40 protein-coding genes and 1 pseudogene are annotated in these 42,216 nt (G+C 48.2%); 13 read left to right on the forward strand and 28 right to left on the reverse strand.

All coding sequences use genetic code 11. From position 1 onward, the window contains the following. Positions 1-53: 53 nt before the first annotated feature. The 7 genes and pseudogenes from F566_RS0105585 to F566_RS38155 all read right to left on the reverse strand — a co-directional run. Complete coding sequence (locus F566_RS0105585) at positions 54-1,814, reverse strand: ATP-binding protein (protein WP_020405997.1); 1,761 nt, start codon at positions 1,812-1,814, stop codon at positions 54-56. 191 nt (positions 1,815-2,005) lie between these two features. Continuing rightward, a complete protein-coding gene (locus tag F566_RS0105590) occupies positions 2,006-2,884 on the reverse strand; it encodes a hypothetical protein (protein WP_020405998.1) in 879 nt (292 codons plus the stop codon). A gap of 616 nt (positions 2,885-3,500) precedes the next feature. After that, positions 3,501-4,583: a TniQ family protein gene (locus tag F566_RS38150; RefSeq protein WP_083921014.1), complete on the reverse strand. Its 1,083-nt coding sequence runs from the start codon at positions 4,581-4,583 to the stop codon at positions 3,501-3,503. 2 nt (positions 4,584-4,585) lie between these two features. Then, positions 4,586-5,473, reverse strand: a complete 888-nt coding sequence (locus F566_RS0105610; protein ID WP_020406002.1) for a TniB family NTP-binding protein — start codon at positions 5,471-5,473, stop codon at positions 4,586-4,588. After that, the gene (locus tag F566_RS0105615; protein ID WP_020406003.1) at positions 5,470-7,374 is read right to left on the reverse strand and encodes a Mu transposase C-terminal domain-containing protein; all 1,905 of its coding nucleotides are present in this window, start codon (positions 7,372-7,374) and stop codon (positions 5,470-5,472) included. Before F566_RS0105615 ends, F566_RS0105610 begins: the two co-directional genes overlap by 4 nt. 4 nt (positions 7,375-7,378) lie before the next feature. Further along, complete coding sequence (locus F566_RS37595; protein WP_245555157.1) at positions 7,379-7,660, reverse strand: TnsA endonuclease C-terminal domain-containing protein; 282 nt, start codon at positions 7,658-7,660, stop codon at positions 7,379-7,381. A 3-nt stretch (positions 7,661-7,663) separates the two neighbouring features. Next, a pseudogene (locus tag F566_RS38155) lies at positions 7,664-8,044 on the reverse strand (Tn7 transposase TnsA N-terminal domain-containing protein); the annotation flags it as partial. A gap of 116 nt (positions 8,045-8,160) precedes the next feature. Here F566_RS38155 and F566_RS34775 point away from each other — a divergent pair. Next, positions 8,161-8,862 (forward strand): ATP-binding protein, encoded by a 702-nt coding sequence (locus F566_RS34775; protein ID WP_085942873.1) that lies wholly within the window; start codon positions 8,161-8,163, stop codon positions 8,860-8,862. A 259-nt stretch (positions 8,863-9,121) separates the two neighbouring features. Here the strand turns inward: F566_RS34775 and F566_RS0105630 are convergent, their stop codons facing one another. Continuing rightward, complete coding sequence (locus F566_RS0105630; RefSeq protein ID WP_020406006.1) at positions 9,122-9,967, reverse strand: hypothetical protein; 846 nt, start codon at positions 9,965-9,967, stop codon at positions 9,122-9,124. Between the two features lie 442 nt (positions 9,968-10,409). Between F566_RS0105630 and trmB the strand changes: the two genes are divergently transcribed. Further along, positions 10,410-11,099 carry a tRNA (guanosine(46)-N7)-methyltransferase TrmB gene (gene trmB, locus F566_RS0105635; protein ID WP_020406007.1) on the forward strand — a complete coding sequence of 230 codons (690 nt, stop codon included), beginning with the start codon at positions 10,410-10,412 and terminating at the stop codon, positions 11,097-11,099. On the opposite strand, the gene F566_RS0105640 is transcribed toward trmB, so the two are convergent. The 10 genes from F566_RS0105640 to metX form a co-directional block, all read right to left on the reverse strand. Then, entirely contained in the window at positions 11,096-12,346 is a 1,251-nt protein-coding gene (locus F566_RS0105640; RefSeq protein WP_020406008.1) for a quaternary amine ABC transporter ATP-binding protein, read from the reverse strand. The two genes, trmB and F566_RS0105640, sit on opposite strands and share 4 nt — an antisense overlap. Positions 12,347-12,405: 59 nt before the next feature. Further along, positions 12,406-13,299: an ABC transporter permease gene (locus tag F566_RS0105645; RefSeq protein WP_020406009.1), complete on the reverse strand. Its 894-nt coding sequence runs from the start codon at positions 13,297-13,299 to the stop codon at positions 12,406-12,408. Positions 13,300-13,359: 60 nt separating this feature from the next. Continuing rightward, on the reverse strand, positions 13,360-14,424 hold the full coding sequence (locus F566_RS0105650; RefSeq protein WP_020406010.1) for an ABC transporter substrate-binding protein: 1,065 nt from the start codon (positions 14,422-14,424) through the stop codon (positions 13,360-13,362). Between the two features lie 336 nt (positions 14,425-14,760). Then, positions 14,761-15,096, reverse strand: coding sequence for a hypothetical protein (locus tag F566_RS0105655; protein ID WP_020406011.1), 336 nt, complete (start codon positions 15,094-15,096; stop codon positions 14,761-14,763). 219 nt (positions 15,097-15,315) lie between these two features. Then, positions 15,316-15,852 (reverse strand): hypothetical protein, encoded by a 537-nt coding sequence (locus F566_RS0105660; protein WP_020406012.1) that lies wholly within the window; start codon positions 15,850-15,852, stop codon positions 15,316-15,318. 84 nt (positions 15,853-15,936) lie between these two features. Further along, positions 15,937-17,082 carry a radical SAM family heme chaperone HemW gene (hemW, locus tag F566_RS0105665; protein WP_020406013.1) on the reverse strand — a complete coding sequence of 382 codons (1,146 nt, stop codon included), beginning with the start codon at positions 17,080-17,082 and terminating at the stop codon, positions 15,937-15,939. A 13-nt stretch (positions 17,083-17,095) separates the two neighbouring features. Further along, positions 17,096-17,695, reverse strand: a complete 600-nt coding sequence (rdgB, locus tag F566_RS0105670) for an RdgB/HAM1 family non-canonical purine NTP pyrophosphatase (protein ID WP_020406014.1) — start codon at positions 17,693-17,695, stop codon at positions 17,096-17,098. Positions 17,696-17,731: 36 nt separating this feature from the next. Beyond that, positions 17,732-18,175 (reverse strand): DUF4426 domain-containing protein, encoded by a 444-nt coding sequence (locus tag F566_RS0105675; RefSeq protein ID WP_020406015.1) that lies wholly within the window; start codon positions 18,173-18,175, stop codon positions 17,732-17,734. A 23-nt stretch (positions 18,176-18,198) separates the two neighbouring features. After that, entirely contained in the window at positions 18,199-18,792 is a 594-nt protein-coding gene (metW, locus tag F566_RS0105680; protein ID WP_020406016.1) for a methionine biosynthesis protein MetW, read from the reverse strand. Continuing rightward, positions 18,782-19,939, reverse strand: coding sequence for a homoserine O-succinyltransferase MetX (metX, locus tag F566_RS0105685; protein ID WP_020406017.1), 1,158 nt, complete (start codon positions 19,937-19,939; stop codon positions 18,782-18,784). Before metX ends, metW begins: the two co-directional genes overlap by 11 nt. Positions 19,940-20,314: 375 nt before the next feature. On the opposite strand from metX, the gene F566_RS0105690 reads away from it, so the two are divergent. After that, complete coding sequence (locus F566_RS0105690; protein WP_020406018.1) at positions 20,315-21,307, forward strand: carbohydrate porin; 993 nt, start codon at positions 20,315-20,317, stop codon at positions 21,305-21,307. A 125-nt stretch (positions 21,308-21,432) separates the two neighbouring features. Here the strand turns inward: F566_RS0105690 and F566_RS38160 are convergent, their stop codons facing one another. Then, positions 21,433-21,579, reverse strand: coding sequence for a helix-turn-helix domain-containing protein (locus tag F566_RS38160; RefSeq protein WP_425402006.1), 147 nt, complete (start codon positions 21,577-21,579; stop codon positions 21,433-21,435). 656 nt (positions 21,580-22,235) lie between these two features. Here F566_RS38160 and F566_RS0105700 point away from each other — a divergent pair. Further along, positions 22,236-22,535: a hypothetical protein gene (locus F566_RS0105700; protein WP_020406020.1), complete on the forward strand. Its 300-nt coding sequence runs from the start codon at positions 22,236-22,238 to the stop codon at positions 22,533-22,535. 49 nt (positions 22,536-22,584) lie between these two features. On the opposite strand, the gene F566_RS0105705 is transcribed toward F566_RS0105700, so the two are convergent. The 4 genes from F566_RS0105705 to F566_RS0105720 form a co-directional block, all read right to left on the reverse strand. Then, positions 22,585-24,546 (reverse strand): dynamin family protein, encoded by a 1,962-nt coding sequence (locus F566_RS0105705; RefSeq protein ID WP_020406021.1) that lies wholly within the window; start codon positions 24,544-24,546, stop codon positions 22,585-22,587. A gap of 394 nt (positions 24,547-24,940) precedes the next feature. After that, positions 24,941-25,480, reverse strand: coding sequence for a YggT family protein (locus tag F566_RS0105710; RefSeq protein WP_020406022.1), 540 nt, complete (start codon positions 25,478-25,480; stop codon positions 24,941-24,943). Positions 25,481-25,618: 138 nt separating this feature from the next. Then, positions 25,619-26,446, reverse strand: a complete 828-nt coding sequence (gene proC / locus F566_RS0105715) for a pyrroline-5-carboxylate reductase (protein ID WP_020406023.1) — start codon at positions 26,444-26,446, stop codon at positions 25,619-25,621. Positions 26,447-26,517: 71 nt separating this feature from the next. Then, positions 26,518-27,213, reverse strand: a complete 696-nt coding sequence (locus F566_RS0105720; protein WP_020406024.1) for a YggS family pyridoxal phosphate-dependent enzyme — start codon at positions 27,211-27,213, stop codon at positions 26,518-26,520. A gap of 350 nt (positions 27,214-27,563) precedes the next feature. Here F566_RS0105720 and F566_RS0105725 point away from each other — a divergent pair, with 350 nt between their 5' ends. Both F566_RS0105725 and F566_RS0105730 read left to right on the forward strand, forming a co-directional pair. Next, the gene (locus tag F566_RS0105725; protein WP_020406025.1) at positions 27,564-28,598 is read left to right on the forward strand and encodes a type IV pilus twitching motility protein PilT; all 1,035 of its coding nucleotides are present in this window, start codon (positions 27,564-27,566) and stop codon (positions 28,596-28,598) included. A gap of 124 nt (positions 28,599-28,722) precedes the next feature. Then, on the forward strand, positions 28,723-29,850 hold the full coding sequence (locus F566_RS0105730) for a PilT/PilU family type 4a pilus ATPase (RefSeq protein WP_020406026.1): 1,128 nt from the start codon (positions 28,723-28,725) through the stop codon (positions 29,848-29,850). 98 nt (positions 29,851-29,948) lie between these two features. On the opposite strand, the gene polA is transcribed toward F566_RS0105730, so the two are convergent. After that, positions 29,949-32,690, reverse strand: coding sequence for a DNA polymerase I (gene polA / locus F566_RS0105735; protein ID WP_020406027.1), 2,742 nt, complete (start codon positions 32,688-32,690; stop codon positions 29,949-29,951). Positions 32,691-32,801: 111 nt separating this feature from the next. Between polA and F566_RS0105740 the strand changes: the two genes are divergently transcribed. Both F566_RS0105740 and F566_RS0105745 read left to right on the forward strand, forming a co-directional pair. Continuing rightward, entirely contained in the window at positions 32,802-33,074 is a 273-nt protein-coding gene (locus F566_RS0105740; protein WP_020406028.1) for a DUF2782 domain-containing protein, read from the forward strand. Between the two features lie 45 nt (positions 33,075-33,119). Continuing rightward, positions 33,120-34,088 (forward strand): homoserine kinase, encoded by a 969-nt coding sequence (locus F566_RS0105745; RefSeq protein ID WP_020406029.1) that lies wholly within the window; start codon positions 33,120-33,122, stop codon positions 34,086-34,088. Positions 34,089-34,106: 18 nt separating this feature from the next. Here the strand turns inward: F566_RS0105745 and F566_RS0105750 are convergent, their stop codons facing one another. Beyond that, positions 34,107-35,384 (reverse strand): MgtC/SapB family protein, encoded by a 1,278-nt coding sequence (locus tag F566_RS0105750; RefSeq protein ID WP_020406030.1) that lies wholly within the window; start codon positions 35,382-35,384, stop codon positions 34,107-34,109. A gap of 192 nt (positions 35,385-35,576) precedes the next feature. Here F566_RS0105750 and F566_RS0105755 point away from each other — a divergent pair, with 192 nt between their 5' ends. Next, positions 35,577-35,930 carry a hypothetical protein gene (locus F566_RS0105755; RefSeq protein ID WP_020406031.1) on the forward strand — a complete coding sequence of 118 codons (354 nt, stop codon included), beginning with the start codon at positions 35,577-35,579 and terminating at the stop codon, positions 35,928-35,930. Between the two features lie 84 nt (positions 35,931-36,014). Here F566_RS0105755 and F566_RS0105760 read toward each other — a convergent pair whose 3' ends face one another. Further along, on the reverse strand, positions 36,015-36,659 hold the full coding sequence (locus F566_RS0105760; protein WP_020406032.1) for a hypothetical protein: 645 nt from the start codon (positions 36,657-36,659) through the stop codon (positions 36,015-36,017). A 61-nt stretch (positions 36,660-36,720) separates the two neighbouring features. Here F566_RS0105760 and F566_RS0105765 point away from each other — a divergent pair, with 61 nt between their 5' ends. After that, complete coding sequence (locus F566_RS0105765; protein ID WP_020406033.1) at positions 36,721-37,500, forward strand: sulfite exporter TauE/SafE family protein; 780 nt, start codon at positions 36,721-36,723, stop codon at positions 37,498-37,500. Positions 37,501-37,508: 8 nt separating this feature from the next. Here F566_RS0105765 and pyrE read toward each other — a convergent pair whose 3' ends face one another. Next, positions 37,509-38,156 carry an orotate phosphoribosyltransferase gene (gene pyrE, locus F566_RS0105770; RefSeq protein WP_020406034.1) on the reverse strand — a complete coding sequence of 216 codons (648 nt, stop codon included), beginning with the start codon at positions 38,154-38,156 and terminating at the stop codon, positions 37,509-37,511. Between the two features lie 81 nt (positions 38,157-38,237). Here pyrE and F566_RS0105775 point away from each other — a divergent pair, with 81 nt between their 5' ends. Further along, positions 38,238-39,011 (forward strand): exodeoxyribonuclease III, encoded by a 774-nt coding sequence (locus F566_RS0105775; protein ID WP_020406035.1) that lies wholly within the window; start codon positions 38,238-38,240, stop codon positions 39,009-39,011. Positions 39,012-39,106: 95 nt separating this feature from the next. Here the strand turns inward: F566_RS0105775 and rph are convergent, their stop codons facing one another. Then, entirely contained in the window at positions 39,107-39,826 is a 720-nt protein-coding gene (gene rph, locus F566_RS0105780) for a ribonuclease PH (RefSeq protein WP_020406036.1), read from the reverse strand. Between the two features lie 250 nt (positions 39,827-40,076). Here rph and F566_RS0105785 point away from each other — a divergent pair, with 250 nt between their 5' ends. Beyond that, entirely contained in the window at positions 40,077-40,490 is a 414-nt protein-coding gene (locus tag F566_RS0105785) for a hypothetical protein (protein WP_020406037.1), read from the forward strand. Positions 40,491-40,670: 180 nt separating this feature from the next. Further along, entirely contained in the window at positions 40,671-41,537 is an 867-nt protein-coding gene (locus tag F566_RS0105790; protein ID WP_020406038.1) for a YicC/YloC family endoribonuclease, read from the forward strand. Positions 41,538-42,216 lie beyond the last annotated feature (679 nt).

Genomic DNA, 42,216 nt, shown 5'->3' on the forward strand with positions numbered 1-42,216 from the left:
TATTCGGCCATATATCGTCGAGAGTTTGAATTACCTCAGAACCTTGGGGTTATTCAGACTCTCCCTAGTGTTGAAATTGAGGATAAAAATAGAGTTCTTTTCTTTTCCTCATCTAACTGTGCTGAAACTTTTGTTACTAGTTCTTCCGCTTCAAGCGCCTTTTTTTTCTCGTGCTCTTTTGCTTTGCGTTCTTCTTCCGCTTTTGCCCTTGCTTCTTCCTTGGCTCTACGTTCCTCGTCTGCTTGTTTTCTAGCAGCTTCTTCAGATCGACGTAGCTCATCAAAACGCTTTTCAGCGGCTTCGATATTTTTAAGGAAAGTTTTGTCTTTTGATTTTTCCGCGATTGCTTTAAGGCTTCCGAGGGATTCTTCGAATTTTGACGATCTTTCGCTAAGGATGCCTATAAGTTTTTGGCTGTAATAAAGTAGTTCAATTTCTTCATTATCTATTAATTTGGCTAAAGCAGAAGCAACCCTAGCCTTCGCAGGATCAGTCAATAAACGTGAAATATTTTCAGAAAGTCGATCCTCTTTATCAACGAATGTTACAGGAATAACGTATCGTTCCAGACGTTTCAGGCATAGATTTCGAAAACAAGATTGCAACTCATCCACAGCAGGGCTGTCTATAAGTCCGGTATTTCGACTAGATGCCTCCATAAAATGCTCATCAGAGCCGTAAACATCTAGCCTACCTATGACATCACGAGTGCCAAGGAATCTGGCATATCCTTGCTGCTTTCTTCGGTCCATCTTGAACCAATCATCTCCTTCTTCCCCTATGGGGAATACTCGAAAGTTATTGCGAAATAAAAAAACAGATCCAAACTGAACTGAAGGAACCCCCATACGACGAGCAAAAGTCATTTTTGCTGAAGTGTTTAGAAAAAATAGAAGGCAGTGGAAATTCGAATCTTGTAGTAAAGGGTAGGTATTTGGCTCTCTAATTTTATAAACTACCTCGCCTCGGTCTGTTAGGGAGCTTTCTATTTGATTCGTGGTAGGGTCAATTTTTACCTCAATAAATGTCGTTTTTTCTTGAAGGGTAGTGAATATGAAATTCCCAACCTCTCCATTTGCTAAGTCATTGGGGGGTAAAACTAATTCTTTCTCATCCGCACGCTTTTGCGCATCTTTGTCTGCCTGTTCCTCAGCAGGAGCATGAATGACTATCTTGAAGCCATCAGCGTCAGATCCGAAGGGGTTAATTAGCTTCGATAAAGCGGATTTTATACGACAAATCTTTTCTCTATTCCAGACTTGTCTTGTGTGCTTTATAGTTATTACTGTTCCAGAATTAAGCCTTGGCAACTGGTCTGGAATATCGAAACCTTTTGGATTGGAGATGTAGGTAACATTTACTTTATCAAATCGCTTTTGATGGTTTTTGTCAAAAAGAGACCAGTCTATTGTTAGGTTATGTACAGGGTCTTGGAGCTCTGATTGATGACGTGTCTGTAATATTATGATTTTACCTAATCTGTCGGACGAAAAACGACCTATTCCCTTACTTCCAGCGTAGTATTTTCGGTTCGCTATCTCTTCTCTGTAATTCTCAGAGTTCCCTTCTTTCTTTGATGAATATGCTACAAAGAGCCATTTTTTCTTGATGTCGTCATAGGTCATGCCTGTGCCATTATCTGCAATGATAATCTCATCATTTCCGAAAAAAATATCAACTTGGGGGGCTCTAGCGTCGAATGAGTTTTTTACTAGCTCGAAGATTGCAACTTCATCATCTGTGATAAGTTCGCTTCCAAGTACGGTTTTTAGCCCGCTGCTGACATCAAAATGCAGAGGGGTTGGCGTGGTCATGAATCGTCACTCCTTGATAATAATAAGACTATATTTTAGGCCTTGAGATGATAACCTAAAAAGCTAAAGCAATAGGTTGAGCTGTGCTTGATATATATCAGGGTTTACTGCCTCGTGCCACCTTAGTTCTTTAAGTGAATGTTGGAAAACTGGCCGGGGGAGAGTGTCCCGAAAAAGGAAGGGGGTCATAACTATGCTTGCGGAGGATGATTTCTCAGTAGTGAAAATGCTTGAGTTGCTATTGGTCTTAATGAAGGCGGTACCTCTATAGACTCGTGATCTGTTTTGATAAGCAGATCATTACCTGACGTGTACAGACGCCAAGTTGATAGGTCTATGCTGTTTAAAGGAAAGCCAAATGCTTTGGCAATTATGCTATGGAGGACATGAATTGGCGTATTTTCAACTCCTCGTTTTTCTACCTCAGCAAGCAGATTTTTCAGCTCTTTGATAGTACGAGGTTGTTTCTGGCCACTACTAGTAGATTTCAGCTCTGATTTAGAGGGCATTGATACATCCCAGGATTTTATTTTTCGGCAGTAGGTGACGAATTTGTGTAGGGACGCACGTGAGCTGGAGTGTTTTTGAAGAAAACTCTTTAACAGCGTTTTCTTCCAGGGCTGGAGTGAGTCTAATGAGCCGTATTGGCAGAATTTTTCTGCAGCTCGTAAGTAGAGACGAATTGTCCTTGGCTGAATCTTGCTGTTCTTCAGCCACTCCGAATACTGTTTGAGAAGGGCTCCCCAGGGTTCCCGAGCATTAGATGCTAGCTTATTTCTTATAATGTCTTTTTCGCTTTGATCATGCTTAATCTGGTCTGGTATTTCTATTGAGAGTTTATTGAGCAGAAACTGGCTGGATAGCAGGTATTTTCTGAGTTCTGCTACAGTGAAAGCTTTAAGTAACTCTTCATAGTTAATGGTATCAGTCGATGGAAAGCTCGCATCGAGCCTTTCGAAGAAGGTCTCGTGAATTATGAGTTTCCGGCGCAAGTTGGGATGGTTGCCCTGAGTTTCCAGCAGCCACTCTGAAAACTGGCTCAGTAGTTCTCTGGACCACTTGTGATTCAAGGTATTCTCATGAAGTGCTACCTCTTTTCTGAGTCTTCTTGCGTTGAGGCATACCAGGCATCGTGACCGACCAGTTCCTGATACGAGAATGCCACAATCAGGACAATTGTGTTGTGGGTTTGACACTGAGGAACAGTCCATACAAACTGGCTTATTTTCTGGAGTGTAAGTACCAACCTTTCTGTACTTTCGACAAATGATGCAGGTTTGGTGCGTAAACTTGTTTCTGCAGGAATCACAGATCTTCTCATTAATACCAAATTGCGGATGCCTTGAAAGTCTAGGCGTCAATTTGTTGCATAGGTGACAGTGTTCAGGTTTCTTAAAATAGGGTGTACAGGCAGGACATACTGCGGCGCCATTATTGGTCAACATCCCAGCCTTAGGTACAGGACGCTCACACCTAATACAAGTCCTTTTGGCAATTTTACACTTTCTGCAAATGGGCTCTTCATTTGAGTTCCTGTGGACTCGGTAGTTATTTCCGCACGTTGCGCAGTTTGTGGAGACGAAAACCCGTGCGTAGCAGGAGGCGCAGTAGTCGAACCCTTTGTAGACACGATGGGCTTTTTGTATGCTTCTGCCGCACTCGTCGCAATACCTGCCATATTTTGCATCAGTGCCCATATTTACCTGCCAGCTCCATTAGGATTGATGCTCTCTGGCTTCGCCATCCAGGAGGCTTTCTGCGTTGAAGAGATCTGAGTTCCTCCAAAGGGGACCTCGATCTTTTTATTCTTGTTCTGTGTTTACGTGAATAAATCGGAAGTCTTTTTATTTCTATGTCTATCCAGTTAGGAATAGATGAGTGATTCGAAAAAGGTTTTTGATCTAAACAGACTTGACGGGATAAATCTCTGAAAGATTGAGGCCATCCTTCTAATAGTGAGTCCATGAAAAGCAAGACTGTCATTCGCTCTGAAGTGTCAGAGAGCTCAATAGCGCCTACACCAGCGTCGTCTAATTGGCTGTATTTCGAGCAGCGTTTTTGTCTTAGGGCGCTAAGTAATATATGGGCTCCAGCAAGCACGTCCCTGCCAGGAATCTCTTGTCGTCCAATGTTTACTGGCAATCCATGCAGAGCTTTGAACAATTTATTTTGGAAATTGATCAGGCTATGCATTTGAGAGGTTTTACCAAGAAGAGATCCAGGTGCCCTATCCAATCTGAAATTACAATTATGGCAATTCAGTGTATGCATGTGATTTCGATGAGGAATGACTGGGGCTCGGCATTCTGGGCACCGATCTAGCAGGCCTAGTTGATGGGATTGGCATATTGTGACAAAGGATAGCCGCCAACTTTTTAGGAAGCCTGGTGATTCCTGGAGGCATTTAGGGCAGTATTGTAACCCAAAGCGCTTTCGATCACGGTGATACACGCCAATAGCGTTGATCCAGGGAGCAAATCCTTGGATCGGGCTGTGCGCACTTCCTGTCAGGCATGTCGTTAGCTCATACTTTCTGAGCGTCATCTTCTCTACTGATTTGCAAGAAAGCGCCGAGAAATCAGAAATCCTTTGAATAAGTGATTTTGGTGCGGAGCGGTCTATGTCTCTATTCCAAATAGCCGTTTTAGTGCCAAAATGGTGCGAGCAAAAGCTATATGCAGTAGTACCATATTGGTGTGAGGTGCGCACCAAGAAAGAACTTAAGAGTTCGTTATCGATTTTATGAGGAAGGAAAGGCCAAGTCGGCATAGTCAAACTCTGCGAGCGACTTCTTCCCAATCACCGGGGCGAACCCAGTCAAGGTTATCCAAGAGTTTCGATGTAATCTTCTCTTGGCCTGTTTCAATGGCCTGAACGGCTGCAGCTTTTAAAAGCTTGACAGTACCTCCGATTGTATCCCCCATCATCCCATATAATTTGGGTGCTATTTCGCGTGAGGCTAAATTAGAAGGTTCGGCTAAAGGTAGTAACCTTTCATAACTGGCTAAGAATCTGAGGTACTCATGATTCAATTGCCATCGATCCAAGGCAGCGGGTTCAAAGCGAGACTTCATTTGAGGGTCAGAGTTCAACGCATTGATAGCTGTTTGAGTTCCAGCAGCAACAATTGATATTTTGAGGTCGTTGCTAAGCCCTTTTATTGCCGCAAGTAGATCTCCTGCAATTTTGCCAGCGTTGGTCAAATTGTTGAATTCGTCTATAGCCAGCACTCTCACTTCGGCGTATTGGAGAGTAGACTTTACTTCCCGCTTTTTGATTGGTGCTGGGTCTCTTTCTCTGTGTGATATGCCTAGGTTCCACAGAATAGTTGACCAGAACTCAGATTCGTCCGGAGTTTCTGGCATTTCTATACGTAAAATAGGGGCTATGGGCGTTCCACTTGGTGTGATTTGTATCGGGTGCCAGTGACAGAAACGTTCCAAGATTGAGCTCTTACCATTCCCGCTTCTGCCGACGATCAGCACATTGGGCATCCGAAGGCTTTTGGGATGAGTCAGCAGTCGATTTAGCTGATTCAGTATTTGTGTTGCTCGTGTATACCCAATCCAACGGTCTGTTTTGCAGAAGGTCGCTCGTTCATTAACAGGCAGATCAAGCATTTCAATGACATCTGGGCTAAGGTGAGAAAATTTGCTCATCGGGTTAACAATACCTCGTCAAATGGCCTGACTGGTGTGGAAAACAGGTCGTCTTCAACTGAATTAGGGGCCATGGAGGGGGAACTTTTTGGCTCCGACTTGGATGGCAGCGTTTTGGGAGTAGGTTTTGGTTTTCGCGTAGCCTGTCTTCTAGCTGCCTTGGTTTTCTTTTGTGCCTCTTCTACATGGGCTCTCATACGCTCCAGTGCATCAAAAATCAAGTTCTCATCAATATCTTTTCGGCCTTCATTCTTAAGCCTTGTAAGGACTTCATTCAACTCCCAAACACTCATTGCCGGGAAGCCAATATTTCGGTACGGGATGGCAATATAACGGTTATCAGCGGGGTCAAAAAAATATACTTTGCTGATGTCTCTCGGATCGCGCCGAATTAGGAATTTGCGCTTTGCTTTAGGATTTTCTGGATCTGTAGAGTTAATGTAGGGATCGAGAGAAGACTCATAATAAGTAATGTTGTCTATTTGAATGCCGTATTGCTGTACTGTTCTCTCAAAGAAGGGCATGAAGTCCAAGCGAATACGTAAGGGGTCTTCTGGAATTGGGAAGAGGCCTGTACCAAGTGTGTGTTCATCTCCCAAGACACCAAGCTCCCACTTTTTCCTTGGTGACATACCCAGTTGGTGGTGTAGGCGTTGATGATAAACATTTACTGTGAAATCGATAAGATATTTCTCTAACTCTGCCAAGGTTAGAGTGGCTTCTGATTCGGAGTTGTAACCCCGGCGCTGTTTGGGGTTAGAGAAAGTCGTGCCAGGTAATTTGCGAATTTCATTTGCCATCGTGCCCATTAGGCGCTCTACATGTCCGCCGAAATGGGGCAACTGCACTGGCCTCCATTGAAGGTCTATTGCGTAGTTCTCACAAGCCAATTGGAGAACCTTACCTCGGAATTCTTTTGCGTTGTCTGCATGGATGACATCTGGTTTTCCCCAAACGGGCCACTCGCCAGCGACACCTAGATCTGCTAGGTATTCTCGTTTGGGACACATCGCGTTTGCCATGCACATGCCCACTGATGCCGCACTTGGCCTTTCAAATGTCAGGTATAGCCCAACAACCATTCGGCTAAAAACATCTATAGCGAGAGTCAGCCATGGCCTTCCAATGGGTTGCCGATGAACTTCATCAACAAGAATGAGATCCGCTTCGGTGTGGTCGATTTGCACGATCGCCAAAGGATGATCTGCTCCAGGAAACTCTCCTTGGATAGGCGCATAGCGATTTCGGGCGATATCCTTGAAGCCCCTTCGCCTGAGTTTATGTGCAGGATTTATCAAAGAAATTCTAGATCTGACAGTATTCGGGTGAGGAGGGGATATTTTTGCCAGACGACACCTTCTTAATACCTCTTCGGCGACATCTGTAGGGTTATGCCGCTGTTTGGTTAAATATAAATCTTCAATGGCTGACTCGATGACCTTCTCTTGCTCTGTTGTTAATAAGAAAGTTCCTTTCTTTCGGCCTCGCTTACTCGGTACTAATGCCGAAACGTGGCCGGCATCCTGATAGAGCTTTAGCCATCGATACAATGTAGCTGCATGGATTTTGTGTTCTTGAGCGAGCCTTTCTACGTCGTCTCTTGATCTAATTGGGTTTGCCAGAAGAGGTTTGATTGCACGGAATCGGTCTTGCGCTTCTTCCCATTCTTCCTTGCTTAGCTGCCATAGCTCCCTTTCACTGGGCTGTGAAGTGTGCTCATTTGCTTCTGGGTCAATCGGGGTGACAGTTTCTATTCTGAGTCGTTGGGTCTCCTGGGTTTCCAGATTAACGGCAAGAATGCTGTCCAACGAAAGAAGGTGTGTTACTTGATATCTACTATCCCCAAAACTTACTAGCTGCCCTGGTTCTATCTTGAAAAAGTTTCTGGATATGCCGCTCATAACTTTACTCTGCTAACCATATAGAGGATTTCATCGTGAGAGTGTTATGCAATGAAGCAAGGATTTCTCGCTCCGCAATCATTTTCCATAGGACAGGCAGAGCCTCCATTCGGCTGTCGTCTCTCCAATATGCCGCAGCTAATAGTGCTTGTGGGGTCGTCTTGCCCAAGGCTCTTAATGTATTCATTAGCTGTTGCTTGATGAGAGGATTCTCCGCCCGGTGCTGGTATTTGCGAAGAAACTTGGCGTTTTGAAGTAGTGGGGTTCTGATTTCCAATTCGGTCATGATCTTAAACCTCCATCCATGCGATTTGCAGTGCTTCACAGCTGCTTTAAAGCGAGGTCTAAGTTGATGCCAATCAGAGTGTAGTTCACTCCTGTGTTTGACTTCGTAGACGATGATCCTAGGTGAATCGCTGTTACATTGAAGCTCGGCTAAAACATCAGGAGTGTAACTCCGCATAGTCCCATTGAATTGGTATTCAAGAGTAAACGGTTGAACCTTAATTCCTAAAACGTTGGGACTAAAGTTCAAGCATATTAGCCAGTCCCTTTCTAGTGAGGATTCAAACTCAACAGCTCCTCCCTGTGAGAGGCTAACCTTGCCTGTAAGGCTGCGGCGATTGGTTCCAATCCTTCGAGCTGGTGCCCCACTAGCTAGTCGCGCCATTAGTTATATTCCTCAATCCAATCGCATAAATAGTTGTACTTTGGTCGCATAATATTATGTGAATACTCGCTCAGAAACCCCTAAATGTAAACAGAACTGTCGCATAGTTAGATGGAATTCACAGTGGCTCTAATCCCAGGCCGGGAGAAATCTCTCTTGCTCATCATGGTGTACTGTTTTTGGACGAACTTCCCGAGTTTGACCGAAAAGTGCTGGAAGTCCTCCGTGAACCGATGGAATCGGGCGAGATTGTCATCTCGCGGGCCGCTCAACAAACCACTTTCCCGGCCAGCTTTCAGCTTGTAGCGGCCATGAATCCATGTCCATGTGGATATGCGGGGCATCCACAGATCGCCTGCCAATGTACTGAACAGCAGGTGCAGAGATATCGGCAGAAAATATCTGGTCCGTTGCTGGACAGGTTCGATCTTCATATCGAAGTACCTGCCATTGGACTGCGGGAGCTTCAGATGCAAGGTGCTACGGATACCACTGAACAGGTTCGCACACGAGTCGAGCAGGCCAGAGGGGCTGCGGTGGAGCGTAGTGGTGCTGCCAATCAGTATTTGTCTGGAGGTGCACTTGAACAATTCTGTGCTTTGGAAGAAGCCGACAGGCTGATGCTGGAGCAGGCGCTGCAGAAACTGGGAATGTCCGCGAGAGCATATCACCGGGTACTGCGTGTTGCCCGTACTATTGCTGACTTGTCAGGGGTTGAGAAGATTAGCTCCGCCCATTTGCTGGAATCTTTGAGTTTTCGAGCCCTGGACCGACGACGTATGACTCAAGTGATAGGTAGCGGCGTAACAAGTAATTGAAAGTATTAAAAAAAGGAGTCCGAAACCGGACTCCTAAATGGGGTTTAGGAAGACAACTTCGATCGCTTCAGATCGAATTTGACGTGCCGACCTATGCCTATTGCTTAAGAGCAGATAAAGCGTATGCCGACACTTGTATTGTATAAAAAATAGACAAATCGATCTAGGAAACAGTTCCACATGGCCGTAAATTTTCTGTAAAACATTGTGGAATGTGGATGCCTTTCTGCGGCTTTTCTGTTTAGGTCCTATCAAAGAATCAGGTGCCTGTATTAATGGAACTGTTGTTGATCCAGCTTTCCAGCTCAGTATCTGTCGCACTTTTCAGTCGCTTGAACCCGCTTTTAATATATTGCTTGGTTTGAAAGACCAACTGACTGTTGTTGTTAAAGAACGTGTCCGCCGCAAGGCTGCCGCCCGAGGCTTTCGGCAACATGTTGTCCTGTATGTTCTGTTCGATTTTCTCCCAGGTATTTATCAAGTCGTACCAGGAGTGAGTGGTTGGGAGCAATGTATCCAGATCATGCATGGCACTGAGATGCTGTGTTGAGCGGGTAAAGTAACGGCTAAGAAACCCCAGCCGGTCAGCAAAAGCTTTTTCCTGAAGACTGGATGCCAGGCAATGTGTGCCTATCCCTCGAACCTGGGCTGCTGTTTCCATAAGCTCGGGGAGCTCATTCAGCGTAAGCTTGGCAATTGGCTGGTGGGCTTCATCAAGGTGGCTGAATAGTGGCCCGTTCAGGAAATCCTTGAAGATTTTAAGCAATTGCTGAATCAAGTGGGTGTGGAGTTCAAAATTATGAAATGCGCTGTCCTGGCGCCAATGATAATTGACTGTAAACCATTCTGCACAAAGGCTTTCCCAAACCTCATCCGTGATCAGATCTTTACGAAGTTGTTGTACTTCCTGTAAGTCTTCGAGCACATAAGGTTTTATGGCGGCCAGGCGCATTTCAAAAAACTCATCTCCCGCCAAAATTGCCAGTGTAGCCCCCCGGTGCTGCTGGACGTGACTGATTAACTCCAGTAGCTGCAAAGAAAGGTTGAGGCAACGCTGCCGCTCCTGATGGCGTTCATAAGCTTGTCTGATTTTTGATAGAGCCATAGTGGTGTTCTTTTTTATCGATATGTAATCAAACCCTTGAGTACTAATGCTGAATTAGCAAATTAAAGGCCAGAAAGAAGAGTTAAGAGGTATTGTTACGTTCTTAATCCCGGATGTGCTCTAAACGCTCAGGAATTGGGCGTTCGCGCGCTAAAGAGATTGGGAGTACTGATATTTATCTTCGGGAGTTGTGCGTTCTTTGTGCTAATGACAAGCGCGTCAGCGATATTTTGCACAATGCTGGTGCAACCCGGGCAAATGACAAGCTAATTGCCCGTCATTTATATGTACCAGAAAAGGGCAGGTTGTCAGTCATCCTTTAAAATATGATCGTGAATGAAGGGTGAGGACCTAAAAACTGCTTGTTTTTTGTTCTAAGGTTTTTATCATAGCTCCCCCTGAAAAAATGTCCCCACACCACCTGAAGATCAGTTGAAGTTATATGGAAGAAAGTAAGCCTTTACGCAGTATCCGTAGTTTTGTCATTCGAGGCGGTCGTATGACGGCTTCCCAGCAAAAGGCGTTCGATAATCTGTGGCCCACTCGAGGGCTGACAGCTGAGAATGGATTGATTGACCCTGTCTCTCTATTTGGTAGAGAAGCGCCTCTGGTGTTGGAAATTGGCTTCGGAATGGGACAATCCCTGGCAGAAATGGCTGAGCAAGCGCCGGATATGAACTTTATCGGTGTTGAGGTCCACAAGCCGGGAATCGGTGCGTTGATGCGTGAAATCGAGATCAGATCTCTGCAAAATCTGCGCGTTTACTGGGAAGATGCCAATCGGGTGATCGATGATTGCCTGCCAGAGGGCTGCCTGGATCGTGTGCAGTTGTTTTTCCCGGATCCCTGGCACAAAAAGCGCCATAACAAGAGACGCATTGTCCAGCCTGAATTTGTACAGAGGATTCGCAATAAGCTGAAGGTCGGCGGCATATTTCATATGGCAACGGACTGGCAGCCTTATGCCGAACATATGATGGAAGTCATGGAAGCGGCAGAGGGCTACCGCAACCATGTTGGACCTGAAGAGTATTCACCCAGACCTGATTATCGTCCGGTGACCAAGTTTGAAAAACGTGGTGAGCGACTCGGGCATGGCGTGTGGGATCTTCTCTACCGTCGCGAAGTTTAAGCGGGTAGATCCTTTGAGGGAGGATCGTCGTTATTGGCTTCGTTGGAGGCTTCAGGCGCGTCGTGGGGAACACTGAGTATCCTGGCAATATGGCGCCTTGATATTTCTCCTTCCAGTTCCCCTCTTTCATTGACCACAGGCAGAGGGAATTCGGACTCCAGAGTGTCCGGTATTACTTCTTCAATGATGGCATTGGGAGACAGGACATGCCCAGCATTCACCACGGATGTATCGATGGCGCGATCTCCCTGCTGTTCCAGGGCCTGTTCAAGGCTTTTACGGGAAACGGCACCCTGATACCCCTGCTCATTGACGTAAAATCCATACTCACTTTTTGATTGCTTCATCTGTCGGATGGCTTCAGAGATAAGTTCTGAGGCAATACGGCACGATGGTGGTTTCATGACGGTATCAACCGTCAGAGCCCGGGCCCTGTTGACATCGCGTACAAAGGCCTCAACATAGTCATCGGCTGGTTCAAGCAATATATCTTTTGGTTCACCTACCTGTACAAGCTCTCCATCCCTGAGAATCGCAATCCTGTCACCTAAACGGAGGGCTTCATCCAAGTCATGGGTGATGAATATGATCGTTTTGTGCAGCTTTTCCTGAAGTGAAATCAACTGGTCCTGCATTTCGCTTCGGATCAGTGGGTCCAGTGCGGAAAATGCTTCATCCATCAGCAGGATATCGGCATCGGTACACAAGGCCCTGGCCAGTCCTACCCGTTGTTGTTGTCCGCCTGACAACTGGCTTGGATATTGATCTCCATACTCCCCCAGGCCGACGGTAGTCAGCCATTCCTGAGCTTTGGCGTTCCGAGTCTTTTTGTTGATGCCCTGGGTTTTCAGTCCGAAAGCGACGTTATCCAGAACGGTATAGTGAGGAAGCAAACCAAAATGTTGGAAAACCATGGACATTTTCTGGCGGCGGAAGTCCCTGAGCTCCGGGATTCCCAATTGCATAATATCGGTCCCCTCAACCTTGATCTGGCCCTCGGTGGGATCAATCAATCGGTTGAAGTGGCGGATCAAAGTTGATTTTCCCGAGCCGGAGAGGCCCATGATGACAAAGATTTCCCCACGGCGAATTTGCAGGTTGATATCTTTTAACCCAAGGGTGTGCCCAGTCTGTTTGAGAATGGTATCTTTGGGGACTCCCTCACGCACCATCGGCATGATTTTCTCGGGAGTCTTGCCGAACACCTTGTACAGTCCGGCGATTTCTATAATTGTATTTTCTGTCATGGTGTCTGTTATCTGCCTCAGCCTGTCATCTAAATGCCCGTTGTGGAGTTTTCGGGCCGCTACTGCCTTGATCCAATATGCTGTTGAGAGCGTTTGGCATAAGCCTGGGATACCCGGTCAAATACAATAGCCAGAGCGACAATGGCCAGACCATTAAAAAGGCCAAGGGTGAAGTATTGATTGGTGATCGACTTAAGAACCGGTTGGCCCAGACCTTTGACACCGATCATTGATGCAATTACCACCATCGCAAGTGCCATCATGATGGTTTGGTTTACGCCGGCCATAATGTTGGGCATTGCCAGGGGAAGCTGAATATTGAAGAGTCTCTGTGTGGGGGTGACACCGTAGGCGTCAGCGGCCTCAAGGACTTCTTTATCAACGAGTCTGATACCGAGGTTGGTCAAGCGGATTACGGGTGGTATGGCGTAAATCACCACGGCGATCAGGCCGGGAATTTTCCCGATTCCCAGTAACATTACGACCGGTATGAGGTAGACGAACGCCGGCATGGTCTGCATGACATCCAGAATTGGAGTCACTATCGTTTGGACTCGATCTGATCTGGCCATCGCGATTCCTGTCGGAATTCCGAGGGCTATCGCCAGCAGAGTGCAGACGGTAATGATGCTCAGTGTCTGCATGGTGTTTTCCCACATGCCGAAATAACCGATGAGTATGAAGGAGATCACAACTCCAATCGTCAGCCTCCAGGAACGGGCGGCAAAGTGGGATATGCCGGCGAGTATCAGAATGACGAGCCACCAGGGAGTGGCGAGTAGAAGTTTTTCAAACCAGACAAGAAATGCCAGTATGGGATCAAACCAGGATTCGATTGTTTCGCCATAAGCACGGGAAAATCCGCGATAGGCCTCATCAAGGGTCTGGCGAATACTCAGGAGGGTTTCACGATCGAGTTGTGGAACGTCAGTCAGCCAGGATTTTTCAGCCATATGGTACTCCGGTAAATGGGGGGCTGGGAGGTCAGCCCCCTGACTGGGAAGGTCTAAAGATCAAAGGTTCGCAATGGCCTCCTTGATACTTGTCGCTGCTTCCGCGCTAACCCATTGGCTCCATGTGTTTTCATGGTTCTTGATAAAATACTCAGCGGCATAGGACCCGTCTGCCTGATTCTGTTCCATCCAGGCGAGGAATTCATTCATTTTTTCATTGGTGAAGGAACGTTTGGTGAGGTATTCATAAGCCTGTGGTGCCTCGGAAGCGAAGTTTTCGGTGGTGACCGTGTGCACTGGGCTGGGGGGATACATGGTGACTTTAGGGTCGACGCAACCTTCTTTGGACGTACAGGAAATGTACTCTTCAGGGTCTGCACCGGTGCCGAAATCCACTTTTACCATTTTGTATTTGCCCAAAACAGCAGTCGGCGCCCAATAATAGCCGAACCAGGGTTCTTTGTTTTCGTAGGCTTTGGCGATAGCACCGGCCAGTGCGGCACCTGAACCTGGATCAACCAGTTCAAATCCGGCGTCTGATAGGTTGAGGGCTCGAAACAGGTTTCCGGAAGTGATCTGGCAGTTCCAGCCAGCCGGGCAACCCATGAACATGGATTTATCAGGATCTTCCGGGTGTTTGAAAATGTCGGCTTTGGCAATGACGCCCTCAATTTTGGCGAGACTTGGATCTTCTTCCACCATGTACTGGGGAACCCAGAAACCTTCCTCTCCACCATCGGACAAGGACTTGCCGGCGTAGCGCAGACGTTTTTCCTCAACACCGCGATCAATGGCGTCTTTCAGAGAGTTGCTCCACATTTCCGGAGCAATATCCGGCTCACCCTTTTCTATCATTGAGGTGCCGGTCGGCATCGTATCTCCCGGCATTAGTTCAGCATCACAGCCATAACCTTGAGAGAGGATGAATTTATCCAGATGAGCCATAAAGGTGGCACTGTTCCAGTTCATATCAGCAATAGTGACACGTCCACAAGAGGATGAATCGGCAACCTGTTCCTTGGCAGCAGTCGTGGTATTGGTTTCCTGAGCAGGTTGTTCAGCTTCCTGTCCACAGGCGGTCAGCAGAACCAGACTGGCAGAGAGGCAAAAATGTTGTACTTTCACGGAACGCTATCCTTTTGTGATTTATTAAAATGAAGGAGCTTATTTATTAGAACTATAAATAATACTTAATCCGTCTGCAAAAGATGAAGAAATTGTATTAATTGAGTTAGAAGAGAAAAAAAAGGAGGAGGAGGGGGTAAATCTGAAGCAGGTGCTTCTTCTTCAAACTAACTCGGCATCAGGCCCAAGGTTTAAATGCAGCGTTCAGTATTAAAGCGTTACCGAATATCAGTTTGTTCCCCCAGACTCGATGGCGAGATGAGACTGGGGGACCGGAGAACGCCTGTAACGTTCAATACAAAAGGAAGACTCTCTTTTTCTGAGAGGCTTTAGGCATCAGCTTGCCCATTTTTTGATGCGATCACCAATTTGTTGCAGTTTGTCTTCTCCTACCTCTTTGACTTCTTTGAGAGTGTTTCGAGCCTCATCAATGCGGGCCTGCAATTGATGAACTTTGTTTCTCACGTCTTCCTTAACTTCGGCTTCGGCCTGATCACTTTTAGCCTCGGCAAGTTTTTCCTCTGCCTTGGCTTTTTCAGCATCCACGTGCTTTTCCAAGGCTTGGATTTGTGCTTCGATTTTTTCAGTGATTGATTCGCGTAAGGCCATATTGATCTCCTCTTTACCAGGTTTAGTGAATGTCGGGTGGAAATTATTCATTTCGATCGACATCAGTACGTCTGATTAAGATATTGCAGTCCCCATGCCAAGTGATGGAAAACCTTAAAAGTTCTTTAATATCAGCGAGGTAATATTATTTAGAATGAGCTGCCTGAATGGGAAAGGGAAGAAGTAATTACAATGGTTTGTAGAATCTACAGGACTGGTAATTTGATGCTGCTGGTATTTGAGAAGTGGAGAGAACACCTCCCTGAGGAGGTGTCTGTTTTACTACTTAAGAGCTCTTTGCGGTGTCCGGGGAACACTTTGTATACGTTCCCAGACTTTAAAAACACCCTGGGACAGGAAAAATGCCCAACCGCTGAATAAAAGTAGAAACTTCAAACTGGCGAAGTAATAAGCTGCTGCAGTCAATTGCGGATAGACGAAGCCAGCAAGAATCCCACTCAGTGCGAGATTTTCCACCAGGTCACAGAACCCCGCGATCATAAAGCCCACAGCAAATAGCTGACGGAGATCGCTTTTGGATTTAAGGGTCAATAATGTGAAAAGTGTGGAGTAAGCCAGAATAAAGGGGAAATCGACTACCAGGCTCCAGATAGCCAGATATTGGCCGTCTTGGTTCCATGATTCAAGAATCAGGTTGGCTTGCTCTACATGCTTGGCCAGCTCAAAGCTGATGATGCCGAGCGGAGAGGCTGGGGAAATAAGAGATTGATCAATCCAGAAAAGTATCGCGCCAAGGATGGCGGTTAGAGATGCGGCAATCCAAAGTCGTCGCGAGGGTGTCGGGTCCGGGTCGTCCATTGTCTCACTGTCGGTTATTAAACAAGTGAGTATTTAATACTCAATGCGGGGGGCTTGGCAAGTACTGAATGCAACCTGGGTGAATTACATGAATTGTTGCAGGACCTCGTTAAGATAAAGGTAGCCCTGTTCTGAACACTGCAGCCTGCTTGTTGATAGAAGGCCTTTGTTGCGTAGATCCTGCAAAGTTGGCGCAATGTTATTCTGTGGAAGGCCGGTGCGTCGGGAGAAAAGCTCTGATTCGACTCCCTGTTTCAACCTTAAGGCGTTCATCAAAAATTCGAACGGAAGATCCTCCGCTGCAATGGATTCCTCTCCGGCGCGGTAATGGTCGATTCGATTCAGGTAGTGCTGGGGCAGGCGAGTTTTCCAGTAGCGTTGAATTCGCCCTTCTTCCGGGATGGTTGCTTTACCGTGAGCACCGGCGCCGATCGCAATATAGTCACCAAACTGCCAGTAATTAAGATTATGCTGGGCTTGCCTGTCCGGTTTTGCAAAAGCTGAAACTTCATACTGCTCGAATCCAGCTTTGCTTAAAGTTTCAATTCCCTTCTGGTGCATATTCCAGAGGTCATCGTCCTCAGGTAAGCGGGGAGGGTGGCGATAGAACTCAGTATTGGGTTCAATGGTGAGCTGATACCAGGAAAGATGTTCCGGGGCCAAGGCCTGAGCAGTTTGGATGTCGTGCAGGGCTTCCTCTGTGGTTTGGTCCGGCAGACCAAACATCAAATCCAGATTAATGTTATCGAAACCAGCCTCCCTGGCTACCGCAATGGCGTGGCTTGCCTCTGTGCTGGTATGAATTCGGCCCAGTGTTTCCAGATGACGGGGCTGGAAGCTTTGAATGCCGATAGAGAGGCGGTTGATGCCGGCTTGTCTTAATCCTTTAAATTTATCTGAATCGACAGTGCCGGGGTTGGCCTCCAATGTGATCTCAATGTTGTCTTCGAAGCCGATGGTGTTTGCAACGTGTTGCAGAATGCTTCCAATCGTTTCCGGCTGCAGCAGGCTGGGGGTGCCTCCACCAAAGAATATGGAAGTCAGCCTGCGGAGCGTATTAGTTTGAGATAGGCGTTCAACTTCCTGGTCCAGGTCTCGAAGCAGAGCTTTAAGATAGTCTTGTTCTGGAATCCCCTCGCGGGCCTGATGAGAATTGAAGTCACAATAGGGGCACTTGCGGACGCACCATGGTATGTGAACATAAAGGGAGAGAGGAGGAAGCTCTATCATACTAAAGCCGCTGTCAGCCGTGGCGTTCCTGCAATGTTTGCAGGAGTTCCGAGACTGCACGCCCTCGGTGGCTCAACGTATTTTTACGTTCGGGGGTAAGTTCTGCCGATGAGCATTGCTCCTGCTCTACCCAGAAAAGTGGGTCGTAGCCAAAGCCTTTGGTGCCGGTAGGCTTGGTTAGAATCGTACCGTACCAGTGCCCCTGGCAGATAATCGGATCCGGGTCCTCAGCGTGTTGCATCCAAACCAGGGTGCAATGAAAGTGTGCTGTTCTCTGTGCTGCCGGTAGATCTTCCAGAGCTTGCAACAGTTTATTGTTGTTCTCCTGGTCTGTGGCATCCTGTCCTGCATAGCGTGCGGAGTATATTCCGGGCGCCCCTTGCAGGGCATCGACCACCAGTCCTGAATCATCTGCCAGCGCGGGAAGTCCTGTCGTGCGGCTCGCGTGGCGTGCCTTTATCAGCGCGTTTTCGACAAAACTCAAACCGTCTTCAGGGACGGATTCCACTCCCATGGAACCCTGGGAGATGACTTCCCACTGGAAGGGTTTCAGAAGCCGGTTGAATTCGTTGATTTTGCCTGAGTTATTGCTGGCCAGTACAATCTTGGACATATTTCTGCCTGCGGGATAGGTGGTATTGAGATCGGTTTACTCGGGGTAAAGTGATTGGCTGAAACGCAGAGAGAAAGGACCTTGCTCCGGGTCTGCCTGAACTTCCAGTTCAAACACCATATTCTCTCCTTCACTGTACCAGAACTGCGCTATCTGGTAGACGGCAGAACCTTCACTGACTCGTGAAAACTCCAGCTCACGCTGTTGTTGTACCAAATTGCGAACATGCCCTCTGATAAAAGCAGATATTGCTCGGGTGGTGCCGTCCGGCTGTTTTTTAAGGACCGAGATATTCAGAAAGCCAGTGCTTTTGCTTCTTACCAGGTTATATTGTTTGGCGATCGCCGGATCCAGAACGGTCGTCGGAAGTGCTATGTAATGAACTTCATAATCGCCGAAAACCTGCTTTTGCTCTGCATTTGCAGCGGTTGTCAGGAAGAGCAGAGTGACAAGGGCTAAAATGTTTGTGAGACGTTTCATCTTATATATACCGGCCAGCAGTTTTATCGGGTGACATGGTAAATGGCAATCTGGCCCAGAAAGTTCGGCCAGACCTTGTTGAACCACCGCTGACGATGCTCATTGTCTACTACGGTACGGTTCAGTATATGGATGTTTTTCTGGTAGCAGAGTGCCTCAAAGTCCTTGAAAGTACATAAATGGATGTTCGGAGTGTTATACCATGTGTACGGAAGTGTTCTGGAAACCGGCATGCGGCCTTTCTGCATCAGATATAGCCTTAATCGCCAATATCCAAAGTTCGGGAACGTAATAATGCATTCTTTCCCAATACGCAGCATTTCTTCCAGCATGATATCCGGATGACGAACTGCCTGTAGGGCTTGGGTCATCACCACCACGTCAAAACTTTTGTCTTTAAAGTTGGACAGGTCTTTGACATCAAGATCCTGTTCAATGACGTTGACACCTTTCTTCAGGCATTGGGTGATATTGGCGCTGTCGATTTCCAGGCCATAGCCCTGAACCTGTTTATGCTCAGACAAATAGGCCAGCAAAGTGCCGTCACCGCAGCCCAGGTCGAGGACGTGGTTTTGCGGGCGTATCCATTCGCGGATAATCTCAAGATCAGCTCGCACCTTTGGTTTCCTCCGCAATCCGGTTCATGTAGGCGCTGAACACGTCCATATAGCGTGGGGTGGGAATCAGGAAGGCATCATGTCCGTGAGGGGCATCAATTTCCATATAGCTGACCTGCTTCTTCGCTTCCAGAAGCGCATTTACCAATTCTTCAGAGCGTTCTGGGGAAAAGCGCCAGTCGGTGGTAAATGACGCGACGAAGAAGCGGCATTTTGCGCCTTTCAGTGCAGCGGCGAGATTGCCGCCATGTTTTCTGGCCGGGTCAAAATAGTCCAGTACCCTTGTCATTAGCAGGTAAGTATTGGCATCAAAGTTCTTGGAAAACCTTTCTCCCTGGTAGTGGAGGTAGCTTTCAATCTCAAATTCTACATCGAGCAATCCAAAGTTGAATGCCTGATTACGCAAATCTCTGCCGAACTTTTCACCCATGGATGCATCAGATAGATAAGTAATGTGGCCGACCATGCGGGCCAACATCAGTCCTTTGCTTGGATAAGTGTTGTGTTCGTAATAACGACCGTCGTGGAAGTTCGGGTCTGATGTGATCGCCTTTCTGGCCACTTCGTTGAAGGCAATGTTCTGAGTGGTCAGTTTGGGAGTGGAAGCGATAATCAGTGCATTCCTGATGCGGTCAGGGAATTGAATTGACCACTGTAGTGCCTGCATGCCTCCCAGGCTGCCTCCAATGACGGCGGCCCAGCACTCTATACCGAGGGAATCGGCCAGCCTGGCCTGGCTAGCCACCCAATCACTGACGGTGACCACTGGGAAATCCGGACCATAGGGTTTTCCAGTGGCAGGATTGGTCGTATTGGGGCCAGTGGAACCATTGCAGCCGCCGAGGTTATTTAACGACACTACATAAAAGCGATTGGTGTCTATCGGCTTTCCCGGACCTATACAGCTGTCCCACCAGCCGGGTTTGCGGTCTTCCATACTGTGGTAGCCCGCGACATGGTGGTTGCCGCTTAACGCGTGACATATGAGGACAGCATTGGAGCGATCTGCATTCAGTTCCCCATAGGTCTCATAGATCAACTGGTAACTGTCCAATTGCTTACCGCACTCTAGGTGCAGCGGTTCGTCAAACACCGCCATCTCCGGTGTGACGATACCAACCGAATCCGGTGGAATGGTCTCAGGCATGAGTGTTCGGGAGTCCTGTTAAAAAAGCGTGTGTGAACCGCGCAGTCTATAAACCCCTTGGAAATTGCGCAAGAAATAATGTTGTCTCGCCAAAGCAGTGATTTGTGGGGGGGGCTTTTTCTGATGTTGTAAATAAAACGAAAGCCATGATCTTACGATCTCGTAAAAATGGACGATTATTGCGTAATGGAATCTTACTATTACGTAATATTTACTAAATATCACGTAAGTCATCGCAGCCTTTCCTTCCTACCATGGTGGTGTTTCAGCGTGTCCCTCTAAAGTCGAGATGATTTCTCGGCAGTGTCGAGAAGGGAATTTCCGGAGATCCGGGGCGCTTATACACATGAAAACAACAATAGGAAAACTGCAAGTATGATCAATAAGACTCCCTATAAAACACTTCCCTTCATGGCTCTTTCGTTAGTCCTGGCTGTTTCCCAGGCAAATGCCGAATTTGGTATTGGTGCGAATATTGAGCTGGACACTGATGTGATTGACAGTAAAGCCAATGATACGACTTATGAGCAGGGAGGCAGGATAGAAGTTAATGTCACCGGTAAAAAAGAGCTGAACGGCTATTTTGTCGAAGGTAAGGGCTCTGGTTTGTTGAAGAAGGATGGTAGCGCTGCCACTGATGATATGTGGATAAAGTTCGGCAGCGACATGTGGGACGTTCAGGCAGGACGTTTCGAAGCGATCAACCTGTTCCCGCTTGGAAAAGATACGGTCGTTTCTCATGCCGGTTCCGATGGCGGAGCAGAGGTATATGAAGCCAATCTGGTGCGTGGCCGGGCTGGTGATAATGGTGGGCAGTTTGCCCTGAGAGTGCGTCCCAGTGACATGATCTCATTGGAGCTGGACACTATCTGGGGCGATGCTGATTCTGAAGGCGACAACAAGGAAACCTTCTCCGGGGTACGTCCAAGTATTACTTTTTCCGGCGATAGTTTCAGCATTTCAGCCGGATATGAAGCCCTGAAATATGAATATTCGGATGAGGCTGCAGATCCCAAAGAAGTCGATAAGTCTGGCTTCGGTATCACTGGTAATATTAACGCCGGTGGTGCGAGCATAAACTTGAATGCTGCGATGGGGTCTGATGATATTAGCAATGCTGATGTCACAACTTTCGGTGCTAACGTCACCTATGGTGCTTTCGGTTTGGGGGCGGTTCACTCAGAAACTGATCTGGATGCGTCTGATGACGATCCGACTGTCACGACCGTTTATATCGCCTATACCCTTCCTTTGTTTGACATTGATAATGCCTCCGTCACATTTGCCGGTTCAACTTCGTCTGCTGACAATGTGGGTGATGATGACGAGCTGAATCAGTTCCGTACCCGCTTTAACTACACGTTCTAAAACGACCAGACGTAGTCTTCAGGTACAGGGATGGTGCCTGCCGGCAGGTAAGCCGGACCAAGCATATGCTTGATCTTCCGACGTTGTGTGATTGCGCCGCCTTTTCAGGCGGTGCTTTTTTTTCGTCATGGGTGATTCAGATGAGAGTGTCGCTTGCGATATTGCAGGGGTGACTTTTGATAGTATCTGCTGAAAACCTCGTAGAAACGCGTCACCGAAGTGAAGCCGCTGTCAAAAGCAATGTTGATGACCTGTTCCTGAGTGTGAATCAATTGTCTCCTGGCATGGTCTACCCTGAGGCTGGTGAGGTATTCCAGGTTAAGTTTATCGGATCGCTGAACCGAAAGGCCTACCTGGCCTGAAAATGAGTATCCTCCTTACCAGGCGGGGGAAACGAAGTTTTCCCCGGAAAACACGGATTGCACAAGAGCCAATATCCATATCGGGCAAGAGGCAGCCGGTCCCTTGTTCCCTGGACTAAATGTTCTGAGTCTCTTTATCGGGTTTACGGGAAACTGAAAGATATGATGAACAATTGGGAGCGATTGAATTGATATGCTGGGGAGGCGGGATACTGTGTCTGGGGCATCGTTAGTGTTCTCGTTCATGTTGTTATTTTAATGGGCGGAAAACGAATCCTAGCAGACCCAAAAGTAAAGCATTTTAGTAAAATGATAAATATCGAATAAAAATGATCTAAAAACGAAAATGTATGATTTCGAATATGTTGATCATATAGAAAAGCAGCTAAGCGATCTGAAGGCTGTTTATTAGACGGTGTGCAAAGGAATGTTTCCGGAAAAGTGATTGAGCGGATCGTTAGTGGGTTTGAAATATTTCTGTCATGGAATGTGAGACAGGGTGTCATATTCCCTTGCTAATTTTGGCGTTCTCAAAGAAACGTCAACAAGAAGTGAAGGGGATAACAATGAACCTCCAAAGATCAATTCTTGCCGCAGCTGTCACTTTTGCGGCGTTGACCTCAAATGCACAGACCGGTGGATTCGGCCATACTAAGCAGGGGCAGAACCAGGATTCTTCAGACTGGTTGTCGGATCAGGCGTTACAGACATTTGCCCCATTCTTTGGCTATTTCCACCGGGGTAAAACGATTTTTCCTGTGTTCCTAGAGAACACTTCCGAAGAAACCTCACAAGGACCTCATCGGGTGCTGGTGTACAGTCATCGAAAAGTATTCAATGCCGAAAAAAGGTATCTGAACCAATAAAAAAGCACCGCAATTGCGGTGCTTTTATGGTTTGGAGAAGAAGACCTGACTACCCCAGCATGCCGGGAAGGTTGACGACCTTCTGTCTCAGCATTTGCGGAGGTGGTCGGCGCAATTTCCGCTGGATATTTTCCGCCTCTGTTACCTGGGCGTGAATTTCACCCATCAACCCTTGCAACTTACGGGTTTGTGAGCGGGTATCCTTGGCGTTTGCCGCAAGCTCCTTCAGGCGCTTGATTTGATGTTCAAGCAACTGCTTTTGCTCAATTGTGTGCTGTAGGATTGGTAATAACGCTTCTTGTGGCCAGCGCTCAGTTTCAATTTCAATTTCTGAGTAAATTCTTTTGGCCTCACTGACCAGCGTGGAGAAAAAGCGTTTCACCACAATCGTCTGTTCGGTCATCAGGGTGCGAGGGTTACGCCTGAAACTCTCTGCCCGTTTTTTCAGATTATTCAATTCTCTGATCTGACGGGTAATATTGAAGTTAATAGGGCTCAGGTGCCGGGATTTGGGATCACTGGAATAGCGCTCATAGATCGAACTAACCATTTTCTGAGCCAGACGGGCTTCATGATTCAGGTTGCTCAGGTCGTTCTCGATCGCCTGGAAGAAGCCTGCCATTGCACGCCCCATACCAATCGTCGTCCAGCTGTTAATCAACTCCTGGCGAGTCTGCTTGGCATGACCTTCAAAGTGCTCCAGGTCTACGAGGCGTTGAAGAATCATTGCCTGTGACTTCATTAGTCGACGACTGGAACGCAAGGTGAATAACTTCTTGTAGTAGAAGTTGTAGTCGTCCTGAGTTTTTTCCGTGAGGTTACGCAGAAAATCCGTGCTGACGCCTTTTTGCTCGCACTCTTCAAGCCTTTCTTCATAGTTCTGCAGGCGTCCCTGGAGAATCGCTTGACTGTTTTGCAGCATTCCCAGAACGTCGTTGACCAGGGTTTGCGTGATCAGGCGTTCCTTCTGGGCAAGAATCTGGTTGGAGAGCAGATCTTCCAGTGTATCCAGTTGGCTTCTCTGCAGACGTTCCTCATCGCCTTTGATGCGTCCAATCAGAGCCTGCTTGGCTGAGAGCAGTAATACGTCCTTGGGTTCCAGGCCCAGCTGTTCGGCTGTTTTCGCGCGGACTTGGGTGATTGCCTGCTGTGTGTGCTCCTCGCCTTGAATGTCATCCCAAAGGATGTCGATTTTATTGAGCACAGCAAAGCGCCCGGCACGGTGGTCGGCCTGGTCGGTAAATATGAAGTCTTTCCAGATTTCCATATCACTGGCAGTGACGCCGGTGTCCACTCCGAGCATGAAGATAACGGCGTGGGCATTGGGAATCATGCTGACGGTTAATTCTGGTTCTGAACCCAGAGCATTAAGCCCAGGAGTGTCCAGAATACGCAGGCCTTGCTGCAGAAGAGGGTTTTCCAGGCTGATCAGGGCGTGTCGCCAGGCTGGAATGATAACCATGCCACTGTTGACGGTATCACGTTCCAGGGATGAGGGGTCAAAGCCCAGAGCCCGCGCTTCTTCAAAAGGAACGGATTTGGTTTTCGCTACCTGGTCCAATGATTTGCGCATGGCTTCAGGAGAACTCATATCAAGCGGGAATATGATCCAGTCATTTAATGACCGCTTGAGTTCTGCCAGAGATCTTTCTTCCTGCCGGGTTTCGATTGGCAATACTTTTAAGTAGCTGCCGCCGGCATGATCGTAGAAAAGTTCTGTTGGGCACATTGTGGTGCGGCCGGCTTGCGACGCCAGCATGCGTTGTCCGAACTCAGCAAAAAACAGGGCATTGATCAGCTCGGTTTTCCCACGGGAAAACTCACCGACAAATGCAATCGTCAGGGTATCTTCATGCAGCAGCTGAGTACTGCGCTGGAGCTTCAGTTCCAAGTCATCCGAGGACAACTGATTGGTACGAAGCCAGCTTTGATAGTGGGCAATCTCCCGGACAAGAGATTTTTTCCACTGTTGGTAAGCTTCTACTTGATGACTTAATCCGCCGCCTTTCATCCTGGTTCTCACTTAATACGGTTAAGACCTTAATTATAGGTAATTATTTGGCGCTGATAGCGGAATATACCACGAGACGCCAACTATCCTTAGTATCGAAAGGAAACGGCATAAAACCTTATCAAACTTTAAAAATCAATATATTAACCTGAAAAGTTGAAAACCAAAGATGTGTAATGTTTTGTATAGAAAGATGTCATTTTGTAGAAATGTGAACTCGGGAATGACTGGAGAATGACGTTGAGTCATGTGAAGGCCTCAATAAAGAGGCCTTGAATAAGGGGCTGGAACAGAACAGCACGGACGACGGTTTTCCTAGTAACCTGACGGGCGTTTAAGTCGTTGTCTGACAATATGCCTGCCAGTTGCCCAATATTTAGCGGTTGACCAGTGGCTAATAGTTGCCCGACAGAATGCTGCCAATCACATACAGGAGCAGCAGAAGAATCATCGGCGAGAAGTCCAGGCCTCCCGCAGAGGGCATAATGTTTCTGATCGGCTTCAAAAGTGGCTCTGTAACTTGATGAAGCAAGATCGAACCAGGATGGTAGTTGCCTGGTGCGACCCAACTGATAATGACAAGAATCAGAATGGCAAATGTGTAAAACTGGATCACCAGATGCAGCAGGCCGATAAGTGAGACAATAAAGATCTGCCCCAGAAGTGGGATGATGTGACCAAGCGGCACCAGTTTTACGACACAGACGAGTATCATGTGCAACAGCAAAGCCAGCACCAACGAGGCAATATCGAACCCCTTCCAGCCAGGTATCAGCTTCCTGAGGGGGATTAAAAGAGGGTTGGTTGCGGTGACTACAAACTGTGAAATCGGGTTGTAGAAATCAGCGCGTGTGAGCTGCAGGATAAACCGTAACAGCACGATAGTGATATACACTTCGCCGATAATCTCCAGGACATTCAGAACTAATTGCATTGAGGTATTCCAATTCCGAAATTATTTAAACCGCTGACTCTGAACAGGCTAGGCCAACAATGTTGCAGTCAGAGGATAAGCGTCTAGGGCTGAAATTTCTAACATAGTGAATGCTTTATATAACAAATCACTATGAGATTAATTGTTTGGCTCTTCTCCGGCAAGCTCATAAGAGCGGGTCCAGGCATCACGCATGGCAGCAGCCACAATTTCCGGCAGCTTTTCCTGCTCGAATCTCCACACTGCTCTTTCTGTTGTGCCGCCTGGTGACATCACACGACGCTTGAGCTGCTCAGGGGATTCATCACTGCGAGAGGCCAATTCTGCCGCGCCGCGCATGGTTTGAATGGCCAGGGCACGGGCGTCTGAATTGTTCAGGCCAAGCTCTATCGCCGCTTTTTCCATGGCTTCGATAAACATGAAGCAATAGGCAGGGCCGCTACCGGATAATGCAGTAACAGTATGCAGGTCCGATTCTGATGATACCCAAGCCACCAATCCGATGGACTCAAAAAGGCGGGTTGTCAGCGCTTTCTGATCCTCACTGACTCTGGCGTTGGCAAAGAGTCCGCTGGCTCCAATGTGAACCTGGGCGGGGGTATTTGGCATGCAGCGAACAACAGGTAATTCTCCGCCAAGCCACTCTTCAATTTGTTCAATCGTAACGCCGGCAGCGATAGAAACGATCAGGGGCTTGCGGGCCTGAACGCTATCGCGAATTGCCTCACAGGCTTTTTGCAGCACTTGAGGTTTGGTGCAAAGCAGCAGTACATCGGTTTGCTCGAGATAGGTGGTGTTATCCAGGCTGGTCTTGATCTGAAAATCCATTTTCAGGCTCTCCAACTCGTCGTTGCTGGGAGAGCATGCAGAAATAGAGGACGCGGGGTAACCTTTATCAACCAGACCGCCGAGAATGGCTCTGGCCATATTGCCGGCGCCAATGAAATTCAGATGTGCTGTTGCCATGAGTAACCTCTTTGCTTAGATCCGTCCGATATCCAGTAATGATCATCGGGCGGGTGGGTGAGTATTGATGTTCAGCGTGCGCTGTAATCCCGCTTTCCGAAAATGGCGGTACCTATTCTGACGATCGTAGCGCCTTCGGCGATGGCGATTTCCAGATCCTGGCTCATCCCCATAGATATGGTATCGATCGTTTTGTGTTTTTTCTGTAAGGCTTGAGTTGCTCTGGTGACAGCCTTGAAGCTTTCGGCCAGTTCGCTGTCAGACTGGTCCGGATCCGGGATGCACATCAGGCCGCGCAATGTCAGGTGCGGTAACTTAGTGATGGCATCGGCAAGCGCATCCACTTCTTTCAGCGTCACGCCTGATTTACTTTCCTCGCTGTCTACGTTGACCTGAATGCAGACATTCAGCGGCGGTAAGTCCGGAGGTCTCTGGTCGGATAGTCGAGTGGCAATTTTCAATCGGTCTACCGTGTGCACCCAATCAAAGTGCTCGGCCACAGGGCGTGTCTTGTTGGATTGCAGGGGGCCGATGAAATGCCAGCGAATCGACAAATAAGATAGCGACTCTATTTTTTCAATTGCCTCCTGCAGGTAATTTTCGCCAAAATCGCGCAACCCGGCAGAATGGGCTGCTCTTACAGCATCTGCAGGTTTGGTTTTGCTGACAGCCAGAAGGGTTATGTCTTCTGGCTTACGGCCCGCAGATTTTGTTGCATTTTGTATTCTGAGGCTTACGGATTTTATGTTGTCTGCTATGCTGATCATAGTATGTGTATCAATAGCTTAGGATCTGGGGAAGAATGTCGTAAATAACTCCGGATTCATTGGGTTATTTAACATTATCGAGTTATTTAAGTTTAAAGCAGCCAGCATTTCGACGATTGTTATATCCTTAACCATAATATTTTCTGGTGTGTGGCCCGTTCTGATCTGTACATAGGCCAGAGGATTGTGAATCCGACCAACGGGTACCTGGGGTATACGAGATTCCGAATGCTGGACGCGCTGATTGTAACTAACCTGCCTGCAAAATAAAGAGGTTGGCCAATATCCATGGCTGCTTCACTCCTCATGGCGGGTTGGAGTGAATAGAAAAATCTTACACGGGGACCATTATGGATATTACCGAGTTGCTCGCGTTCTCTGCCAAGCAGGGCGCTTCCGACTTGCACCTTTCCGCCGGCTTGCCACCTATGATCAGGGTGGACGGGGATGTCAGACGTATTAACCTCCCGCCCATGGAGCATAAAGAAGTTCATGCGCTGATATATGACATTATGAACGACAAGCAGCGTAAGGATTTTGAAGAGTTCCTGGAAACAGACTTCTCATTTGAGGTTCCCGGAGTTGCCCGTTTCCGTGTTAATGCTTTCAATCATAATCGTGGCGCTGGCGCTGTATTCCGGACCATCCCATCGAAGGTTTTGACCATGGAAGATTTGGGGATGGGGCAGGTCTTCAAGGACATCGCTCTGAAGCCCCGTGGTTTGATACTGGTTACCGGACCGACTGGTTCTGGTAAAAGTACCACTCTGGCGGCCATGATGGATTTCATCAACGACAGCCGTTATGACCACATCCTGACAATTGAAGATCCGATAGAATTTGTACACGAAAGTAAGAAGTGCCTGGTCAATCAGCGGGAAGTTCACAGGGACACACTGGGGTTCAGTGAAGCTCTGCGGTCCGCTCTGCGGGAAGACCCTGATATTATCCTCGTGGGTGAGATGCGGGATCTTGAAACCATTCGACTGGCTCTGACTGCCGCGGAAACCGGGCACCTTGTATTCGGAACCCTGCATACCACCTCTGCAGCGAAAACGATCGACCGGGTGGTGGATGTTTTTCCAGCGGAAGAAAAATCAATGGTTCGTTCCATGCTCTCGGAGTCATTGCAGGCTGTTGTCTCCCAGACCCTGTTGAAGAAAGTTGGCGGCGGCAGGGTTGCTGCACATGAAATCATGATTGGTACGCCTGCGATTCGGAACCTGATCCGGGAAGACAAGGTTGCGCAGATGTATTCTGCCATTCAGACCGGTGCCGGAATTGGAATGCAGACTCTGGACCAGTGTTTGTCCACTCTGTTGTCCAAAGGTCTGGTTAGTCGGGAAGCCGCTCGTGAGAAAGCCAAGATGCCGGAAAACTTCTGATAATAAAGAAATAAGAAGTGAAAAGTTTTATTGATAGCTGAGGATGGATTAGAGCGACGTCATGCGGAATTACCGGAATATCGGAACCGCATAAGGACGCATAATATAGCCATCAGGTGAAATTATGGATTTTGATAAATTACTGAAAATCATGGTGGAAAAAGGGGCCTCCGACCTGTTTATAACAGCCGGGGTACCGCCTAGCATCAAGGTGCACGGGAAAATGATTCCGATCACCAAGTCGCCCCTGTCTCCTGAACAGACCCGTGAGACGGTCTATTCCATTATGACGGAAAAACAGCGGTCTGAATTTGAAGTCGCACACGAGTGTAACTTTGCAATCAGTGCGCGCGGGATTGGCCGTTTTCGGGTAAGTGCTTTTTTCCAGCGTAACCTCTGCGGAATGGTTTTGCGTCGGATTGAGACTAATATCCCCAAACTTGACGACCTGATGCTGCCGGAGATTATCAAAAAACTCTCCATGACCAAGCGCGGCCTGATCATATTTGTCGGGGCGACCGGTACTGGTAAGTCTACCTCGCTGGCAGCCATGATCGGACACCGGAACAGGAATAGTAAGGGGCATATTATTTCGATTGAGGACCCGATCGAATATATCCACCAGCATCAGGGTTGTATCATTACCCAACGTGAGGTGGGGCTGGATACTGAAAGTTTTGAAATAGCCCTGAAGAATACACTGCGGCAGGCTCCGGATGTCATCATGATTGGTGAGGTTCGTACAAGGGATACGATGGAACATGCGGTTACCTTCGCTGAGACCGGTCACTTGTGTCTGGCGACTCTTCACGCGAACAACGCAAACCAGGCGCTGGACCGGATTATCAACTTCTATCCTCCTGAGCAACACAATCAGGTGTGGATGGATCTGTCCCTGAACCTTAAAGCCATTGTGGCTCAGCAATTGGTGCCCACGCCTGATGGTAAAGGACGCCGGGCGATTGTCGAAATCCTGATCAACTCACCTTTGGCTTCGGATCTGATTCGTAAAGCAGAAGTGCATAAACTGAAAGAGTTGATGACCAAGTCCGGTGAAATCGGGATGCAGACTTTTGATCAGGCGCTTTACAGAGCGTATGCATCAGGAGAGATTACTTACGAAGATGCCTTGGCTCATGCGGACTCGGCCAACGACCTGAGACTGATGATCAAACTGGGCGCGGATTCGAACACCCAGAAACTACAGGGCGCTGCTGATTCTCTGAGTCTCAGCGACGACGAAGGCTATTAAGTTTGCAGGGCCGCTTTTTTGCGGCCCTTATTCAATTTCAGGATAGCGATTAGCCTGGGAAGGGGCGCACTTATGATGTGCGCCTGACTAGAGGTCTCCTAGTGCGCCTCGTCCCAGTTATTTCCGATACCGGCTTCTACCAGCAAGGGAACATCCAGTTCAGCGGCTGAGGACATCAGTTCCTCCAGATGCTTCGCGACATCTTTTGCAACTTCTTCTTTCACTTCCAGAATCAACTCATCGTGGACCTGCATGATCATTGTGGCATCCGGCTTTTCAGTACGGAGCCATTCATCCACCCGGATCATTGCCCTTTTTATGATGTCAGCGGCAGTCCCTTGCATTGGTGCGTTGATCGCGGTGCGTTCGGCCGCCTGCTGCAAGCCTTTATGCTTGGCATTGATATCCGGCAGGTACAGGCGTCGACCAAAATGCGTCTCAACATAACCGTTTTCATGGGCTTCCGTACGAATTCGGTTCATGTATTCCTTAACACCAGGGTAGCGTTCAAAGTATTTATCGATATAACCCTGGGCGACTCCTCTCTCTACGTTGATCTGGCGGGCAAGGCCAAAGGCAGACATTCCGTAGATCAGGCCGAAATTAATGGCTTTGGCGCTGCGGCGTTGATCTGACGTGACGTCTTCCAGGGCAACGTTGAATACTTCTGCCGCTGTGGCTTTGTGAACGTCCAGCCCTTCTGAGAAGGCCTTCAGTAACCCCTTGTCACCACTGAGGTGTGCCATGATACGAAGTTCAATCTGGCTGTAGTCAGCGGAAATCAGTTTGTACCCGGGTGGTGCAATAAACGCTTGCCGAATGCGACGCCCTTGCTCATTGCGCACAGGAATATTCTGTAAATTGGGCTCAGTGGAAGACAGTCGACCGGTGGCCGCCACTGCCTGATGATAGGATGTATGAACCCGTCCTGTCCGGGGATTGATCATCTCTGGGAGCCTGTCAGTGTAGGTGGACTTCAGTTTGGACAGACCCCGGTACTCCAGCAATACCTTGGGCAATTCATAACGTTCCGCGAGTTCCTGCAAGACAGGCTCTGCGGTAGAAGGCTGGCCTTTTGGGGTCTTTTTAATGACATCGAACCCCAGTTTCTCATAGAAGATGGTCTGGAGCTGCTTGGGCGAGCCCAGATTGAAGCGTTCTCCGGCCATGTCGTAAGCCTGCTCTTCCAGCTCAAGCATACGTTCCGCCAATTGCTGGCTGTGTACTTTCAGGCGTTGGCTGTCGATCAGGGCTCCATAGTGCTCCATGCGAGTGAGAACAGGCACCAGGGGCAGTTCAATGTCTTTGTAGACCTGTTCCAGTTGACCGATCTTCTGGAGCTGAGGATAGATGGTTTCGTGTAATCGAAGTGTGATGTCCGCATCTTCAGCAGCATAGGGGCCAGCTTGATCCAACGAGATCTGGTTGAATGTCAGCTGTTTGCTGCCTTTGCCGGCAATATCTTCAAAGTGGATCGTTTCATGATCCAGGTATTTGAGGGCCAGGGTGTCCATATCGTGACGGTTGGCCACTGAGTTGAGGACATAGGATTCCAACATGGTGTCATGCTCAATACCCTGCAGCTCGATGTCATAGTTCCTCAGGACATGGGCATCATATTTTAAATTCTGACCTACCTTTTTCATCTTCGGATCGGTCAGCAGTGGGCGTAGCTGCTCCAGAACCCAGTCCCTTGAAAGTTGCTCTGGTGCATCCATGTAATCATGAGCAACAGGAACATAGGCCGCCTGACCTGACTCAATGCTGAAACTGACACCGACTATTTCCGCTTCCATATAATTGAGGCTGGTGGTTTCAGTATCGAAAGCAAAGAGTTCAGCTGACTGAAGGCGTTCTAGCCATTGATTGAAGTCTTCTTCGGTGAGGACAGTCTGGTAGTCTGCTTTGACAGCTTCTTTCTTCGTACCTCGTTCACTATTCTCACTACTTTCTGGTGGGGCAGCTTCAGGTGCGGTTCCGGATTCAAGTTCCCGAATCCAGTTCTTGAACTCGTATTCCTTGTAGAGTTTTAGCAATGATTCGCTATTGGCTTCTTTGGGTTGAATATCTTCCAGGTTTTCAGGCAAATCCACATCAAGCTTAATAGTGGCCAGTTCCTTGGACATGGGTAACTGATCCAGACTGTTGCGGAGGTTTTCGCCAATCTTGCCTTTGACTGAGTCAGCCTGCTCCATGATGGTGGCCAGAGGGCCGATTTCGTTCAGCCATTTAACGGCTGTTTTGGGGCCACATTTAGGTACGCCGGGAATGTTATCCACGGTATCACCGATCAAGGCCAGATAATCGATAATCAGCTCCGGAGGTACGCCGAATTTTTCAACGACGCCTTCCCGGTTCATAAAGGTTTCAGTCATAGTGTTGATCAGGGATACGTGATCACTGACCAGTTGAGCCATATCCTTATCGCCGGTGGAAATGATCGTCTCCAACCCCTTCTCTGTGGCTTCCTGGGCCAGAGTACCGATAACATCATCGGCTTCGACTCCCTCTACAACGAGGAGCGGCAATCCCATGGCCTGGACAATCTCGTGAATTGGTGCGATCTGGCAGGCCAGATCCTCAGGCATAGGAGGACGATTTGCCTTATATTCAGGATACATGTCGTGCCGGAATGTTTTTCCTTTCGCATCAAAAATCACCACGACTTTGCTCTGTGGGTAGTCCTGCTGCAACCTCCGCAGCATGCTGATCACTCCGCGGATCGCACCGGTTGGGTGTGACTTGCTGGAAGTCAGTTTAGGGAGCGCATGATAGGCGCGGAAGAGGTATGAAGAACCATCCACCAGAATGATGGGGGCGGTCGAAGTGTCTTTACTCATAGGAGGTACTGGTTTCTAATGTCAGAAGATAATGTGGATGGCTCGAACCGGAACTGAATAAAGATTGCTCAGTACGCGATGGTTGGGCCAAGGCTGTGAGGAAGATTACCAATGTCGTTTGTGATTCGTAAAGTTTGTATTGTCCTATTGATGGCGTTGTTGGGTACAGGGTTGTCGTGGGCGGAAGAGGAGCCTGATATACAAATACGCTATGGTGAGGACAAAACCGTCTACGAATATCGGGTAAACGGGCAATTGGTCGAAATCAAGGTTGTGCCGAAGATCGGTCCGGCTTACTATCTCGTCCCCGTCGATGGCGGCGGATTCGAGCGTTCGGACTCATCTACAGTGGTCGTTCCGAGTTGGAAGCTGTTGGAGTGGTAGCCGGAACGTAGTAAGACAGAATTGGTTTGATGTGAAAAGGTTGGTATGGCGGTTTTTACCAAAGTCAGTGAAGAGCAGCTGCATTCTCTATTGGAGAGATATTTTGTAAATCCCGAAATTCGATTGTTTGAAGGGATTTCTGCCGGCATTGAAAACACCAACTACTTCGTTGATGTACAGGATGAATCCGGTTTTAGCCGCTGGGTTTTGACTCTGTTTGAAATGGTAACCCCGGAAGAACTGCCCATATTTGTTGCTTTGACTCAACAGTTGGCTGCAGCAGGTGTTCCTGTGCCGGCTGCGCTGGCCGATCATGACGGCCAATCAATTCAAAATATTGCCGGAAAACTTTGCATACTGGTTCCCAGGGTGACCGGTCGGCAATTGGAAGATCCCTCAGTAGAGCAATGCCGTCGCGTTGGCCGTTTGATTGCCGAGTTGCATTTGGCAGCAAAAAATATTGGTGAATACCGAGCGGTAGTTCGGAATCAGGCCTGGCTTGAAGATCATGAGAAGGCTCTCGAAGGACATATGCCACAGAATGATGCTGCTTTGTTAAAGGGTGAAATTCAGTATCATCATGATGACCGAAGTAATTGGGGGGATTCGCCGAAAGGTTGGATCCATGGGGACCTGTTTGTAGACAATATTTTGTTTGATGCAGAGCAGGTCAGCGGCATTATCGACTTTTATCATGCCTGTCATGATTATTGGTTAATGGATCTGGCAGTTGCCTGTAATGACTGGTGTTACGCCCTTGGTCAGGGGTATCAACAGCAGAAATTGGCGGCGTTTGTTGAAGGTTATGACTCGGTAAGACCATTGACAGACTCAGAGAAAAAGCAATGGTCATCGGCATTGCGCCTGGCGGCGCTTCGTTTCTGGATATCTCGCCTGATCAGTCTTCATGGTGGCGGCTATCAAAGTCAGGCAGAACAAGGTGAAGTGTTCAAGAACCCTGATGAAATGAAAGAAAAACTTCTGGCAGCCTGTAAGCAGAGTTGTCCTGTTTAGGCGGCTCTTTTGGTTTGATTATATTTTGACCAGGGTGACCGTCAGTATTCCGGAAAGGGCGACCACAATCATGGCGCCCAACACTCTACCTCCTAATCCCGTTTTCCCTACCGACCAGGCTAACCCGCCTTTTACCAGAGAATTGGCGATCGCGGCGATCAATATTCCCCAAGAGGCGGCACTTACTGTCAGTCCATCGGCGGCTTTGCTCATTCGGGCGAGAGTGAGACTAATGGCATCGACATCTGTCAGTCCCGACAACGCCGATAGAATGTAAACTCCTTGATTGCCAAAAGTGTCACGCAGGGCATGTGACAGCAAGAGAATCAGTAGCAGGATGATGCCGAATAATAGGGCTGATGTGAGCTCCAGGGGGTTCTGCTTTAACGAAGGCTGGGCGACTTGAACCTGTGTCTGGCGACTCCAGAATATGAAGGCAGGTATGTAAGTGAACACTCCCATTACAGCCAGAATCGGCAATAGCTGCCAGGCCAGAGCAGAATTAACGACATAAAGAATAAACCAGAGCCGAGGGAACATTGTGGCACAGGCGATCAATATTCCTGCGGCCAGAAGCCGGTTTAATTCTGGATTCCGTCGTGCCAGTCTGGAAAAGTGAAGGGTCAGGGCGGTGGATGAACTCAATCCGGCAAAAAGTCCGGTGATAAGCACACCGCGAGTAGCCCCACCAATCTTGATGGCGAAATATCCGGCAAAGGAAATACTGCTGACCAGCACCACCATCCACCAGATTTCATAGGGGTTCAGGGCATTCCATGGACCATAGCCTTCATTGGGAAGTATCGGCAGCATGACCAGGGTGATGACCAGCAATTTCAATCCGGCATCAAGTTCTTCATCACGAATTTTCTTCAGCAGACCATGCATCTCTGCTTTCATATCCAGCAGAAAGGTGGTAACAACGGCGCAAATGGCTGCAACGGTAAAATATTCCAGCATGGCCAGAGCGCCGAAGACGAATGTCAGCTGGCTGGCCATCAGGCTGGTAATACTCATATCGAGCTTGGTTCTCTGGCTGCTGATATAGGCGGACACCAAGACAATGGTCAAGGAGACGTAGGCGACTCCGAGCATCCAGAATCCAATTAACTCGCCAAGCCAGGTACTCAGAGCTCCCAGCAGGGCGATCAGTGTATAGGTTCGCACCCCGGCAACTCGAAAGCCGGGTTCCAGTTCTCTTTTGACCCATCCTCGCTGAATCCCGACGATCAGTCCGAGCATGCTGGCCACAAACAGGTGGGGGAGTGGGCTGTAGTCGTTCAGAAAATCAGGCATCTATCAATTCCATGAAGTTGTTCCCATGTTAATACACCCTGTTACTTATCTATTTGTTGGATATTGTTTTTTAGTGACTTTTAACCACACGCTTTAGTATGAATATTCTAATTTTAGTACGTATTGTGGACCGATGAAAAAGCAAGAACCGTTTAGGTTCAAAGTCATCGTTGACCATGGTAGGAGACCAAAATGAGCAAACTGAAGTCTTATCAAGAACAAGTGCAACAAGCTGTAGAGAAAGGCATTAAAAGCTTCGAAGAGCAACATCGCGCACTGGCTGCCAAGCCGTTTGACTATGCAGAGAAGCTGGAAGAAGAAGCTAAAGCGTTTTCTATTAAGTCCGTTCGTGAAATTCATGACAAAGCACTGGACACTGTTTATAGCAAGTTGAATGAATGGAACAAGCTGGTAAGTGATTACACTTCCGGGTTGGTTTCAAAACTTGAACCAGAAGAAGAGAAAAAAGCGCCTGCCAAGAAAAAACCAGCAGCGAAGAAAGCCCCCGCTAAAACTGCAGCAAAAACAGCAGAAGCGGCAGCCTAAGTCGAAAAGGCTCTCAAAAAGGGCGCCAGAGGCGCTCTTTTTTTATGCCTGTAAGAGGGCAGGGGCGAGAAAAGGATCAGGATGCTACTGATGTATTTTTTTCATCAGGTACTCAAGACGTTCGATTTGTTCGCCGAATTCCCTGATAATGTCGTCCCGGTCAGATTGGTGACTATCAATTTCATTCTCAAGGGTGCTGTTTTGCTCGCTTAAGCGGCTGATTTCCTGGAGAATCTGCTCCGGGACTTTATGACCCGCGCGTTCCGCGTCTGCTGCCTTGGACTCCAATTCGACGATCTTTTTCGTGTTGGCTTCTATGTTGTTCTGCTTCAGATTGATCAGTGCATCCAATTCCTGTAGACGACGGTCCCGGGCCCGTCTCGCGTCATCCGGGTGGCTGTATAGTCTTAGCAGGGTACGGTCTGTCTCCTCTTGCTGACGGGCCAGCTCTTCCTGGCGAGCCTTTTCTTTTTCCAGGCGCTCCTGCTCGGCAAGTTGCTCAGGAGTTAAAGCGGGGGGGATATCCTTTACCACACGACCAAAGGTGTCGACGATCTGATATCCCTTGCGGGCATATTCAGGCGGAATGGAAGTACCGAGAACGAGCACGCCGTTGTCATCACGGTATCGGTAGAGAAGTGTCTTGGCATCAACCAGTTCAGAAATGCATAGAAAGCAGGTGAGCAGGCAAGTCAGTGAAGCGGTTTTGATGGAAAAAGATAACGTCATGGTGTTTGTCGGCCATTTTAGAGACTTCAATCTGGCCTGATAGTTAGTGATACAGAGTAGTATGAGCCAGCTTATTGTAATGTATCTAATGTTATTCGTTATTTCCCTGCTTGCCAACGGACTTTCTGCTCTTGCCGGTGGCGGGGCTGGATTGTTACAGCTGCCGGTGCTGCTTTTTCTGGGGCTTGAATTCGCTCCAGCTCTTGCCACACACAAAATTGCCAGCGTTGCACTGGGGGTTGGTGCGACATACCGTCATATGCGAGAAAAAAATATATCGTTGAATTTTTCTCTGTATATGTTGGCTGCGGGATTGCCCGGAGTCGTGCTGGGAGCCAATGTGATCCTTCAGGTGCCTGATCGGTGGGCGCAGGGCGTATTGGGGTGTTTTACCCTGGGACTGGGCGTTTATTCGATGGTTTCGCCACAGCTGGGAATGTCGGAGCAGGACCGGAGGCGGAATGTTTTAGGGTATCTTTCAGGTGCATTGGGCCTGTTTTTTATAGGGATTCTGAACGGCTCAATTACCTCTGGTACAGGTTTGTTTGTCACAATCTGGCTGGTCGTTTGGTTTGGACTCAGCTATAAGCTCGCTGTGGCATACACGTTGATTCTGGTGGGAATGTTCTGGAATGGTACAGGTGCGCTGGTGCTGGCCATGCAGGCTCCAGTCAAGTGGGATTGGTTGCCAATGTTGATACTTGGAGCGCTTGCCGGTGGCTATTTGGGGGCTCACTGGTCTATTGCTAAAGGTAATAAACTTGTTAAACGATGCTTCGAGGTGTTGACCATAGTGGTAGGATTGAGTTTACTGTGGCGGGCTGTGTGCCTGCCACAGTAGTACGTCTGTCAGGCCTTGATACCATACTGACTTCGGTATTCCGCAACCTGGTCGTAATGTTGCGCCAGCTCAGGATCTGTTTTGAGAAACTCCAGAATTTGATCCAGCTGGATAATAGCCTGGACGGGAATCTGGTATTGTTGCTCAATTTCCTGTATCGCGGAAAGTTCCTGCTGACCACGTTCCTGACGGTCCAAAGCTATCAGGACTCCGGCAGGTTCAGCGCCTTCGGCTTTAATAATGTCGATCACTTCGCGAATGGCAGTACCAGCGGTGATGACATCATCGACGATTAGCACTTTGCCCTGTAATGGGGCGCCAACGATGGAGCCGCCTTCGCCATGTGTTTTGGCTTCTTTGCGGTTGAATGCGTAAGGAAGATCTAGCTGGTGCTTGTCTGCCAGCGCTACGGATAGCGCGGATACTAGGGGGATACCCTTATAGGCAGGGCCGAACAACAGATCATACTCCATTTGACTGTTGAGCAGCGCGTCGGCATAAAAATTGCCAAGCTGGGCTAATGCCATTGATGTATTAAATAAGCCCGCATTGAAGAAATACGGGCTCTGGCGGCCAGACTTCAGGGTGAACTGGCCGAAATTCAGCACTTTCCGGTCAATGGCGAATTGGATAAAAGATTTTTGATAAGCAAGCATTAGAGTCTCTATTACCCCTGAGTTCTTTTGCACGAAATACGAATTAGGTATCATACACGCAAATTTTTATAGGTAACATCTATGAGGGTAGTAACAATCAGCGTGAACGGACTCAAGCGTGCCGCTGCCGAAGGTTTCTTCGAGTGGATGCTTGAGCAGGACGCTGACGTAGTATGCGTTCAGGACCATCGAATGCGGGTCTACGAACTTGATGAGCCGGAATTCCGGCCCGAAGGCTATGAAGCCTATTTTCTTGATGCCGCAGAACTATCCGATGGTGGGGTTGGAATATACACCCGGCAGATTCCCAAAGCCATTATGATGGGCTTTGCCTATGCGCCAGCTGATATGAATGGTGCATTTCTACAGGCAGACTTTGAAGCGGTCAGTGTGGCATCGCTCATGGTTCCCTGTGCTCTGACTGATGAGTCCAAGCAGCAGGAAAAAGACGACTTCATGGAGGCCTTTGGCAATCACCTGAAGAAAACGCTGCGTAAGCGTCGTCAATTTCTGTTCTGTGGAAACTTGCAGACAGCTCACTTGGTGACTGATGCCAGCAGCCGCTATCACAAGCTTGAAGTCTCCGGATTTCTTCCTCATGAGCGAGGATGGTTCGATGAAGTATTTGATGAAATGGAATATATCGATGCATTCCGTCGCGTCAACAAAGAGAAGAACCAATATACCTGGTGGCCTGAAGCTGCAGAAGGATGGCGTAAGCAAGCTGGCTGGCGGACTGACTATCAGATTGCCACGTCAGGTTTGAAAGGTTCTATCAAACGGGCCTGGATTGATACAGAAACCCGTTTTTCTGATCATGCGCCGTTAATCGTGGACTATGATATCGAGTATTAGTGGAATGGCCTGTGAATGTGGTATCAGGGATGATAGCGATATCAAAAAAGGGCAGTATTTACTGCCCTTTTTTTGTGCTTAGCTCTACCAGTAACCTATGCGTCTGTTATGGCGCTTTCCTGAATGGTGAAAATTTCCTGCATTCCTTGCTTGGCCAGATTGAGCATAGCGCTGAGTTCTGTCTCACTGAAAGGCGCACCTTCTGCTGTACCCTGGATTTCGATAAATCCGGTTTCATCCGTCATGATGACATTCATATCCGTTTCTGCCTGGGAGTCTTCTGCATAATCCAGGTCCAGTACGGGGGTGCCTTCATATACGCCAACAGAAATAGCAGCAACCTTGTGCAAAAGAGGGCTATGCTTGATGGCGCCTTTTGCCATCTGACCCTGAATGGCCAACGCCATAGCGACGTATCCACCGGTAATTGAAGCAGTCCGCGTGCCTCCGTCCGCTTGAATAACATCACAGTCTACCGTAATCGAGATGTCCGGCATCTTTTTCAGGTCAAGCGCGGCTCTCAGTGAGCGGCCAATCAAGCGCTGGATTTCGACTGTGCGTCCCTGTTGCTTACCACGTGCAGATTCACGTTGATTACGGGTGCCCGTTGCTCGCGGAAGCATCCCATACTCGGCGGTCACCCAGCCCTGGTCTTCCCCTCTGAGGAATCGGGGTACACTGTTCTCAACGGAGGCGGTGCAAATGACTTTGGTGTCACCAAACTCTATCAGCACAGAACCTTCCGCATGCTTGGTGTAGTTCCTGGTGATGCGTATATCTCTTAGCTGGTCAGGACGGCGTCCGCTGGGTCTCATAAATCTATCTCGACAGTTGGGTGACTGGTGAATGGCATTTCCGCCATCATAAAAAAGGTGGCAAGTGTAGCACGATCCGCGCTATGTCGACATGTATAGCCTTTATTGCGTAGAGCCAAAAGTGGGTTGAGCTGCAGACAAACAAGGGGACATCCTTGTAGGAAAATTTATTAGCCATTGCATACCATCAAAGATAGCGTGACAATCAAATGGCTTATCAGTAAACCTCATTGCATCGCTGGAGGTTCAAATGCCCGTTATTCGAATTAAGTCCTTGCCGTTAGCTCAGGATACAGACATCGCACGTGTGCTTGAGGGCATAAGCAAGGAATTTGCAGAGTCTGTCGCAGTCAGTGTTGATCATGTCTATCTTACCTGGGAGTATTGGTCTCCGGGTCATTACGCCCATCAGGGAAGGGCGGCAGGCCTACAGGAAAACGATAGCCATCCGATTCAGGTGGAATTGGTGACCCCGGATATTTTCAGTCCGTCAAGGGTGGAACTGATGCTCAGTAGCATTGCTCAAGCCATCAGTCGGAGAACTCATGTACCTGTAGAAAACATTTTTGTCATCCGCACAGTCGTCACACCCGGTAATGTGTTCGACCATGGGAAGGTTGAGCGTTGGGATACCTTTACTGAAGAAGGGTTCCATGGAAGCTGACACGGCTCAATAATGTTGACGCCGTTGTGTGCATGATCTGTGGTGGTCTGTGACTAGAAGGAAGGATGTCGTCAGGTCAGACTGACGGTTGACAGTCTCCTATGTGCGTTATTAAGTTGGCATCATTTCATGGTTTTGACCATGATTATTCATTTATGGGGAAATTAAGGTGGAGAAATTATGATTCGCAGTATGACAGCATATGCCCGGCAGGACGCTCGTGGCGAATGGGGAACGCTAACCTGGGAGCTGCGCTCTGTGAATCATCGATATCTTGAGCCGGTATTCAGAATTCCGGAAGCATTACGGGATATAGAGCCTGCCTTGAGAGATAGTTTGAGGCGTTATGTCCAGCGCGGCAAGCTGGAATGCCAGCTTAAATTTCAGCAGGAGTCCCAGTCCACCGGTAGCTTCAGCGTGAACCTGGATCTGGCCAATGAGTTGAATCATGCGGTTAATCAGATCAATCGCCTGTTGGATAATCCGGCCCACATCGATGCTTTTGACTTTATTAATTGGCCTGGTGTGATGGTGACTGAGGAAACAGATCTTGAGCCGGTGAAGGAAGAAGCGATTTCCCTGTTTAATCAGGCTCTGGGACAACTGGTCACGACCCGGGAGCGTGAAGGCGGCCGAATTCACCCAATGCTGGACGACCGTCTGGACAGTATTGCCGAAATCGTCGAAAAAGTACGTGAAAAACTACCGCACATTCTGGAACGTCAAAATGAAGCCCTGAGATCCAGGTTTGAAGAATTACGCTTGGATATTGATCCCGGTCGATTGGAACAGGAAATGGTAATGCTGGCACAGAAAGCCGATGTGGCTGAAGAGCTGGATCGCCTGGAGGCACACGTGCATGAGGTCAAGGAAGTTCTGGCCAAAAAAGAGCCTGTCGGACGGCGCCTGGACTTCCTGATGCAGGAACTGAATCGTGAAGCCAACACCCTCTCCTCGAAATCATTGGTGACGGAAACCACGCAGTTTGCGGTGGAGTTGAAGGTGTTGATCGAACAGATGCGGGAGCAGGTGCAGAATATTGAGTAGCATCTGCTAAGATCCGAAACTGCTCTGTAAGGCCCTAAATATAGGGCCTTTTTGTTTTTTCTTCAGTAAAGTTCGTAAACATTCGGCCGAAATCCACGTCCAACTGGCGAATAAATTGGAGGGTAAACCGATAAAGCTCTCAGTGAAACTGAGGAGTGAATTTTTCCTGATAGAGCCCTGACGAGGTTTCTAGATAAAGATAGAACTATCCCCGAAGACGAACTTCTCTGCGAACGGATTCTAAAAAAGGACTGGCCATATACTCACTCTCCCTGTGATCTTTATGCTGTATATAAGCACAGTATATTGGAAAGGAGTCAAGAAAGTCGCACGCTTTGCTGTACCGGATGGCTCGGTTTTCCGATGAAGTAGTTCTGAAAAATGTTTTGATTCAATAACTTGGGATCTGGCTTGTTGTGATAACGAGACCCCCAAGAAAGTGTATATGCGCACGCACGGTTTCTCGTAAATGAGGTAGTTTGACTTTCTGGGATTTTACACTGGAATCAGTGGGCTGGAGGAACTATCTTCAAAATGTTGGAATGGAAAAACGCGCATGCGCGATATACACATAATGATATGGACGCTCCCTTTCTATACTGAACAGGCTGAGAAGTTAGTTAAACCTGGAGGGATATATTATGAAAAGTATATCCGTTATTGGTATTGATTTGGCCAA

The organism is Hahella ganghwensis DSM 17046, from assembly GCF_000376785.1.
In the GTDB taxonomy this organism is placed as follows: domain Bacteria; phylum Pseudomonadota; class Gammaproteobacteria; order Pseudomonadales; family Oleiphilaceae; genus Hahella; species Hahella ganghwensis.

Coding starts and splice junctions, on each gene's coding strand:
- F566_RS0105675 (WP_020406015.1), bottom strand. CDS start 18,175: ATGAAACGTCTCACAAACATTTTAGCCCTTGTCACTCTGCTCTTCCTG.
- F566_RS37595 (WP_245555157.1), bottom strand. CDS start 7,660: ATGACCGAATTGGAAATCAGAACCCCACTACTTCAAAACGCCAAGTTT.
- F566_RS0105790 (WP_020406038.1), top strand. CDS start 40,671: ATGATTCGCAGTATGACAGCATATGCCCGGCAGGACGCTCGTGGCGAA.
- F566_RS0105655 (WP_020406011.1), bottom strand. CDS start 15,096: ATGTCGATCGAAATGAATAATTTCCACCCGACATTCACTAAACCTGGT.
- F566_RS0105775 (WP_020406035.1), top strand. CDS start 38,238: ATGAGGGTAGTAACAATCAGCGTGAACGGACTCAAGCGTGCCGCTGCC.
- F566_RS0105660 (WP_020406012.1), bottom strand. CDS start 15,852: ATGGACGACCCGGACCCGACACCCTCGCGACGACTTTGGATTGCCGCA.
- F566_RS0105645 (WP_020406009.1), bottom strand. CDS start 13,299: ATGGCTGAAAAATCCTGGCTGACTGACGTTCCACAACTCGATCGTGAA.
- F566_RS38150 (WP_083921014.1), bottom strand. CDS start 4,583: ATGCCGACTTGGCCTTTCCTTCCTCATAAAATCGATAACGAACTCTTA.
- F566_RS0105640 (WP_020406008.1), bottom strand. CDS start 12,346: ATGACAGAAAATACAATTATAGAAATCGCCGGACTGTACAAGGTGTTC.
- F566_RS0105705 (WP_020406021.1), bottom strand. CDS start 24,546: ATGAAAGGCGGCGGATTAAGTCATCAAGTAGAAGCTTACCAACAGTGG.
- F566_RS0105745 (WP_020406029.1), top strand. CDS start 33,120: ATGGCGGTTTTTACCAAAGTCAGTGAAGAGCAGCTGCATTCTCTATTG.
- F566_RS0105700 (WP_020406020.1), top strand. CDS start 22,236: ATGAACCTCCAAAGATCAATTCTTGCCGCAGCTGTCACTTTTGCGGCG.
- F566_RS0105760 (WP_020406032.1), bottom strand. CDS start 36,659: ATGACGTTATCTTTTTCCATCAAAACCGCTTCACTGACTTGCCTGCTC.
- hemW (WP_020406013.1), bottom strand. CDS start 17,082: ATGATAGAGCTTCCTCCTCTCTCCCTTTATGTTCACATACCATGGTGC.
- trmB (WP_020406007.1), top strand. CDS start 10,410: ATGGAAGAAAGTAAGCCTTTACGCAGTATCCGTAGTTTTGTCATTCGA.
- pyrE (WP_020406034.1), bottom strand. CDS start 38,156: ATGCTTGCTTATCAAAAATCTTTTATCCAATTCGCCATTGACCGGAAA.
- F566_RS0105750 (WP_020406030.1), bottom strand. CDS start 35,384: ATGCCTGATTTTCTGAACGACTACAGCCCACTCCCCCACCTGTTTGTG.
- F566_RS0105720 (WP_020406024.1), bottom strand. CDS start 27,213: ATGATCAGCATAGCAGACAACATAAAATCCGTAAGCCTCAGAATACAA.
- metX (WP_020406017.1), bottom strand. CDS start 19,939: ATGCCTGAGACCATTCCACCGGATTCGGTTGGTATCGTCACACCGGAG.
- F566_RS0105690 (WP_020406018.1), top strand. CDS start 20,315: ATGATCAATAAGACTCCCTATAAAACACTTCCCTTCATGGCTCTTTCG.
- F566_RS0105755 (WP_020406031.1), top strand. CDS start 35,577: ATGAGCAAACTGAAGTCTTATCAAGAACAAGTGCAACAAGCTGTAGAG.
- F566_RS0105630 (WP_020406006.1), bottom strand. CDS start 9,967: ATGGCTCTATCAAAAATCAGACAAGCTTATGAACGCCATCAGGAGCGG.
- F566_RS0105710 (WP_020406022.1), bottom strand. CDS start 25,480: ATGCAATTAGTTCTGAATGTCCTGGAGATTATCGGCGAAGTGTATATC.
- F566_RS0105765 (WP_020406033.1), top strand. CDS start 36,721: ATGAGCCAGCTTATTGTAATGTATCTAATGTTATTCGTTATTTCCCTG.
- F566_RS0105725 (WP_020406025.1), top strand. CDS start 27,564: ATGGATATTACCGAGTTGCTCGCGTTCTCTGCCAAGCAGGGCGCTTCC.
- rph (WP_020406036.1), bottom strand. CDS start 39,826: ATGAGACCCAGCGGACGCCGTCCTGACCAGCTAAGAGATATACGCATC.
- F566_RS0105585 (WP_020405997.1), bottom strand. CDS start 1,814: ATGACCACGCCAACCCCTCTGCATTTTGATGTCAGCAGCGGGCTAAAA.
- proC (WP_020406023.1), bottom strand. CDS start 26,446: ATGGCAACAGCACATCTGAATTTCATTGGCGCCGGCAATATGGCCAGA.
- F566_RS0105615 (WP_020406003.1), bottom strand. CDS start 7,374: ATGAGCGGCATATCCAGAAACTTTTTCAAGATAGAACCAGGGCAGCTA.
- F566_RS0105610 (WP_020406002.1), bottom strand. CDS start 5,473: ATGAGCAAATTTTCTCACCTTAGCCCAGATGTCATTGAAATGCTTGAT.
- F566_RS0105730 (WP_020406026.1), top strand. CDS start 28,723: ATGGATTTTGATAAATTACTGAAAATCATGGTGGAAAAAGGGGCCTCC.
- F566_RS0105740 (WP_020406028.1), top strand. CDS start 32,802: ATGTCGTTTGTGATTCGTAAAGTTTGTATTGTCCTATTGATGGCGTTG.
- polA (WP_020406027.1), bottom strand. CDS start 32,690: ATGAGTAAAGACACTTCGACCGCCCCCATCATTCTGGTGGATGGTTCT.
- rdgB (WP_020406014.1), bottom strand. CDS start 17,695: ATGTCCAAGATTGTACTGGCCAGCAATAACTCAGGCAAAATCAACGAA.
- F566_RS0105785 (WP_020406037.1), top strand. CDS start 40,077: ATGCCCGTTATTCGAATTAAGTCCTTGCCGTTAGCTCAGGATACAGAC.